Source organism: Accumulibacter sp., from assembly GCF_029255145.1.
In the GTDB taxonomy this organism is placed as follows: domain Bacteria; phylum Pseudomonadota; class Gammaproteobacteria; order Burkholderiales; family Rhodocyclaceae; genus Accumulibacter.
Map to the genome: position 1 here is coordinate 1 of NZ_JAPUVQ010000098.1, position 57,121 is coordinate 57,121.

Here is a 57,121-nt window from a genome sequence, read left to right on the forward strand (position 1 = left end):
CCAGACCAACCTTGGCCTTGAACTCCGGCGTATGTACCTTCCGGGTAGTTGCTTCACTCATCGCTTCTCGCTCCTATGATGGAGCACAGCTTAAACCACTGTCTGATTTCCGGGGACCACTATACAGCGTCACGAAGAAGGAAGGCCGCTCTTGGCGGCCTTCCTGTGCTGTGCCCGGTTTGCGCTGGCGGACTACTCGGTTATCAGCTCTCGCCACGAGACGCGGCGGGTATCGAGCGGCGTTGGCGCGGTCGGCACCGGCGCGGTGACGGTATCCGGCGCGTCGGTCCTGATCAGTTCCTTGATCGTGCCATCCTCAAGACGGATCACGCTGGGGGAGGTGCTCAGGAAATCGCCCAGCTTGACCCCGATCAGCCCGGATGTTCCTTCAACGTAGCCGCCGGTCCGATAGTCGAGGAAGTAGGTGTAGCTGACGCCGACCGGAACGCAGGCGCCGGTGGTCGGCGTATTGGTGTTGAAGGCCAGCGTGCCGAGCTGCAGGCGCAGGTCGGTGTTGACCCTTTCGCCGGCTACCGGAAAATCGATGAACCAGCCGTCGTTGGTATTGAAATCGACGGCAGTGTTGGAAGCGGTGACAATCGGCTGGCCGGCCGTGCAGTACGCGTTGCCGCTCGGGCAGACGCCGGTGCTCAGCGTCTGCTGGACGAAGTCGCCGGGAACCGGTGTTGTTTGCGCCGGAGTCAAAGGCCGCGGGCTGCCATAGTCGGTATCGGTGAGCCGGTCCTTGATCGCGTACAGCGACTGCTGCTGCGCCGTCACCAGGTCATCCGAACCGAGCAGCTGTCCGGTCGCGACAAACACCACCGGATAGCTTTCGACCTTGCCAAGTTCTGGCCTGCTGGTGATCGGTTGCGCGACGCCGCTGGCATCGACCAGGGTCGCCAGCCGCTGGGCGTCGTAGACCGCCGGCGAGGCGGGCAGAGGAATGTCGCCATTGACGTCGAAGCGCCAGACATTTCCGAGCTGGTCGCCACCGTAGACGCGCTGGGCGGTGTTGTTGTTGTCCGGGAAGTTGGCCCAGGCGCTGATCCGCGCGAGGCCACCCGGGGTAGTGACATTGCCCGCGCCGGTGCTGATCGTGCGGATGATCGCTCCGGTGGTCGCATTGAGGATGAACAGCCGCCCTTCGCCGTCGCCGGGGGAGACATTGTTGTATCCGGAGGTGACGATGACCACCCAGGTGCCGTCCTTCAGCTTGGTAATCACCGGGTTGCCGTAGGTGTACCCCAGATTGTCATCGGTGAACTCCCACATCGCTCTGGGTGCCGCAGGGTTGGTGACGTCGAGCGCGTAGTAGCCGCGGCCGCCATTGTTCAGACCGCCGACGAGGATGGTCTTCCAGACTGCCGAGCTCGTAGCGCAATCGCTGACACAGATGTCACCGGGGACGGGTGTGCCATCGACCAGGAACTGATGCCTGCCGACGGAGGCGTAGTTCTTGTCGGCAAGCTTGAACAGCCTGGGCATCACGATCGCTGGCACGTAGGCCCACGCTTCCTCTCCGGTCGCCGCATCGAGGGCGTGCAGCATGCCGTCGTTGGCCGCGACGTAGACCCTGCCTGCTCGGGCCAGGTTGGCGGTCTTGAAGGCGCCGTATTGCAGATCGGCATAATTCCACGGCGAGCCCTGGACATAGACCGCTTCCGAGCCGGCGATATCACCCAGCAGGTGCGCGCGCTGGCGGTAGTAGGCGCCGAGGTTGACCAGCGGACCTTCGTTGGTCTTGTCGCCGCGAACGAAGTTGACCAGCGGTTCGCCGCTGGCGCTGGTCTGAGTCGCCGAGTTCAGGCAGATCGTCCCGACCGTGCAGAACTGCGAGAGCGTGCTGAGCGCCGACAGGGCGAAGTAGTCCTGCTCGGTGCTGCTCAGATTGGCCCACAGGAAAAACTTGAGCTGGTCGGTCGATCCAGTGGCGCTGCCGCTTCCGGGGTTGTAGGTGTAGATGGTGCGCACCGTGTGGGTGCCGGCCGAAACCTTGGCGTCGAGCAGCGCCTGGGCCGCCCAGACCGGCGCCGACAGCGCGCCTGTCGTTACGTCGATGGTTCGCTTGACGACGTCTCCCGACCACTCGCCGGCCTTGAACGAGACCTCGAAGACGCTGTTGTCACCGCCGGCCACCAGGTTCGGGCTGGTGACGGTGACCGCCGCCAGGGCGCCGGCCTTGACGCCGACGTTGGACAGCGCGCCACTGATGCCGGTCGCCAGCGAAGCGGGGTCCGAGGCGCTGAAGTAGGTACCCCGGCCATTGACGGCGGCGTGCCAGAGGTCGTCGATATTGGTCTGCGAATCGCTTTCCGGTTTCGGCCAGTTGCACTCGCCGGACTTCTGCCACGGGCACAGGCCGGTGACGGTATTGGCGGTGACGCCCAGGTTGATGCTGTTGAAATCACCACTGCTGGCGGTCAGGTAGTCGGGCTGGTATTGCATCAGGCCGGAAGCGCCCAGACCGAGCGTGTAGGTGTTCATGAATTGCCGCGGGTTCTTGGCGTCGTTGACGCAGACGTCGTTGTGAGTGGTGACGTTGCCGCTGACCACCGGACCGCCGGTGCAGCGATCCGGAACCTGCAGGGGATCGCGCAGGTCGGTCTTCCAGTAGTATTCGGCGACGTCCGCCAGCGTGTCGCTGGTCGGACCGAGGGCGACCGTGCTGCACTTGGTTTCGACGTAATCGTTATTCGAGCTGGCTGCTTCCTCGGTACACGAGCCGACATTGGTCGGGCCGGTCGTGACCGTCGGGCACTCCGTTGTCACCCATCCGTTCGTCTCGCTGGCTACGGCCTCGGTGCATTCGGCGGCGGTGGCCACCTTCGTGGCGGTCGGCGGCGGAATGACGTACTGGCAGTAGGTGGTCAGCCCGTTGACGGTGCCTTCCGTGCAGGACGGCACGTCGGTCCAGTCCGCGATGACCGGGGCTGTCTGACACGCCAGGGTCGCGGTTGGCGTGCAGCTGGCGGCAGGCTCCCAGGGGTTGGGCCAGGAGGTCTGGCATTTCGTGTTGGGAGCGTTGGGGTCGCATGAAGCCGTTGCAGTCCAGGGCGTCCAGGTCGTGTCGCACTCTCTGGCCAGTTCGACGGTGAAGTTCGGGCCGGGCGATTGGCTGACCGGCGTGCACGAGCCGGTGTTGCTCCAGCCACTCCAGTCTTCGTACTTGCATTCCTGCGAGGACGACACCGTACAGGTGCTCGCATTGACCCACGGGTTGGGGCTGGGAAATACCGTCTGGCACTGAATTGCCGTGCCGACGGTGTAGTTCGGCCCCGTCGATTGTGGCAGGGGCGTGCACGAGGCGACGTTGGTCCAGCCGGTCCAGTTGGCGTATAGGCATTGCGTTTGCCCGGTAACGGCGGTGCATGACGACGTGGGAGTGAACGCTGTCCACACCGTCTGGCATTGCGTGTTCGGACCCGGAACACAAGTGGGCGTGTTGGTGAATGTGGTCCAGACAGTCTGGCAATTTCTCGCCGTGGTGACGGTGTAGGTCGGGCCGACAGATTGGGCTACCGGCGTGCACGAGCCGGTATTGGTCCAGCCGCTCCAGGCGGTGTACTGGCACTGCTTCTGGGTCGCACCGGAATTCACTTCGGTGCACGTATTGCCGCTACCGACGTTTTGCCAACTGCCGTAACTCACCTGGCACTGCTTGGCTTGGGTTACCGTAAACGGTGACGCGGGTGATTTTGCCACGGTCGCGCAGGAAGGATCGTCGACATAGGTGCTCCAGCCACCGTACTTGCACTCTACCAAATTTGATACCGTAGTACAGCTTGCAGTGGTGTCGGCCCACGGCGTCCAGTTGCCGGTCGTGCATTCGCGAGCGACGCCAACCGTGTACGGCGAGCCGACGGATTTCGCTTGGGGCGTGCACGATGCGACATTGCTATAGCCGGTCCAGGCCGCGTATTGGCACTTCATGGTGGCCGACGTGGTGCATGACGACGCGTTGACCCACGGATTTGGCCAGGTCGTCTGACATTCAACCGCCGTGCCAACGGTGTAGGTGGTCGGTCCGGGAGACTGCGCGACCGCCGTGCAGGCGCCTACGTTCACCCACGACGGCGACGTGTATTGGCATTGGGAATCGGTGGTGTAGATTAGTGGGTCGTATTCCCCTCCCGTACCCGTTACGCCGCCGGCCACCACCGTGCAGCTTGAAACGTCGTTCCAGCCCGACTGGGGCAATGTCTGGCACTGGACGCGGTTGGTTCCGGTGTTCACCGGCGAACACGAAGCGACATTGCTCCAGCCGGTCCAAGTCGTGCCGCCGTTGCTCGACGTCTTCTGCTGCACCTGGGTCACCATCTGCTGCAACTGGTAGGTCTTGCTCTGTAGCTGCGCGGTCTGGCTTTGCAGCTGCGCGGTGCGCTCCTGATCCTGGGTCTTCGTTCTCGTCTGAAGATTAGCCGTGCTCCCCTGCAAGGTGCCGTTCCGATAGCGCAGGGTAGACGTTTGTCTCTGGAGCTGGGTCAGCGTCGAAACCTGTTGTTGAGTGAAGGTGCTGATCTCGAGTTGCGAGGTTTGGCTCTGCCACTGCGCTTCCTGGCTCTGGAGCTGCGACGTCCGCGTCTGCTGCTGCGTGAAGGTGCTGATCTCGACCAGCGCCGCCTGGCTCTGGAGCTGCTCGGTCTTGGTCTGCGCCTGGGTGGCCGTGGTGGGCGTTTCGATCTTGGTGATCTGCTTCGTCGTCTTGATGTCCTGCGGGCCGCCGGCATCGAGTTGCGGGCGAACCTCAAGCCCCGGGCCATCCTGATCGCCGACGGCGGTGACTCCGTTCCACTGAAAACCGGCGCCTTCGTTCCAGTAGCCGTCGGTCGACAGGATGGTGACGTTCTGCTGGCAGTAATGCTGCACCGGGTCGACGACCGCAACGCCGTTGAACGTCAGCTCGTTGAGCCGGCCAGCGTACAGGCGCCCGGCGTTCGACAGGGCGACGCGCAGCGGCGTCAGCGCGCCCGTTTTGGGGTAGGCGGTAAACAGCTTGTCGTACCAGGCCTTTTTCTGGGCGGCGTTGAACGAGTCGATATTCTGGAAGTCGGTCGTCGTATTGTTGTTGATGGTCATGTAGCCGACGCGGAAGCTGCCGTTGATCGGCTCGAAGGACAGGCTGGTGGCGGTCTTCATGGCCTGCATGCGGGTCCGGTAGTACGCCCACCAGTTGGCGTAGTTGGTCATTTCCTCGCTATACGTGCACTCACTGGCGGCACAGTCGCTGCGCGTGACTGCCTTGGGGTAGGCGGTGGTGGTCGAGGTGATCACGGTCAGCAGGTTTTCGCCCGGTGCGAGGTTGCTTGCCGGGCGGGCAAAAGCGCTTGGCGTCGCGGCCATCGACCCGCTCTGGGTCATCACCGGCGCCGATGTCGTGACGCCCGGCGCGGTGATGGTGATCGTGTAGTTGGACCCGGCGACCGCGGCGACGGCGTTGTAGCCGACGATCGTGCAGTTGCCGGCCAGCCCGTAGGTGCAGGCATTGATGCCGGCCTCGATGGCGCCGGCCAGCGTCGCCGGCGAGGTGGTCGCCGCGATCGCCACTGACAGGATCTCCTTGGTGTCGACGGTGATGTTGCTGATCGACGTGCTGCTGCTGCCGCTGATGATGATCGTGCTGGTGCGTGGCGCCGGCATGCGCGGGAAATTGAAAGGAATGTTGGCGGGGGTGGCGGGCGCCGGCGGGCTGGGGTCGACCTCGGTCGCCTGGCAGGCGCCATCGGCAGGCACGGCGGCGACCGCGTCGGCCGCGGTCTTGCACCAGCGCAGGAAGGCGGGGACCGGATAATCAACGCTGGCGGCGCTGGCGGCGACGCAGGTTTTCATGCTCTGGTTGGTGCAATATTCGCCGGGGACGGTGGTGAAGTAATAGGCGTTGCCGTTCAGGTTGCTGGCGCTGGCGCTCTGCACGCCGTAGCCGTCGTCCTTGACCGCGGTCCAGGGGGTGATCTGGCTGGGGTAGGTGGTGGTGTCGGGCGCGCCGCTGACGTCGAAATACTTGGGTGGCGTGTAGGTGACCGCCGGGTTGTAGGCGAGGCCGTTGAAGCGCGGGTTGTGGGTCTGATTGATCTGCGTGCTGAGCCCGGCCCAGTCCGGCAGGTAATCCCAGTTCATGCTTCCCGAGTCATCGAGCACGAACAGGATGTTTGGCGATATCTCGACCGACGAGGCGCCGGAGAGCGGCGAGCCGGCCAGTTGCGTCGGTGCAGCCTGCACGCCGGTTCCGACGAGGAGCAGGGCGATCAGCGTGGTCAGTGTGCTCAGGCTGGGCATCGGTTGGTTGGTCTTCATGGCGAGCTCCTCGTCGAATCCTCTGTGGGCCTATAGCGCAATGATCGTCTGGATGTAGGCGACGGTATTGCGTGGCCCGGCAATGCGCGTGGTGATCCGGTAATACACCTGATTGTTGGTCAGCGGCGCGATGCCCCCAGCGCCGAAGCTGCCGCCGGAGTTGATCCCGGCCGGCTGTTTGGCGCAGTTGGCCAGGTGCGGCGCGCCGGCCGTCTGGCACAGTCGGTGAATGACGTAGGACACGGTGTTGCCGGCAGCGTCGGTGGCGCCGGTCACTGCCTGCGCAGCCAGTGTGGCGTTCCAGAAAGCGTCCCAGGACTGGTTGCCGACGGGATCGTCGCGCAGGGCACGGTAGCCATTGGCGGTGCTGTCGGCGTGCAAGGAAGTGTTGCCCACCGTGTTATTGGGCTGCAGCCAGCCGGCGATGGCGACTTCCGTACTTCGTTCGCCGGCCTGCACGGCGGACTGATGAAACGACAGGTTGCCAGCGACCAGGTTGGCGGTGTCGACCGAGCGCATCAGCGCGACACCCGCCAGGGTGAGCGCCACCAGAATGATCAGTGCGACGAGCAGGACGACGCCGCGCTGGTGGCGGGCGGGCCTGTGGTCGGCACACGGCCGGGGCCGGAAGGGAGTTTGCCTTAGGTACATGCCGACATCCAGGGCAGGTTGCGAAGTGGTACGACGGTTTCAAAAACCTTGTAGCGGTAGTTCTGCCAGTTGGCTCGCGCGCTGAGATCGATGTTTGTCGCTGCGCTGCCGCTACCGGCCCAGGTCGGTGCGGCCGCGGTAATCTGGTCGCGATCGACCTGGCTGTTGCGGGCAACGATGGCGATGCGCAGCGCTGTGGTTCTCGCCCACAAGCAGGCCAGGGTGGCCTGGCTGGCATTGACCGGAGTGGTCTTGTCCCAGCTGTCTACACCGCTCACCGCTGTCGAGGCGTGCCCGTACTCGGCTCGCAAGCTGACGATGTTGTTGGCGATCGGCACCCAGCTGGCGCTGCACGTGCCAGCTACGGTGCAGGCGGCGCCGCAATCGGCCAGCCGGTAGTCGCAGACGGTCAGGTTGCCGGCGCGAACAGCATAAGCGAGGATCCTCGGGTTGCCTCCGAGGTTGAACAGGGTGCCGCCGTCGACGGCGCCACTCGATGCCACGGTGACATTGGGCGCCGCGACGGCGGTGACCGGAGCCAGCGTCAGGGCGCAACCGTTGAGTGGCGCGGACGGTGCCGCGATGACCCACTGATTGACGAGGTAATTGTTGGCCGCCCCGACGGCGATCAACGAGCCATTGACGGCGGTGATCACGTCACCTTCCGGCGGTCCCTCGTTGTTGCCGAAGGTGACCAGCAGGGTATCGGTATTGGCGTCACCGGCCGGTACGTCGGCCGTCGGTGGGTTGACCAACACGGGGCCGAGCTGGGCCAGCGTGCGGCTTGCCGGGGCCGGCAGCGTCAGCGGGCAGCCCAGAACGTTCAGGGCGTTGAAGCCGTAGCCGCCCTGGCGGATGTCGCGCTGCAGCGCATACAGAGCCATCGCGCCATTGCTTTGGGCGTCGCCGGTGCCGGTCGTCGCCCGCCGCTGACCCTCGGCGGCGGAAAAGACCTGCATCATGACGATCAGGCCGATCATGCCGATGACCATCGCAACCATGACTTCGACCAGCGTGAAGCCCTTCAGGCTGACCGGTGTGTTGGGTAATGAACGTGGTTCCATGGCGCTCATGGGTTTCGGACGACTTGTGAGACGACAATGTGCCGGTGCCCGGGCTCAGCCGGTGGCATTTCCGGGGTGCGCCAGAAGAGGGTGATCACGACTTGCCCGGCGGTTACTCCGGCAGTGTCGTCGACGGTGACGGTCGGCAAGGTGGAGGTCACGCCACTCGACGCGGCGACCACTCCGGGGAGACCTTCGGTGCCCGAGACATCGGCAAGCCAGGCATTGTAGGCGCCGCCGCCGGTCTCGAAGTCGGTCTTGAGGCTGGCCAGATTGCCGCCGCTGACCCACATCTGCCCGATCAGCCGGTTGGCCAGCAGCGTCGCGTCGGTACGATGCTTGGCGTCGCCGGTGAGTTTGATCGAGATCGCCTGCAAGGCGACCAGCGAGAGGATTCCCAGCGAGAACACCAGGATCGCGATCAGGGCCTCAAGCAGCATGATGCCCGCCTGTCGCTGGATTGGTTTGGGACAGTTGTTCATCAGCATGCCTGCGCATCGCCAGCGGGCAAGGCGGGATCGCACATCCGAATCTGGCCGCCGATCGAAACCACGATCCGCAGGCAACGAACCTTTCCTCCGGAGGCCATGCAGGTCCCGCCGGTGCTGCTCGCAATATCGATCGCAATGTCGCCGCCCGGCAAAGGCGTCAGGCGTCCGAGGCTGTTGAAGACAAACGCCGACTGTCCCGCCGCCACCGTCGTCGCGGCGGAGCCTTCGGTGCCGCTGCGGATCTGGATGATCCTCGGGGCGACGGTGTCGGAAGGCGGGGTCGCGCATTTGCCTGCGGGGTCGTCCAGGCTTACCACCCAGTTGGGACCGGCATTGTCCAGCGCGCAGCTGTCGTCGAGCGTGGTCATCAGGCCAAGGCCCACCGTCGTGTTGCGCCGCACCGCTTCGGCGCGCGCCAGTTGCAGGCCGTTCAGTACCGATTCGGCTGCGGTGCGGACCCTGGCGTTGCGCAGCCAGTCGCTGAACGCCGGTATGCCGATGCTCATCAGCACGCCGAGAATGAGCATGCCGACGATCAGTTCGATCAGGCTGAAGCCGAGCAGTGATTTCAACAGCCACCTCCCTTGCTGGTGACCCAACACGCTACCGGCGCCGTTCCCCAGCCGCTCTGGACCGCTGTGGTTGCCTTGATGTTGGCCTGGGTGACGGTGTAGGTGAAGCCGGTCATCGAACTCTTGCCGGTGGCGGTCAGGGTGTAGGTGGTGGCGGTAAGCGTCGGGCAGCTGAAGTCGAAGTACTGGCTGGTGGTGGTGTCGTTGTCGCAGGCCGGCGAACTGATGGCCGGGTTACCGCCGCCAGCGGCCTGAAAATACAAATGGTTATCCTGAAAGAACTGCTCCATGCGGACCCGCTTCTCGGACAGTCCCGCGGTCGCCTGGGTGATGCGCGAGCGGATCAGGTAGCTCGAATAGTTGGGAACGGCGATCGCCGTCAGGATGCCGATGATGATCACCACCATCATGATTTCGATCAGGGTGAAGCCACTCTGGTATTTTTTCACGGCGCTACTTTTCCTCAAGGGCGGCATCGGTGGTCGGACAGCGCGCAATGGCGACTGATGCAATCATAGTCGCGGGTCGCGCTGGCGCAATTCCTGGGCGACATACGGCGCCTGGCGCCGGACGAGTGGCGCGGCAGGGGCTGCTCGCGACGGTAGAATCCAGCTTCCGCCGGCTTCGGCAGCCCCCTTGCAGGCCGTACATCTCGTGAACTCGCTCTTCCCCGGCAGTCACGTCGCGCTGGATCAGCGAAAGACGCTGCTCTGGGCCCTCGCGGCGTCGCTGTCGCTGCACCTGGTGGCGCTGGCCATGATCCAGGTTGCCGCCGGGTCAGCCGGAGCGCGGCTGGCCGGATCGCCGCCGTCGGCGCTGGTGGCGACGCTGCGGGGGCCGGCCAGCCGGGATGCTCGCGGCGAGAGTGAAGATTCGGGAGTGCTGCTGGCGGCGTCGCGGGCGGAAGAGGGCCGGGGACAGGCTGCGGAAGCGGTGCCGCCGGAGCCCGATTCTCGCGATCCGGTCGAGGTCCTGGGGCAGCGCCGGCTGGCGGCGTACTTGCCGCCGTACCTGTTCGAGGCGTCGTCGGAAACGCCGGTGCTGGGGTCGCTGGCCGATTCGCCGCTGGGCCCGTGGTATTTCCCGCGTTCGCACTTGACGCGTCCAGTCGCCTTGCTCGACGAGCCGCAGGTCACTGCGCCGCCGCGCGCGGCCGGTGAAGAGTCTGCCAGCGGGAAGGTGGTGTTGCGCGTCTTTGTCGGCGCCGGTGGTGCGGTGGAGCGTATCGACGTTGCCAGCAGCACTCTGCCGGCGGATTACAATGCCGCCGCGGTCGCCGCTTTTTCGCGCCTGCGGTTTCGTCCCGGCGAGATCGAAGGGGTGGCGGTGACCAGCGAGGCTCGCTTCGAGATCGCCTTCGCCGCTGGCGAGATTGGCAGCAGCCATGTCGCCGGCAGCAGGGCGGCCCAGGCGGCGCCTCCGGCGCGTCTGCCCACGGGACGCTAGTTCCGGCGGCCGTGCCGGTGGTCCGTTCCGGTCATGCTCCGGTTACGCGGCGTTCACCTGGCGGTCACCTTCGCGGCGCGCCGGAGCGGGTACTCAGGACTGCAGTTCGCGGGGCAGGGCGAAGGTGACGTTCTCCTCGGCGCCGTCGAGTTCTTCGAGGCGGCTGTGGTCGTCGCCAGCGAGCCGATCGACGACGTTGCGGACCAGTACTTCCGGCGCCGAGGCGCCGGCGGTGACGCCGACCCGGCTGGCGCCGGCGAGCCATGCCGGGTCGATCTGCTCGGCCTGGTCGATCAGGTAGGCGCGGCTGCCGCGAAGTTCGGCGACTTCGCGCAGGCGATTTGAGTTGGAACTCGACTTGCTGCCGACGACCAGCACCACGTCGCTGATCACGGCCAGCTGCTTGACGGCATCCTGGCGGTTCTGCGTGGCGTAGCAGATGTCGTCCTTCTTCGGGCCGATGATCGCCGGAAAGCGTTCTTTGAGCGCCGCGATGACCTGCGCCGCGTCGTCGACCGACAGCGTCGTCTGGGTGACGTAGGCCAGGCAGGACGGGGTCCGGACCGCCAACCGGTGAACGTCGGCAGCGGTTTCGACGAGATACATGCCGTCGGGGCTCTGGCCCATCGTTCCCTCGACCTCGGGATGTCCCCTGTGGCCGATCATCACGATCTCGCGGCCTTCCCGGCGCATCCGGGCGACTTCCACGTGGACTTTGGTGACCAGCGGACAGGTGGCGTCGAAGACCTTGAGTCCGCGCGCTTCGGCCTCGTCGCGAACGGCCATCGATACGCCGTGGGCGCTGAAAACGACCGTATTGCCGGCGGGCACGTCAGCCAGTTCGTCGATGAAGATGGCGCCCTTGCGACGCAGGTCGTCGCAGACAAACTGGTTGTGCACCACCTCGTGACGAACGTAGATCGGCGCACCGAATTTGGCGAGCGCGCGCTCGACGATGGCGATGGCGCGGTCGACTCCGGCGCAGAAGCCGCGGGGGTTGGCGAGGATGATCTGCATGCTGGGCCTCACAGGATGGCGATGATTTCGACTTCGAAGCGAATCGCCTTGCCGGCGAGCGGGTGGTTGAAGTCGAACAGCGCACTGGTCTCGGTCAGTTCGCGCAGGAATCCGGCGAAGGAACCAGTTCCGTCGGGCGAGCTGAACTCGATCAGCGAGTTCACCCTGAGTTCGACTTCCGGCGGCAAGGCGCTGCGCGCGATGCGTTCGAGCAGGCGCGGGTTGTGCGGCCCGAAGGCGTCTTCGGCGGCGAGTTCGAAGACCTGCCGCTCGCCCGGCGACAGGCCGAGCAGGCAGCGCTCCAGCGTTTCGGCGAGTTGGCCGCTGCCCATTTGCAGGGTCGCCGGCGACAGGTCGAAGGTGCTGACGTATTCGTCGTCGTCGGCGGCTTGCAGGTCGGCCAGGCGGTAGTGCAGCGTCAGGTAGCTGTCGCCGCCGACCGTTGGCGCGCTGTCCGGAGCGCTCTCGCGCTGTTTCATGGGTGTCCACCCTGTCCGGGCCGGGGCTGACCGTTGCCGCTCGGTCTGGTGGCAAACTGGTCCCAGACCATCAGCAGCGCTCCGATGCTGATCGCCGAGTCGGCGACGTTGAAGGCCGGCCAGTAGAAACCGGCGGCGTGCCACTGCACGAAATCGATCACCGCGCCGAAGCGAATCCGGTCGATGACATTGCCGATCGCCCCGCCAAGGATCATGGTCAGTGCCAGCGAAATCCTGAATTCGCCGCTGTGGCGGGGCAGGATGCTGACGATCCAGGCCGAGATGGCCAGCGCCAGCAGCGTCAAGAACCAGCGCTGCCAGCCACCGGCATCGGAAAGGAAGCTGAAGGCGGCGCCGGCGTTGAAGGTCAGCACCCAGTTGAAGAACGGCGCGACGTAGATCGAATCGCCCGGCTGCAACCAGGCCAGCACCAGCCACTTGCTGATCTGGTCGACGACCACGATGATCCCCGCCAGCCACAGCCAGCGGTCGACGTTACGCGAAGGCACGGGCTTCACCCTCGCCGTGCAGATTGCTGACACAGCGGCCGCAGAGACCTGGCCGATCGGGGTCGTTGCCGACGTCGTCGCGGACGTGCCAGCAGCGCTCGCACTTGGTTGACGCCAGTGGCGCGCAGAGCAGGTGGTCGGTGGTGTCATCGATCACCGCGGCCTGCGAGCAGATCAGGACGAAGCGCAGGTCGTCGCCCAGCGAAGCGAGGAGCTGGTATTTCTCGCCGCTGCAGTGCAGGCGCACCTCGGCCTGCAGCGATGAGCCGATCCTGCCGGCGATCCGCAGCTCTTCGAGGGCGCGCATGACCTCGGCACGGTAGCCGCGGATCTTGTGCCACTTGTCGAGCAGCTCGCCTTCGCCGGCCGGTGCCGGCAGCGTCTGCCAGGTGTGCAGCAGCACCGATTGCTCGGCGTCGCCGGTCTGCAGACGCCAGATCTCGTCGGCGGTGAACGACAGGATCGGCGCCATCAGTTTCACCAGCGACTGCAGGATGTGCCACAGCGCGCTCTGCGCCGAGCGGCGCGCGGCTGAACCGGCAGCGGTGGTATAGAGACGGTCCTTGAGGATGTCGAGGTAGAAGCCACCAAGGTCCTCGGAACAGAAGGTCTGCAGCGACTGGACGACGCGGTGGAACTCGAACCTGGCGTAGTCGGCTTCGCACTGCGCCTGCAGCTGGCGGGCCATGGCCAGCGCGTAGCGGTCGATCTCCAGCCACTGGTCGACCTCGAGCAGGTCCCTGGTGGGGTCGAAGTCGGAGGTGTTGGCGAGCAGGAAACGCAGCGTGTTGCGGATCCGGCGGTAGGCCTCGACGACGCGCTTGAGGATTTCGTCCGAGATCGAAAGTTCTCCCGAGTAGTCGGTGGCCGCCACCCACAGGCGAAGGATTTCGGCGCCCAGGGTGTCGGCGATCTTCTGCGGCGCGATCACGTTGCCCTTGGACTTGGACATTTTCAGGCCCTTGCCATCGACCACGAAGCCGTGCGTCAGCAGGGCGTTGTACGGCGCGCGCCCGTCCATCGCGCAACCGATCAGCAGCGAACTCTGGAACCAGCCGCGATGCTGATCCGAGCCCTCGAGGTAGAGGTCGGCGGGGTACGCCAGTTGCGTCCGGTGCGAGCCACGCAGGACGCTGGAGTGCGTCGCGCCGGAGTCGAACCAGACGTCGAGGGTGTCGCTCATCTTGCGATAGCGATCCGCTTCGGCGCCGAGCAGTTCCGCGGCGTCGAGCGCGAACCAGGCTTCGATGCCGGCCTTCTCGACGCGCAGCGCGACCGCTTCGATCAGTTCGGGGGTCCGCGGATGCAGCGCGCCGGTCTCGCGATGGAGGAAGAAGGGGATCGGAACTCCCCAGTTGCGCTGCCTGGAAACGCACCAGTCGGGGCGCGTTCTGATCATCGCTTCGAGACGCGCACGGCCCCAGCTCGGAAAGAACTGCGTTTCGTCTACGGCGCGTTCGGCGCACCAGCGCAAGCTCGCCTGCTCGTCGTCGTCGGCGTGCGTCGCCGCGTCGGCGGGCGGCGCCGCACGCTGCTCCATGCCGATGAACCACTGCGTCGTGGCGCGGAAGATGATCGGCGTCTTGTGCCGCCAGCAGTGCGGGTAGCTGTGCTGGATCTTCTCTGCGCGCAGCAAGTGACCGCTGGCTTCGAGGGCCTGCACGACCAGCGGGTTGGCCTCCCAGACGGATTTTCCGGCCAGTTCGCCGACGCTCAGCGGCGGCGTGGCGGCGACGAAGCGGCCGTCGTCGCCGACCGGGTTGTTGACCGGCAGGCCGTAGACCTTGCCGATCAGGTAGTCGTCGGTGCCGTGCGCCGGCGCGGTATGCACCAGTCCGGTGCCGGCCTCGACGGTGACGTGACGGCCGCAGATGATCGCCACGTCGCGCGCCTGGAAGGGGTGGCGCAGCAGCAGCTGTTCGAGCGCTTTGCCCTTGGCCGAGCCGAGCACCGTGCCGCTCAGTGCGTAACGTTGCAGACAGCTCTCGGCGAGTTCGGCGACCAGGATCAGCGCGCCCCTGGGGGTGTCGATCAGCTGATAGTCGAATTCCGGGTGGGCGCTGACCGCTTCGTTGGCCGGCAGGGTCCACGGGGTGGTCGTCCAGATCACCGCGAAGGCGGGGCCACGCAGGTGCGTCAGGCCAAAAGCCCTGGCCAGCTTGTCGGCGTGATTGGCGTGCACCTCGAAGGCGACGTCGATCGCCGCCGAACTCTTGTCCTCGTATTCGACCTCGGCTTCGGCGAGTGCCGAACGGCAATCGAGACACCAGTTGACCGGCTTGAGACCCTGGTAGAGGAAGCCCTTTTCAAGGATCGCGCCGAGCGCACGGATTTCGGCGGCCTCGGTCTTGAAGTCCAGCGTCAGGTAAGGATTGTCCCATTCGCCGAGGATCCCGAGGCGGATGAAATCCTTCTTCTGCCGCTCGATCTGTTCGCTGGCAAAAGCGCGGCACAGCTCGCGGACACGGTCGGCAGGGACGTGCTTGCCGTGCAGCTTTTCGATCTGATGCTCGATCGGCAGCCCGTGGCAATCCCAGCCCGGTACGTAGGGCGCGTCGAAGCCGGCCAGCGTTTTGGCGCGAACGATGATGTCCTTGAGGATCTTGTTGACCGCGTGGCCGATGTGGATGTCGCCGTTGGCGTAGGGAGGTCCGTCGTGCAGGACGAAGCGCGGGCGCCCCCGCGAGGCCTCGCGGATCCGCTCGTAGAGCTTGTTCTGCTGCCAGTCGGCGACCCATTGCGGTTCGCGCCGCGCCAGGTCGCCACGCATCGGAAACGGCGTGTCGGTGAGATTGAGGGTTTTCTTGTAGTCAGCCATAGCGGTTCTCACAACTTGAAGTAGCTTTGCGCGGCTTCGACATCACGGGCGATCTGCGCCTTCAGCGCGTCGAAATCGGGGAATTTCATTTCGTCGCGCAGTTTGTGCAGGAAACGGACATTCAGATGCGCGCCATAGATGTCGGCAGAGAAATCGAACAGGTGAACTTCGAGCAGCGGTCGGCTGGCCTGATGGGCCGTCGGCCGGTAGCCGAGGTTGGCGGCACCCCGGTGCGGTCCGCCGGGCAGGCCCTTGACCTCGACCGCGAAGACGCCTTGCAGCGGCGGTCGCTCGTGCTTGATGCGGATGTTGGCGGTGGCGAAGCCGAGCTGCCGGCCGATCTGTTCACCGCGCACGACCCGCCCGTCGATCGAGTAGGGGCGGCCGAGCAGGCGCGCGGCGTGCTCCAGCCGGCCATCCTGGAGCGCGTCGCGCACCGCCGAGCTGGAAGCGCGTTCGCCTTCGAGGGTGACGCTGTCCATTGCTTCGACGCAAAAGCCGAGGTGGGCGCCCGCATCGCGAAGCAGCGCGAAGTCGCCCGTTCGTCTGGTGCCAAAGCGAAAATCGTCGCCGACGATCAGATGGCGGACGCGCAAGGCGCCAACCAGTACGCGCTCGATGAACTCGCCGGCGCTCAACGCGGCGAAGTGGGCATTGAAGTGGCAGACGTAGGCGATCTCGACGCCGTCATCGGCGATCAGTTCGAGCTTCTCGCGCAGCGTGGACAGGCGCGGCGGAGCCGATTCCGGAGCAAAGAACTCGCGCGGGTGCGGCTCGAAGGTCAGCACGGCGGCCGGCAGGCCGACTTGCGCCGCGGTCGCGGTCAGGCGCGCGAGCAGCGCGCGATGGCCAAGGTGTACGCCGTCGAAGTTGCCGATGGTCAGTACGGTGGCACTGTGCGCTGTCTGTGAGAAACCGCGATAGACGAGCATCGGGCGCTGGAGGGGGCGAAAAAACGTGCAATTATAACCAGTTTCGTGCGCCGCCAGCGGCTATCGAAGCCGCGTTGGCGATCCTCCGGGGCGCCTCCCTGGCACGCGTCGTCGGCGGTCGATGGGTGACGCGCCGCGGCGCCAGTGGCCGATTGGCGGTAAGATGCGGCACTTTGCACGCCGTGATCGATGGCGCTTGATCGGGCCGCGAGGTCAATGAGCCGGTCGGTGAGTGGTTCGGCGCGGCGGCTGGATTTGCCCCTCCGACCCGGGCGGAAGCCAGCCCGCGCTTTCCTCCTTCGCGCCTTCCCCGTTTCCCGGTGTGTGGCACTGATATGAACGACGGTGATTGTTACCATTGCGGGCAGCCGGTGCCGGCCGGCCTGGACCTTGCGGTGCGCATCGCCGGGCAGCCGCGCGGCATGTGCTGCGGTGGCTGTCAGGCCGTTGCGCAGGCGATCGTCGACAACGGCCTGGCAGACTATTACCGCAATCGCGATGCCTTGCCCGTTTCGGCGCGCGAAGCGCTGCCAGCGCTGGTCGACCGGTTGCAGCTTTACGACCATGCCGACTTTCAGAAGAGCTTCGTGCGCGCGATCGGCGGCGCTGGTGACAGCGAGCGCGAGGCGTCGCTGATTCTCGAAGGGATTACCTGTTCGGCGTGTATCTGGCTGAACGAGCAGCATCTTTCGCGGCTGGACGGGGTTACCGCGGTCGATATCAATTACGCCACACGGCGCGCCAGGGTGCGCTGGGACGAGCGGCAAATCAAGCTCTCCGGGATCCTGGCGGCGATCGCCGCGATCGGCTATCGCGCGCATCCGTACGACCCGGCGAAGAGCGAGGAACTGGCCGGCGAGGAGCGGCGGCGGGCGCTGTGGCGCGTCTTCGTCGCCGGTTTCGGGATGATGCAGGTGATGATGTACGCGCTGCCGCTGTATCTCGCGGACGATGGCGAGATGACGCCGGAGGCCGCGCAGTTGCTGCGCTGGGCCAGCCTGGTGCTGACCACGCCGGTGGTGCTTTACTCGGCGGCGCCTTTCTTTCGCAACTCCTGGCGTGACCTGCGACTGCGCCGCGTCGGCATGGATGTGCCGGTGGCGCTGGGCGTCGGCGCCGCGTTTGCGGCCAGTGTGTGGGCGACCCTGACCGCGAGTGGCGAGGTTTATTTTGACTCGGTGACGATGTTCGTTTTCTTCCTGCTCAGCGGGCGTTTCATGGAAATGACCGCGCGCCAGCGTGCGGTCAGCGTCACCGAGGCCTTGGCCAAGTTGATGCCGGCGCTGGCGGCGCGAATTCCCGCTTATCCGCAGGACCGGGTGCTTGAGCAGGTGCTGGCCGCCGACCTGCGGGCAGGCGACGTGGTGCTGGTCCGGCCCGGCGAGACGATTCCAGCGGACGGGGAGGTGCTCGAAGGCGAGAGCAGCACCAACGAGGCGTTGTTGACCGGCGAGAGCGCGCCGGTCGCCAAGGGCCCGGGAGCGAGCGTCACCGGCGGCGCCGAGAATATCGAAAGTCCGCTGCTGGTCAAGGTGCTGCAGGTTGGCGAAGCGACACGGCTGGCGGCGATCGTCCGTCTGATGGAGCGTGCGGCGGCCGACAAGCCGCGGATCGTCGAGCTGGCCGACCGGATCGCCAGCCGCTTCATCGTCACCCTGCTGTTCCTGGCGGCGGCGGTGGCGCTGGTCTGGCTGGTCCTCGACCCCGGGCGGGCGCTGTGGATCACCGTTTCGGTTCTGGTCGTCACCTGCCCCTGCGCGCTGTCATTGGCCACCCCGGTGGCGCTGACCGTAGCCAGTGGGGCGATGGCCGGTGCCGGCCTGCTGGTGACGCGCAGTCACGCCATCGAGACGCTGGCGCGAGCCAGCCACTTTGTCTTCGACAAGACCGGTACCCTGACCACCGGCCGGATGCGGCTGCTCGACGTGCTGCCGCTGGGCCCGCTTGATCGGGCGCAGAGCCTGGCGCTGGCGGCGGCTCTCGAGCAGGCGTCGGAGCACCCGATCGGCGCCGCCCTGCGCGACGCCGTTGCCGGCCAGCGTCTGCCTCTGGTCGACGCGCTGGTCAACGAGCCGGGGCGCGGTCTGGCTGCCCGGCACGCCGGCGGTAGTGTCCGCCTCGGACGACCGGATTACGTTCTCGCGCTGCACGGCGTGCCGCTGCCGGCGTCGGCACAGGCGCTGCTGGCGGGCGGCGACACGGTGGTCGCGCTCGGCGACGAGAGCGGCTGGATCGCGCTGTTGCGAATTGGCGACGATCTGCGGCCGGAAGCGGCGGCGATGGTCGCCGCCTTGCACGCAGCCGGGCGGCGGGTTTCACTGCTCAGTGGCGACGCTGCACCGGCCGTCGCGCGCGTCGCGCGGGCGCTGGCGATCGACGAGGTGGTGGCGGCCGCGTCGCCGCAGGCCAAGCACGATTACGTGCGCCAATTGCAGGCCAAGGGAGCCGTGGTGGCGATGGTTGGCGACGGCGTCAACGACGCGCCGGTGCTCGCCCAGGCGCAGGTTTCGGTGGCCATGGGCGGCGGTTCGCAGTTGGCGCGCACGCAGGCCGACCTGGTGCTGCTCTCCGAGAATCTCGATCATCTGCGGCGTGGCGTGCTGTTGGCACGGGCATCCCTGCGGGTGATCCGGCAGAACCTGTGGTGGTCCTTCGCCTATAACCTGCTGGCTCTGCCGCTGGCGATGGGCGGCTTCATCACGCCGTGGATGGCCGGTATCGGCATGTCGGGAAGTTCCCTGCTGGTCGTCCTGAACTCGATGCGGCTGCAGAAGGCGCCGGGAGTGGCGCGCTGATGGAGACCTTGTACCTGCTGATCCCGATCTCCGTGGTGCTGGTCTTCCTGATCGCCATCGCCTTCTGGTGGTCGCTGCGCAACGGTCAGTTCGACGATCTCGAAGGGCCTGCCTATCGCATTCTGATGGATGACGACAGCCCGCCGCCGCAGCCACCGGAAGAGCGTCCGGCGGCGTCTTCAGCCGACGCCAATGGCGGACCCGGATAGCGGGCCTACACCGAACCGGATTCCCGCTCGCCAATGTGCTCGAACTTGATGCAAGTCAACACGGATCTCGCGTGCGCTGGGGATAATTTGTCCGTTGATGGTTCCGCCACGGTGGCAGCACGTGCCGCCGCAGTGTCGCCGGGTTTTGCTCTGTTGGGGTTGGGGTGCGTTTCGGCGCACCCTTTTTTTTGTTCATCAGGATTCGTTGATAGAGCTTGTGGCGCTTGATCTGTGTCAACTTTGCTCCTGACGGGTTAGAATAGCATCCGCGAAACAAGCCCCGGCAACAGAGGAATTCAGGACGGCGAAAGCCGGTTTTTTTTGGTCATAAACGAGGTGGGTCCATGTCGGAAACTCAGTCAACATATAACTACAAGGTCGTCCGGCAGTTTGCCGTGATGACCGTCATCTGGGGCATCGTGGGGATGCTGGTCGGCGTCATCATCGCCGCCCAGCTGGTCTGGCCCGAGCTGAATCTGGGCTTCCTGCATTTCGGTCGCCTGCGACCGCTGCACACCAATGCGGTGATTTTTGCGTTCGGCGGCAGCGCCCTCTTCGCTACCTCGTATTACGTCGTCCAACGTACCTGCCATACGCGGCTTTTCTCGGACGGGCTCGCGGCGTTCACCTTCTGGGGCTGGCAAGCGGTGATCGTCCTGGCGGCGATCACGTTGCCGCTGGGGATGACCCAGGGCAAGGAATACGCCGAACTGGAGTGGCCGATCGACATCCTGATCACCCTGGTCTGGGTTGGCTACGCGGTGGTTTTCTTCGGCACCATAGCCAAACGCAAGGTGACCCATATCTACGTCGCCAACTGGTTCTACGGCGGCTTCATCCTGGCCGTGGCGCTGCTGCATATTGTCAACAGCGCGGCCATCCCGGTGTCGCTCACCAAGTCCTACTCGGCGTACGCCGGGGTCCAGGATGCGATGGTCCAGTGGTGGTACGGCCACAACGCCGTCGGTTTCTTCCTCACCGCCGGCTTCCTCGGGATGATGTACTACTTCGTTCCGAAGCAGGCAGGACGTCCGGTCTATTCGTACCGCCTGTCGGTGGTGCACTTCTGGGCGCTGATCTTCACCTACATGTGGGCCGGTCCACACCACCTGCACTACACGGCGCTGCCCGACTGGACGCAGTCGGTCGGCATGCTGTTCTCGCTGATCCTGCTGGCGCCGTCGTGGGGCGGCATGATCAACGGCGTGATGACGCTGTCGGGGGCCTGGCACAAGCTGCGTGACGACCCGATCCTCAAGTTCCTGATCACCTCGCTGTCGTTCTACGGGATGTCGACCTTCGAGGGCCCGATGATGGCGATCAAGACGGTCAATGCGCTTTCGCACTACACCGACTGGACGGTCGGGCACGTGCACTCCGGCGCCCTCGGCTGGGTGGCGATGATCTCCATCGGCTCGATCTACTACCTGTTACCGCGCTTGTACGGGAAGCCCGAGATGTTCAGCGTCAAGCTGATCACGGTGCACTTCTGGGTGGCGACGATCGGCGTCGTTCTGTACATCGCTTCGATGTGGATTGCCGGTGTCATGCAGGGGCTGATGTGGCGGGCGGTAAACGTCGACGGCACGCTGACCTACAGCTTCGTCGAGTCGGTCAAGGCCTCGTATCCGTTCTGGGCGATCCGCTTTGTCGGTGGCGTCCTTTTCCTGTCCGGGATGTTGATCATGGCTTACAACATGGCCAAGACGATGGCCGGCGGACGGGTTGTCGATGATGCGCTGGTCTTGCAGCCGGCTGCTCACCACGCCTGAAGGGAAAGAAAATGAAACTTACGCATGACGCAATCGAACGTAATGTCTGGCTGATGGTGGTGCTGACCCTGCTGGTGGTCAGCGTCGGTGGTCTGGTCGAAATCGTGCCTCTGTACTTCCAGAAATCGACCACCGAGCCGGTGGCTGGACTCAAGCCCTACGACCCGCTGCGCCTGACCGGGCGCGATGTCTATATCCGCGAGGGTTGCTTCCTCTGCCACTCGCAGATGATTCGTCCGTTCCGGGCTGAAACCGAGCGCTATGGGCATTATTCGGTCGCCGGCGAGTTCGTCTACGATCATCCCTTCCAGTGGGGTTCCAAGCGCACCGGTCCGGATCTGCATCGGGTTGGCGGGCGTTATTCCGACGAGTGGCACCGCGCGCACCTGATCAATCCGCGCGACGTGGTTCCCGAGTCGAACATGCCCGCTTTCGCTTTTCTCGAGGCGGCGCCGGCTGATGCGGCGCTGATCGAGACCAAGATGCGCGCCCTGCGCAAGGTCGGCGTCCCCTATACCGATGACGAAATCGCCGGGGCCAAAGCGCAGCTCGAAGGCAAGAGTGAACTCGACGCCCTGATCGCCTATCTGCAGGGAATGGGCACTGAACTGAAGAACGCCAGGTAAGCCCATGGACATCAACGAAATTCGGTCCATCGTGACGGTCGTTTCGCTGCTGACCTTCCTTGGCGTGGTCTGGTGGGCGTACGGCGTGAAAAGTAACAAGAAGCGCTTCGATGAAGCGGCGATGCTGCCCTTCACCGATGAGGAAGCGGATCGGTTCGAACTCGGCCTGGACGGCAACGGACAAAGGAAAGCATCATGAACGATTTTGTGAATCAGTTCTGGAACTGGTACGTCATTTTGCTGGTGCTGGTCAGCATCATCGCCTGTGGCGTGCTGCTCTGGTCGCAAAGCATCACCCCGCCTGCCGCTGGCCAGGCCGATACCACCGGTCACGTCTGGGACGAGACGCTCGAGGAGTACAACAACCCGCTGCCAAAGTGGTGGATGTGGCTGTTCCACATTACGGTCATCTTCTCGCTGGTCTACTGCGTTCTCTATCCGACGCTCGGCAGCTTTCAGGGCGTACTCGGCTGGTCGTCGGACGGACAGTACGCGAAGGAGGTCGCCAAGGCCGACGCCGAGACCAAGCCCCTGTACGACAAATATCTGGCGATGGATCTGCCGACGCTGGCAGCCGACAAGGAGGGCGTTGAAACCGGCAAGCGGCTGTACCTGACGTACTGCATGCAGTGTCATGGCGCCGACGCGCGCGGATCGAAAGGCTTTCCGAACCTGGCCGACAGCGACTGGCAGTGGGGTGGCGAGCCGGCTCAGATCATCGAAACGATCAGCAACGGGCGGATGGGTGTAATGCCCGCGCACGCCCAGCTCGGCGCCGAAACGATCAAGGATCTCGCCAACTATGTGCGCTCGCTGTCGGGTTTGCCGGCTGATTCGCTGCGCGTCGCCAAGGGGAAGGAAGCCTTCAACGCCGAGGGTTGCTCGGGTTGTCACGGGCCTGATGCGAAAGGCATGCAGGCCATTGGCGCGCTCAATCTGGCCGACAGCACCTGGCTTTACGGTGGCTCCGAAGCGACGATCATCGAGACGATTACCAAGGGCCGTAATAACCAGATGCCGGCCTGGCAGGAGTTTCTCGGCGAAGCCAAGGTACACGCGCTGGCCGCCTACGTCCTGAGTCTGGGGGTGGGTGGAGGCAGCAAGTAGTCTTCCCAAACCGGAAGAGCGGCCTCGGCCGCTCTTTTTTTGCGTCCGATGATCGCGCTGCGAGCAGCACAGGGTCGCCGCATCCCCGGTACGCTGCGTCGGCGGCAGCTATGGCTGGCGGCTGGTCAATGAGTCATAATGGCGTCCTTTCAGGAGACAACGATGAACAAGGCAGCAATTACGGAACCTGCAGGATTCGGGCGCACGATCGGCATCGTCGCCCTCGCTGGAAGCGCTCTCCTTGCCGGCTGCGCATCGGACAGCGCGCTCATGGGCAGCGGCACCGACGTTACCGCCAGCTACAAGGCCGGGATGACCCGAAGCGGCTTCCTGACCGATTACGCACGGCTGCAGCCGACCCCCTGGGGGCAGGGGATCGAGTGCTGGCGTGCGGCGACTCTCAACGCTGCGAGCTATGACAAGGTGCTGGTTTCGCGCATCGTCGTTTCGCTGGCGCCGCCCACCGATGCCAGCAAGGAACAGACAGTCGATCCGAGCGACCTGAAGACCCTGACCGATTATTTCCACAGTGCGCTGGTCAAGGCGCTGAAGCCGCAAATGCAGGTGGTGGATCAGCCCGGCCCGGGCGTCGTGGTGATGCGCATTGCCTTGACCAATCTGGTGCCGACGACAGTCAGCGACAGCGTGGCGGGGACGCTGATTCCCTACGCGTTCATCGCCGAAGCCGGCTCCGGGGTGGCCACCGGCCGGCCGGCGGGTTCGACGCCGTACATGGGTGAGACCGGCATGGAAATGCAGTTTCGCGATGGCGTATCGGGCGCGGTCCTTGGCGAGTGCCGCGATACCCAGATCGGGCGCAAGTATGCCGCGTCGACCAATGATGGCGCAGCCGGCGCTGCCCAGACCTGGGCGAGCGGCTATCTGAGTTCCTTCCAGGCCTGGAGCTATGCCAAGGACGCCTTTGACAAATGGGCTCTGCTGGTCGCGAAGCGCTTTGCCGAGCTCCGCGGAGTCGATCCCAAGTAAAGGGGCTGCCGGCGTTGCTTCGCTGCCACGCCGGCGCCTGGCGTACGATCCCGACCCGCGTTTGCTGCCGGCGCGCCAGCCTGCCGCCCCAGGCGCGGCCGTGCGACCTGGCGGTTTCGCGACTCCCGCGCTTTCACCGGCGCCGGGAATACGCGTTCGGGGCGCTCGTCGCCGGTTTGCTCCGGTCGGGCAAGGTCGCCGGAAGCGCGAAGGTCGAGGTCGACCGGCGTGGACCGTGCGCCGTGCTTGAGCGACGGCCTGATGCACATCAAGGCGATCTCCGCCGCACGATGTAATATTAGAGTTTGGTTGAATTCTAAAATAGATCGGATCTCGGATGATGACTGAAGGGGCCGGCAGCAAGGGCAGGGCCATTCCCATCAACATCGATGGCTTGTACGAGAAACACAAGACCGTTCATGCGCGTACCGTGACCGGGCTGTTCAACAACTGGCGCTGGACGATGGTGTTCGTTACGCAGGCCTTGTTCTATGGCCTGTGCTGGTTCCAGTGGAACGGCCGACAGGCGGTTCTCTTTCACATCGCCGAACGCAAGTTCTATATTTTCGGCATGGTTTTCTGGCCGCAGGACGTGATCTATCTGGCGATTCTGCTGGTGATTTCCGCCTATGGACTATTCCTGGTGACCGCCGTCGGTGGGCGCCTGTTCTGTGGCTACGCGTGTCCGCAGACCGTGTATACCGAGATCCTGATGTGGATCGAACGCAAGATCGAGGGCGAACGCCCGGCACGCATAAAACTCGACGCGCAAGCGATGAACCCGCGCAAGTTCCGGCTCAAGTTGATCAAGCATTCGCTCTGGCTGGTGGTGGCGCTGTGGACAGGAATCACCTTCGTCGGCTATTTCACGCCGATCAAGGAATTGCTCAGCGAGATGGCGTCTTTCCGAATCGGCCCCTGGGAAGCGTTCTGGGTTTTTTTCTACGCCGCCTTCCTGTACATGATGGCCGGTTTCCTGCGCGAGCAGGTCTGCAAGTACATGTGTCCGTACGCGCGATTCCAGGGGGTGATGTTCGACCCGGATACCTTGATCATCAGCTACGACCCCGAGCGTGGCGAGCCGCGGGGTTTGCGGAAGAAGAAGTCCGGCGCCGACGCCGCGCCACTCGGGGACTGCGTCGACTGCAGCATTTGTGTGCAGGTCTGTCCGACCGGTATCGACATTCGCAACGGCCTGCAACTCGAATGCATCGCCTGCGCCGCGTGCATCGATGCCTGCGATCAGGTGATGGACAAGGTTGGTTCGCCGCGCGGCCTGATTCGCTACTCGACCGAAAACGCCCTGGCCAAACACTACACGGCGCGCGAGATCCTGGCGCATTTGTTGCGTTTCAGAACGCTGCTCTACTCCGGGATCCTGCTGGCGATCATTCTGGCCGGCGCGTGGAGCCTTGGCAACCGTGTGCCGCTGAAGCTCGATGTCCTGCGCGACCGCTCGACGCTGTCACGCGAGGCCAGCGATGGGCGCATCGAGAATGTGTTCAGCCTGCACATCTCGAATACCGACGAGATCGCGCACCGCTATTCGATCGGCGTCAGCGGCCTGGAAGGGATCGATATTGTCGGCGCGCGGCGGGTGGAGATCCCGGCGGCCTCTTCCAAGACCGTTGCCCTGTCGGCGCGCGTCGAGCCAGGAAGCAACAAGAAGGGTTCGCACCCGATCCACTTCGAAGTCCGTTCCGAGGATCAAGACCAGATCTCGGTTCGCGAGAAAGCGAGTTTCTTCCTGCCATGAACCTTCGGTTGAATTCGAGTGACAAGCCGTGGTACCGCGAGCCCTGGCCCTGGCTGCTGATGCTGGGTCCGGGGACAGTCGTCGTCGCCGGCTTGGTCACTGCTTATCTGGCGGTCATCAGCAATGACGGCCTGGTCGAAGACGATTACTACAAACAGGGCCTGGAAATCAACCGGCGCACCGAGCGGGATCAACGCGCCGCCGAGCTGGGAATTGGCGCCGAGCTGGTCGTCGGCGGTGCGGCTGATCGAATTCGGGTTCTGTTACGTGCCGCAGAGGGCACGCCGCTGCCTGCGGCGCTCTTCTTGCGGATTACGCACCCGACGCGGGCGGGTTCCGATCAGAGCGTCGTCTTGCGCGCCGAGGGCGGTGGCGTCTATGTGGGCGCGTTGGCACCGCTGCGCGGTCGTTGGCGGATCACCCTCGAGGACGACCAGCACGTGTGGCTTCTGGCGGGCGACTGGGAGACCGACAAGCAGCCGGCGCTAAGCCTGACGCCATCGCCAGGGCCAGCGTCGACCGAGCGGGGAAAGCCACCAACCAACAAGGGGAGCTAATTGCATGGCCTGGGATCTGCTGTTCTCAACGGACTACGGATTGTTCAGCGTGGTCGTGATCGTCGTCATACTCGGTATGTCAGTCGGTTTTCCGTATTTCTTCAGCAAGAAGATGCGTGAGGATGAAAGGAAAGCCAGAAAATAGGAGGCTAACGACACCGCTCGTCGTCGGGCTGGTCGCGCTCCGCTACGGCTGCGCGTGCGGACGGCGATGTCCAATGCGCTAAGTCGCCGCCTGCTGCTGGCGGTGCTGGCGTCCGTTCTGGTCCATGCCGGCTTGCTGCTGACGGTCAGCCAGGACTTGCCGCCGCGCCTGGTAACGGCTGCGGCGTCGATTGAGGCGCGGCTCAATATTCCGGATCGGGCGGGACTGCCGGTGGCTCCGCTGGCGAGCAGCGCGACGCAGCCAGCGAAGACCACACCGGCCGAGAAGCCGCGGCGGGGGCGCCCGCGGCTCGCGGTGCGCGACAGCAAGGCTGATCGGGCAGCCGTCGCTCCTGCCGCATTGGCTCCCGCTGCCTCGCCGCCGTCGGTCGCCGTCAAGCCGGCGGTCCAGGCCGGCGCCGCTGGGGAAGCCCTCAGCCCAGACGGCTTGCGCCAGTACCGCGTGGCGCTGGCGATTGCCGCTCGCCGCTACAAGCACTACCCGTCATTGGCGAGCGAGCGTGGCTGGGGAGGCACTGTCGAGGTCGCGGTGAGCGTCAGCGCGGGGCTTCCCGCGCCGACGCTTTCGCTGCTGCGTTCGAGCGGTCGCGCGGTATTGGATGAGCAGGCGCTGTGGATCATCGAACAGGCAGCGCTGACGGCCGCTCTGCCGGAGAGCCTTCTCGGCCGCAGTTTCCGTGTCGTGCTGCCGATCGAATTCGCGGTCGACAAGGATCGCTAGCGCGGCTGCAACGCTTCCTCATGAAGCAGGAAGCGACCGGCCCGGCGATCGGCAAAGTAGGCTTGCAGGCACAGGGTGACGCTCTGGAAGGCAAGCTCCTGCCACGGCACCGCCGGTTCGGAGAAGAGCGCGGTTTCCAGTGTTTCCAGGCCGGCGGCAAAGCCTGAATCGAGCAGTCGGGCACGGTAGAACAGATGGACCTGATGGATGTGCGGAATGTTGACCAACGAGAACAGCGGGCCGAGTTCGACACGGGCGCACGCTTCTTCGAGCGTTTCGCGCTCGGCCGCCTGCGCCGTGGTCTCGCCGTTTTCCATGAACCCGGCGGGTAGCGTCCACCTGCCGTAGCGCGGCGCGATCGAGCGCCGGCAGAGCAGGATCTGATCGTGCCACTCGGCGACGCAGCCGACCACCAGCTTGGGGTTCTGATAGTGGATCGTCCCGCAATGCTGGCAGACGTGACGTGGCAGGTTGTCACCTTCAGGAATCAGAAGCCTGAGTTGTCCGCCGCATTCACTGCAGAAATTCATTCCTGGAAATCCCTGGGCTGGCTGTTTGCCGACCCGCCAAGTGTAAACGATTCCGGTCGCCAGCAGGGCCCCCCGGCCGGCGTGCTCCTCGGCGATGGTTGCCGCTCTGGCAGCGTCGCGGTCGGCCGGCGCGCGACAAGAGGACCGCCGTCGGCGGCGAAAAAGCGACGCCTGGTCTTGCAGAAGGTCCACTTCTGGTCCTGCGTCGTGTCGGCGGGGCGCAATCTGGCTACAATGCGCAGCAACGACAGCGCTCGGTCAACAAGGTTCGCAGAGCGCGCAACTACCAGGGGAGCCGGATGTTTCTGATTGTCGGGTACATAATTATTCTGGCTTCGGCGCTGGGAACCTACGCGGTTCACGGCAGCCTGGCGGCGCTGTGGGTGCCGCTTGAATATATTGCGATCGTCGGTTTGACGATCGGCGGCTTTGTCGCCAGCAACGATCTGAAGATCATCAAGTCGACCGTCGGCGCTCTGCCGGGGATCTTCAAGGGCTCGAAGTTTACCAAGGTTCTTTATGTCGATCTCCTGGCGATGCTCTTCGAGGTGCTGGCCAAGGTGCGCAAGGAGGGCCTGATGTCGATCGAGAACGATGTCGAAAACCCGCACGACAGCCCGATCTTCGGCAAGTATCCGGCGCTTGCCAAGGACCACCACGTGATGGAGTTCATTACCGACTATCTGCGCATGATGGTCGGCGGCAACCTCAATGCGATCGAGATCGAGAACCTGATGGATATTGAAATCGAGACCCACCATCATGAGGTGGAAAGCCCGGGCCACGTCGTTTCCAAGGTCGCTGACGCGGTTCCTGCGTTCGGTATCATCGTCGCCGTGATGGGCGTGGTCAACGTCATGGGCTCGGTCGGCGAGCCGCCGGCGGTGCTCGGCAAGATGATCGGCGGGGCGCTGGTCGGCACCTTCCTCGGGATCCTCATTGCCTACGGCTTTGTTTCTCCGGTCGCCAGCCTGCTCGAACAGAAGGCGCAGGAGGGTTCAAAGATCTACCAGGTGATCAAGGTCGTGCTGCTGGCGTCGATGTCCGGTTATGCACCGCAGGTGGCGGTCGAGTTCGGCCGCAAGACGCTCGTCTCTGGCGTTCGCCCGACTTTTGGCGAGCTTGAGGAGGAACTCAAGAACCGCAAGGGCAAGTAGGCCACGCGGCCGACGGGAGTGGCTGAATGAGCGAAGACGTACGCCCGATAGTCATCAAGCGCATCAAGAAGGTGGCCGGCGGCCACCACGGCGGCGCGTGGAAGATCGCCTACGCCGACTTCGTCACGGCGATGATGGCCTTTTTCCTGCTGATGTGGCTGCTCGGCTCGACGGCCAGCGGTGACCTGAAAGGGATCGCCGATTACTTCCAGAACCCGCTGAAGATCGCCTCGCAAGGCGGTTCGGGGACCGGCGACAGTTCGAGTGTTCTGAAAGGCGGAGGCAAGGACTTGACACGCTCGGCCGGGCAGGTCAAGGGCGGTGATACCGAAGCCAGGAGCAAGACCGTCAACCTCAAGGAGACCAACGCCGAGGCGGCGCGCAAGGCGTTCGAAGAACGCGAGAAGGTGGTGCTTGGCGAGCTCAAGCAGAATATCGAGAAGCTGATTGAAAGCAACCCGGCGCTCAAGCAGTTCACGAGCCAGTTGTTGATCGATATCACCAGTGAGGGTTTGCGGATCCAGATTGTCGACGAGCAGAACCGGCCGATGTTCGATACCAGCAGTGCCGAACTGAAGCCGTATACACGAGTCATTCTGCACGAGATCGGCAAGGCGCTGAATGCCGTTCCGAACAAGTTGAGCCTGTCGGGACATACCGACGCGGCGCAATTCGGCGGCGGCGACAAGGGCTTCTCGAACTGGGAACTTTCCGCAAACCGCGCCAATGCTTCGCGGCGAGAGCTGATTATAGGAGGCATGGACGAACACAAGGTGCTGCGTGTCGTCGGCCTGGCGTCTACGGTGTTGTTCGACAAGAACGATCCGCTCAGCTCGATCAACCGCCGGATCAGCATCGTCGTTCTCAACAGGCGCGCCGAGGAGTCGTTGCTGCTGGAAGATGGCAAGGCGGATGCGGTCGAGGTCGGTGGCCAGGGAGTCGATGCGCAGGCGCTGGCGCCGACCCCGCCGACCGGCCGCAAGCCCTAGGGCTGGCTTGCCGCGAGCCTTGGTGGGCGTATCAATGGTGCAGGAGGAATCGTCAAATGAAGCAGCGTGACTTCCATGGTGGCTTGCTGGCCCTTGCCCTGTTCATGGCAAGCACCGCCCTTGTTGGGGCACAGGAGTTGGCGATCAGCCAGGAAACCCGCTACGGGGCGCATCTCGGCGCCGACAAGTGGGTGGACTTTGTCGTCTATGCGCCGGCGGCAACGGGTGTCGACCTGTTGCTCTATCGGGACCCTCGCGCACGCACGCCGAAGCAGCGGGTGCCGATGATACGTTCGGGCGACGACTGGAAGGTCAGGGTTCGCGGTGCCGGTGTCGGCCATGGGCTGTTCTACATGTATGCGGCCAGCGGTCCACGCGAGGTCTCGCCGGAACGCCCCTACGGCGCGTTGTTCAATCCTGAGTATGTGCTTAACGATCCCTATGCGTTTCGCACCGAGAATGTCAAGTACGACGCATTTTTCGACGCCCTTCCATTCGCCGACATGCAAACCACGGTCTACGCCGGCGGAGGCAAGAGCGTCGTCTACGACCATTCGCGCGACCGCCTGCCCGGGCACGTGCGGATTGCACCCGAAGATCTGATCGTCTATGAACTGCACGTCCAGGACTACACGGCGACTCTCGATGGGCTGCCGGCGGACCGGCGCGGGACCTACCTTGGGCTCGCCCGCGGCGGTCTCAGAACGCCTGGTGGCCTGGCTGCCGGGATCGACCATCTGGTCGAACTGGGGATCAATGCGGTCGAACTGATGCCGGTCATGGAGTACGACGAACAGACCGGCAACGAAGCGGACCGCCTCAACCATTGGGGCTACATGACGACCAACTTCTTTGCTCCGGAAGCGCGTTACGCGTCTCGTCCGGGCCAGCAGGTGGTCGAACTCAAGCAGCTGGTCAGCGCCTTGCACCGGCGCGGCATCGCGGTGTTCATGGACGTGGTCTATAACCACACCGGCGAGCAGGGCCCCTGGGTCGCTGATGGCCGCCTGGCCGCCAAGTGCTTCAACCTGATGTGCCTGGCGGCCGAACGGGTGTACCGTGCGGCGCCGGACCAGGCTCATTTCATGAACAATACCGGTACCGGCAACGATCTCGATTTCTCCGGTGGCCAGCGCTACAGCAAGCGGTTGGTCGGCGACTCGCTGGCGATGTGGCATCAGCTCTATGGTATCGACGGCTTCCGCTTCGACCTGGCGCGGATTCTTGCCGAGGGTTCGGCCGACGCCGCCGACTGGGTGGACAACGACCCGCGTTTTGCCGCCGCGCATCTGCACGCCGAGCCCTGGGATCTCGGTGGGCAGTGGTGGGACTTCATGGACAGCAACGGCTGGGACGCCGACAACAACCGCTGGGCCAAGTGGTTGGGCCGCTACCGGGACAAGGTCCGTCGTTTCTCGCAGTCCGGTCTGAAGGATCCGGCGGCCTTCAAGCAATTGATCGAAGGCCGCGGTTCGGTAAGCGACGGCGATGGGGCCGCGGCGTCGAGCCGGCCGTGGCGATCGGTCAACCTGGTCGCCGTGCACGACGGCTACACACTGCGCGACTGCACCTGGTTCAACGATTCCGACGGTTCGCAGAACTGCTGGGACAGCAATCAGGATGAAGACCTGCGCCGCCAGCGTGAAAAGCTGCTGCTCGGCATCCTCCTGACTTCGCAGGGGGTGCCAGTGATCCTGCAGGGCGACGAGTTCGGTCGCTCGAAGGCCGGCGCCGTTTCGCAGGAAGGCGCGCGAAACAGCTACAACTACGAGTCCAGCACCGGCAACCCGGCCGTGAATCGGGTGAACTGGATCGATTGGCGCCTCAAGGACGGCGACAACAGTGCGTCGCCGACGGGCCCCCGCTATGGTAACGAGCTGTTCGAGTGGACTCGCGGGTTGATCAGCCTGCGCAAGCAGTGGAGTCATTTTCGCCGCAGCGACTTCGCGCGCTACGTGCAGGCAGCCACCGACGACCGGGCTGGGCCGATCAACGACGGCGGATTTACCTACGTGTGGGAAGGGCCGGCCAGTGGCGAGCCATCGCAAGTCGCCGTCATCTGGTGGGGCAAGACCGGCGAGCCGGACCTGATGGTGATTTACAACGAGCGTTGGGAGCCGTTCACCGTCGACAATCTGCGTGACTGGTCACGCGGTAACTGGAAGATTCTGGCGCGTTCCTGGCTGGGCCGTGGTCAGGACCTGTGTCGATCGGACAGGTGGCAGAAGGCTTGCCCGGATGCCGGCGATGCGGTCAGCGTCGCTGGTCGTTCGATGGCCATCCTGATCAGCGACAACAACTGACCGCAGGGCGGCTGGCGAGTTGCCCGGTACTGGTGGGGCTGCTCGCCCTTCTCGTCGCGCGCAGTCGCTCAGCCCTGCGGCATGGTGTCGGCGAAGGCAGGGCGGCTCATCAGCTTGCCGTACAGGCGCGCCAGGTTGGGATGTTTTTCCTGCCAGGCGATTTCGGGAAAGCGGAAAACAAGATAGCCCAGAGCGCAGCCGACAGCGACATCGGCGAGCGAGAAATGCGTCCCCATGCACCAGTTGCCGTCGCCCAGTTCGCCCGACATGAACTCCAGGCTGCGGTCGATCTTCTCTATCTGGCGGCCGATCCAGTCGGTCCCCTGTTGTGCGGCGGGGCGCTTCCTTTCGAGGAAGGTCAGTGCGGCTGCGTCGCAGACGCCGTCGGCCAGCGCCTCCCAGCGCTTGATTTCCATACGCTCGCGATTCGGGCCAGGCATCAGCTTGTTGTTGGGGGCCACATTGTCCAGGTATTCGACAATCACCCGCGAGTCGAACAGAGCGGTATTGTCGTCAAGAACCAGAACCGGGATCTTGCCCAGCGGATTGATGTTGGACACCTGCGTTTCCGGCGTCCATGGCGAGTCTACTTCGAACTCGTAATCGATTTTCTTCTCGGCGAGAACTACACGCGCCTTGCGAACGTAGGGACTGGTCAGTGATCCGATGAGCTTCATTCGTTTCCCGAGCGTAAATATTTGCGCCCAATTATAGCATTGCCACCGCATTCGACTTACGGGCGCCACCCGCGGACAGGGTAAAATAGCGGGCTACTCTGCCTCAGCCGCAAGGATCCCCGGTATGCCCGTTTCTTCGCCCGTTTCTGCGCTCATGTCCCTGTCACCGCTCGACGGTCGCTACGCCGGCAAGCTGGACGCGCTGCGACCGCAATTTTCAGAGTATGGACTGATCCGGCGTCGCTTGCAGGTCGAGATCGAGTGGCTGAAGGCGCTCGCCGCCGAGCCGCATTTTGCCGAAATTCCGGCGTTTTCGCCTGGCACGCTGCGCGAGCTCGACGCTTTGGTCGCCAATTTCGATCCACCGCAGGCCGGCGAGGTGAAAGAGATCGAAGCGGTGACCAATCACGACGTCAAAGCGCTGGAGTACTGGATTCGCAAGCGTCTGGCGGGGAACGCTGAAGTGATGCGCGTTGCCGAGTTCATTCACTTCGCGTGCACTTCGGAGGACATCAACAATCTGGCGCACGCGCTGATGCTGAAGACGGCGCGCGACGAGACGATGTTGCCGACCTTGGATCGCCTCGTCGACCATCTCAGAGCACTGGCGCACGAGTTCGCCGAGCTGCCGATGATGTCGCGTACGCACGGCCAACCGGCGACGCCGACGACGCTCGGCAAGGAAATAGCCAACGTCGCCTACCGCCTCGGTCGTGCTCGTTCGGCAATCGCTCGGGTGAGCCTGCTCGGCAAGATCAACGGCGCGGTCGGCAACTACAACGCCCACCTGGCCGCTTATCCCGGCTTTGACTGGGAGAGCCTGGCGCGGCGTTTCGTCGAATCGCTTGGCCTGGAGTTCAACCCCTATACCATCCAGATCGAGCCGCACGACGCCATCGCGGAGCTGTTCGATGCCTTCGCTCGGGCCAATCTGATTCTGGTCGACCTGAACCGCGACCTCTGGGCGTATATCTCGCTGGGCTTCTTCAGACAGAAGCTGAAGGACGGCGAGATCGGTTCCTCGACGATGCCGCACAAGGTCAATCCGATCGACTTCGAGAACTCCGAGGGCAACCTTGGCCTGGCCAATGCGCTGCTTCGCCATCTCGCCGAGAAGTTGCCGATCTCGCGCTGGCAGCGTGACCTGACCGACTCGACGGTATTGCGCAACATGGGCGTGGCGCTCGGGTACACGCTCCTTGCCTACGATTCACTGCTGCGCGGCCTGGGCAAGCTTGAAGCCGATCCGGTGCGCCTGCACGCCGACCTGGACGCCAATTGGGAGTTGCTTGCCGAGCCCGTGCAGACGGTGATGCGTCGCCATGGCGTCGCCAATCCCTACGAGAAGCTCAAGGAACTGACGCGTGGCAAACGGATCTCGCAGCAGGCGATGAAGGATTTTGTCGAATCGCTGGACATCCCGGCAGCGGCCAGGGCCGAACTGCTCGAGCTGACGCCATCGACCTACACCGGCAAGGCGGCCGAACTGGCGCGGAGGATATGATGCGCGACGAAGGAAGTATCTCAGGAAATGTTTCGCAGGCGCCGGCGCAGACGACAGCGGGCGGCGCGCCCGAGGTGATCGTTTGCGGAGGCTGCGAGCGAGAGCTACCCGGCGGCTCTCTCTATTGCCCGTACTGCTGCGGCGAAGACGGGCGGCGCGGCGCCACCGGCCGCGGCGCATTTCTCGGCGGCCTGTTCGGTTTGCTGGCCGGCGGTCTGCTCACGGCCGCCTGGTCTTCGGCCGTCGGCCCGGAACAAACTGCTTGGAGCTCGGTGCTGGCGATCATCGCGGCAGGTATCACCAGCGGGGTCGTTCTCGGCGTGATCCGGAGTCGAAAGGGCTGACATGGCACAGTTTGCCGAGAATTTGAAAAAACTGCCGGGCGTATCGCACATCGCGGCAATCAAGCTGCTCGATGCCGCCGGCGAGGTGCTGGCGACGATCGAGAACCGGGCAGGTGGCCAGGGCTCACTGGCGGTCTACAACCACCTGGCACAGACCTACGGGGCGATTACTCCCGAAGCGGCCAGAAAAGGCCTGGAGATGTTCGCCGAGCACACCGACGATGCGCGCGCGAATCCCGGCAAACATGCCAATATCGATCGCTTGCTGCTGCTTGTCGAAGACCGCAAGACGCTACGCACCAAGCACGTCTTTAACGTTTGACCGCGGGTACCCATGGCGCCGCGGGTTCCTGGATGAGCCCCTCTGGAGGCAAGGCTCGACTAGACCACGGCGCCATCCTCATTGGCGCCCGGGATCTGCTTCTTCGGCCTGACGAACTGTTCGCGCGAGACGCCTAGCCACATCACCAGCGGACTCGCCACCAGCACCGACGAGTAGATTCCAAAGCAGATGCCGATGGTCAGCGCCAGCGCGAAGTAGTACAGCGTCTCGCCGCCGAAGACCAGCATCGAGAGCACCATCATCTGCGTCGATCCGTGCGTGATGATGGTGCGCGAGATGGTGCTGGTGATCGCGTGATCGAGCACCTCCGAGGTGCCCAGGCCGCGGGTCTTCTTGAAGGTCTCGCGCACGCGGTCGAAAACGACGACCGATTCGTTGACCGAGTAGCCGAGGACGGCGAGCACCGCCGCCAGCACCGACAGCGAGAATTCCCACTGGAAGAATGCGAAGAAGCCGAGAATGATGATCACGTCATGCAGATTGGCGATGATCGCCGACACCGAAAAGCGCCACTCGAAACGAAATGCCAGATAGAGGACGATGCCGATGATCACCACCAATAGCGCCATGGCGCCGTTTTCGGCCAGTTCCTTGCCAACCTGCGGGCCAACGAACTCTACCCGGCGCAGGGTGGCCCCCGGAGCTTCGGCGTCTAGTGCCTGGATCACCGATTCGCCGATCTGGGCGGTGTTCTGCTCGGCCTTGAGCGGCAGGCGGACCAGCACGTCGCGGCTGGAGCCGAAACGCTGGACCGAGACGTCGGTGAAGCCCGCCTTGTCAAGTCCGGTCCTGACCTTCTCCATGTCCGCCGCTTGCGCGTAGTGGAGTTCGATCAGCGTCCCGCCGGTGAACTCGACCGACAGATGCAGCCCGCGGCTGAACAGGAACAGCACCGCCAGCAGGAAGGTGAGCAGCGATATCACGTTGAACACCAGGGCATAACGCATGAACGGGATATCTTTTCTGATGCGGAAGAATTCCATCGTGGCGCTTTCCTATTTGACCGCGGCCGTACCGGTGTCAGCCGCCGGCTTCCAGATCTGGCCGATGGCCAGCGATTCGACCTTGCGGCGACGGCCGTAGATCAGATTGATCAGCGCGCGCGAGACGACCACCGCCGAGAACAGTGACGTCATGATTCCGAGACAGTGCACCACGGCAAAGCCGCGCACCGGGCCGGAGCCGAAGATCAGCAGGGCGATGCCGGCAATCAGGGTCGTGATGTTGGAATCGAGAATGGTCCCGAAGGCTCGTTCGTAACCGGTGTGGATGGCCGCCTGCGGTGTCGATCCATTGCGCAGTTCCTCGCGGATGCGCTCGTTGATCAGCACGTTGGCGTCGATCGCCATGCCCAGCGTCAGGGCGATGGCGGCGATTCCCGGCAAGGTCAGGGTGGCCTGCAACAAGGACAGCAGCGCCACCAGAAACAGCAGGTTGCACGCCAGGGCGATCACCGACACCAGGCCGAAGAGCATGTAGTAGGCGATCATGAAGGCGGCGATGGCGGTAAAACCCCACATCGTCGAGTGGAAACCCTTGGTGATGTTCTCGGCGCCGAGGCTCGGGCCGATCGTTCGCTCCTCGATGATCTCCATCGGCGCTGCCAGCGAACCGGCGCGCAGCAGCAGCGCCGTGTCGTTGGCTTCGGTAGTGCTCATCCGGCCGCTGATCTGGACGCGACCGCCGCCGATCTCGGCGCGAATGACGGGGGCCGTGACCACTTCGCCCTTGCCTTTCTCGATCAGCACGATGGCCATCCGCTTGCCGACGTTGTCGCGCGTGATGTCCTTGAAGATGCGCGCGCCGGGCGAGTCGAGCGTCAGGTGCACGGCGGCCTCGTTGGTCTGGTTGTCGAAACCCGGCTGCGCGTCGGTCAGCCGGTCGCCGGTCAGGACGACCTGTTTCTTGACCAGCAGCGGCCGGCCGCCGCGTTCGACGTAGAGCTCGCTGCCGAAGGGTATCTGGCCGGCGAGCGCGGCTTCAACCGCGCCCGGAGTCTCGTCTACCATCCGGATTTCGAGCGTCGCGGTGCGACCGAGGATGTCCTTGGCCTTCGCCGTGTCCTGCACGCCGGGCAGCTGCACGACGATGCGATCGGCACCCTGCTGGGCGATTACCGGCTCGGCGACACCGAGTTCGTTGATCCGGTTGTTGAGCGTCGTGATGTTCTGCTTGATGGCGAATTCCTGGATTCGCTTGATCGCAGCCGGCTTCAGCGTCGCGACCAGCTTGAGGTCGTCGCCTTCGCCCTGGTCGGCCAGCAGCAGATCGGGCAGGTTGTCCTCGATCGCCAGGCGTCCCTTGTTGCGCGCCTCGGTATCGCGGAAGCGAATCAGGACCCGCTCGCCCTCGCGGGTAATGCCGGAGTGGCGGACGTTCTTGTCGCGGAGCAGGCTGCGCAGGTCGGCACCGATCGAGTCCAGGCGCTTGGTCAGCGCCCCGGGCATGTCCACCTGCAGCAGGAAGTGCACGCCGCCGCGCAGGTCGAGTCCGAGATACATCGGCAGGGCATGCAGGCTGGTCAGCCATTGTGGCGAGCTTGACAGCAGATTCAGCGCGATGACGTACTGCGGGTCGCTGGCGTCCGGGTTGAACTGCTTCTCGATGACCTCCTTGGCGTGCAACTGGCTATCGGTGCTCAGCAGGCGAACCTTGACCCCGTTGCTGTCGAGAAAGATGCCGCTATTTTCAATGCCGGCCGCTTGCAGGGTGCTGGCGACGCGGTCGCGGGTCTGGGCATCGATCTTCAGCGTCGCCTTGGCGCTGGAAACCTGCACCGCAGGCGATTCGCCGAAGAAGTTTGGCAGGGTGTACACCAGGCCGAACAGCACTGCAACGGCGACGAGGACGTACTTCCAGAGCGGATAGCGATTCATGGATGCTTGCGGCCATAGGACGCGGACGCCACCCGAAGGCAGGCGTCCGGCAGGTGGTTAGAGGGCCTTCAGGGTGCCTTTTGGCAGCAGTAGCGTGACAGCCTGCTTTTGAACCTGGATTTCGACGGCGTCAGCGATCTCGAGCGCGATGAAGTTGTCGCTTACACGCGAAATGCGGCCGGCGATGCCGCCGCCAGTGACGACTTCATCGCCCTTGGCCAGGGCCTCGATCAGCGCCTTGTGCTCCTTGGCGCGCTTCATCTGCGGCCGAATCATCAGGAAATAGAGGACGACAAACATCAGAATGATCGGCAGTAGCTGCATGAAACCACCAGTCGGGTCGGCGGCAGCAGCCGTTTGAGCGTGGGCGGTGCTGATCAGCACATCGGTCTCCTAAGGCAGAAGGGTTAAATTAAACCGAAAATTATAGCACCATCACCGCGGCTATTGACGACTGACGTGCCTTGTGGAAGCTGCTCACGGTGCTGATCAGCGTGCCGGCGGCTATCGCCGCGCGCAGTTCGCGCATCAGCTCCTGGTAGTAGTGCAGGTTGTGCAGGGTGCCGAGCTGGGCGCCGAGAATCTCGCCGACGCGGTGCAGGTGGTGCAGGTAAGCGCGCGAGAAGTTCCGGCAGGTGTAGCAGGCGCAAGTGGCGTCGAGTGGCTGCGGGTCTGCCTTGTGCTTGGCATTCCTGATCCGGATGTCGCCGTGACGCGTAAAGAAGTGGCCGTTGCGCGCGTTGCGCGTCGGCAGGACGCAGTCGAACATGTCGATACCGGCGACCACCGCGCGTACCAGATCTTCGGGGGTGCCGACGCCCATCAGATAGCGCGGCTTGTCTCGCGGCAGGCGCGGTGCGGTGTGCGCGAGGATTCTTGCCATGTCTTCCTTGGGCTCGCCGACCGAGAGCCCGCCGATCGCGAAGCCGTCGAAACCGATCTCGGCGAGGCCCGCCAGAGATTCGTCACGCAGGTCTTCGTACATCCCACCCTGGACGATGCCGAACAGGGCGTTGGGATTGACGAGTTGGTCGTGCATCGCGCGCGAGCGCTGCGCCCAGCGCAGCGACAGGCGCATCGAGGCAGCGGCCTCGGCGTGGCTGGCAGGGTAGGGCGTACATTCGTCAAGGATCATCACGATGTCCGAATCGAGCACCAGCTGGATGCGCATCGACTCTTCAGGGGTCAGGAAAAGGCGATCACCGTTGATCGGTGAGCGGAAGGTGACACCCTCTTCGCTGATCTTGCGCAAGGCACCGAGCGAAAACACCTGGAAGCCCCCGGAGTCGGTGAGGATCGGGCCGCTCCAGGACATGAAGCGATGCAGCCCGCGATGCGCGGCGATGACCTCAAGGCCGGGCCGCAGCCAGAGGTGGAAGGTGTTTCCGAGACAGATTTGCGCGCCGCTTTCTATCAGGTCGCGCGGAGTCATCGCCTTGACCGTGGCGTAGGTGCCAATCGGCATGAAGGCCGGCGTGTCGACGATGCCGTGGGCGAGGTGGAGGCGGCCGCGCCGGGCGGCGCCGTCGCTGGCGAGTAGTTCGAAGTTCATTGGTCGATGGGAACCAGGGCGAAATAGTCGGCGGCAGCTGCCGCCGCGAATCTGAAAAAGGCGAACCACTCGCCCAGGAATTGGCACGGACGCGCACAACGTTGGTTCGGGGTTGCAGCCGCTGACGGGAGTGTCCGCAGCAAATGAAAACACCGCCGGGAAGCCCGGCGGTGTCTCAGGTTGCCGATCGCCAGGGGCCCTGGCGCCCGGCGCAGCCGACAGAGCAGACGTTGTTCGCTCCCGGACTTCCTTGGCGGTGTTGCTGCGCAGGAGCGAACCGGGAACGAAGGTGGCGTCTTCAGCTGCCGTGTCTGTCTTGCGCTCAGCTGTCGAGGGCCGCTTGCGCAGCTGCCAGACGGGCGATCGGCACCCGAAATGGCGAGCAACTGACGTAGTCGAGGCCGGTGCGATGGAAGAACGCGATCGAAGCGGGGTCGCCACCATGCTCACCACACACGCCCAGCTTGATGCCCGGACGAACGGATCGGCCTTTCTCGACGGCCATCTGAACCAGCAGGCCAACACCCTTCTGGTCGATCGACTGGAACGGATCGTTCTCGTACATGCCGTCCTTCAGGTAGCTGGGCAGGAACTTGCCGGCGTCGTCGCGTGAAAAACCCATCGCCATCTGCGTCAGGTCGTTGGTGCCGAACGAGAAAAACTCGGCCTGCTGGCCGATGCTGTCGGCGATCAGGGCGGCGCGCGGCGTTTCGATCATCGTCCCGAGCAGGTAGTCGAGCTTTTCACCGCGTTCCGCGAAGACGGCGGCGGCGGTCTTGCGGATGACCCGCGCCTGAGCGTTGAACTCGCGTACCGTCCCGACCAGGGGAACCATGATCTCGGCCTTGACGTCGATCCCCTTGGCTTTCATGTTGAGGCCGGCCTCGATGATCGCGCGCGTCTGCATCTCGGTGATTTCCGGGTAGGTGATGCCGAGGCGGCAGCCACGGTGGCCCATCATCGGGTTGAACTCGTGCAGGTCATCGACGCGCATCTTGATCACCCCCAGCGGCACGCCCATTTCGTGCGCCATGATCTTCTGGTTGGCTTCGTCGTGCGGGACGAACTCGTGCAGTGGCGGGTCGAGCAGGCGGATGGTCACCGCCAGCCCGCTCATCTCGCGGAACAGACCCTCGAAGTCGCCGCGCTGCATCGGCAGCAGCTTGGCCAGCGCCCTGCGGCGACCGGCTTCATCTTCGGCCAGGATCATTTCGCGGACCGCCTTGATCCGGTCGCCTTCGAAGAACATGTGCTCGGTGCGGCACAGGCCAATGCCCTTGGCGCCGAAGTTGCGCGCGACCTTGGCATCGTCCGGGGTGTCGGCGTTGGCGCGAATCCCCAAACGCTTGTACTTGTCGGTGAGGTCCATCAGCGCGCCGAAGTCGCCGGTGAGTTCCGCCTCCTTGGTCGGCACTTGCCCCTCATAGACTTCGCCGGTCGAGCCGTCGAGCGAAATCCAGTCGCCTTCCTGGTAGACCGTCTCGCCGACCGACATGGTGCGCGCGTGGTAATCGACGCGTACCGCGCCAGCGCCGGAAATGCAGCACTTGCCCATGCCACGCGCGACCACCGCCGCGTGCGAGGTCATGCCGCCGCGGGCGGTCAGGATTCCTGTCGCGACGCTCATCCCGCGCAGATCCTCGGGCGAGGTCTCCTGACGGACCAGGATCACGGCCTTGCCTTTTCTGACCCATTCTTCGGCTTCGTCGGCGAAGAACACGATCTGGCCGGTCGCGGCGCCCGGCGAAGCCGGCAGTCCGTGGGCAATCGAACGTGCTTTCTTGATCGCCGCCGGGTCGAAGACCGGGTGCAGGAGTTCGTTCAGGCGATCCGGACCGACTCGCCGCAGAGCCTCTTTTTCTTCGATCATTCCCTGGCGCAGCATTTCCATGGCGATCCGCACCATCGCCGCGCCGGTACGCTTGCCGCTACGCGTCTGGAGCATCCACAGGCGGCCTTCCTGGATGGTGAACTCGACGTCCTGCATGTCCTTGTAATGCTGTTCGAGTTTCGTCTCGGCTTCCAGCAGCTGCGCGTAGATTCCCGGCATCAGCTCTTCGAGCGACGGGAAGCGGGCGCGGCGGTCTTCTTCGCTGACCAGCGCCAGCTGCGCCCAGCGGCGCGAACCCTCGAGGGTGATCTGTTGCGGCGTGCGGGTGCCGGCAACGACGTCCTCACCCTGGGCATTGACCAGGAATTCGCCGTTGAACAGGTCTTCACCGGTGCCCGCGTCGCGGGTGAAGGCGACGCCGGTAGCGCTGTTGTCGCCAAGGTTGCCAAAGACCATCGCCTGGACGTTAACCGCCGTTCCCCACTCGTCCGGGATGTCGTTCAATTCGCGGTACACCTGCGCGCGGTCGTTGTTCCAGCTCTGGAAAACGGCCATCACCGAACCCCACAGCTGTTCCCACGGATCGGTCGGAAACTCGCGGCCGACGCGCGCACGAATCAGCCCCTTGAAACGTTGCACCAGTTCCTTCAGGTCGGCAGTGTCAAGCTGGGTGTCGAGTTCGACGCCCTTCTTCTCCTTGAGCATATCGATCACCACCTCGAAGGGGTCGTGCTCCTGCTTCGATGCCGGCTTGAGGCCCATCACCACGTCGCCGTACATCTGCACGAAACGGCGGTACGAGTCCCAGGCAAAGCGTTCGTTCCCGGTCTTGCGAGCCAGCCCGGCAACGGCGTCGTCGTTGAGCCCGAGATTCAGGATGGTGTCCATCATTCCCGGCATCGAAGCCCGCGAACCCGAGCGCACCGACAGCAGCAGCGGGTCGCTCGAGTCACCGAATTTCTTGCCCATCTCCTGTTCGATGAAAGCGACACTCTGGCGCACTTCCGCTTCGATCAGCTTGAGTACGGCGTCCTGGCCCTCCCTGGTGTAGACGGTGCAGACTTCGGTGCTGATCGTCAGACCCGGTGGCACGACGATTCCCAGGCGGCACATCTCGGCCAGGTTGGCGCCCTTGCCTCCGAGCAGGTTCTTCATGGTGGCGTCGCCGTCGGTTCTGCTGGCGCCAAATACGTAGACGTTCTTTGTTTCGTTTGACATAAATACCTCGTGGGTAAGGGAACAAGGAAAGGCTCTGCGAGCGAAAACGCACGAAGGACCCCCAGATTGGGCAACCCGGGCAGACTGCGCCGGGTCACGGAGTATCGGTGCTCCTGGCCGGGAAGCCGGTCAGGAGCGAGGCGGGTGCAGCAGCGATCAGATCTCTTCCGCCTCCATCTTGATCGCACCGCAGGGACATTCGGCTACGCACATTCCGCAGCCCTTGCAATAGTCATAGTTGAAGGCAAAGCGCTTGCCGGGGCCGAGCTTGATCACCGCGTTGTCCGGGCAGACGCCGTAGCAGTTGTCGCATTCGAAGCAGTTGCCACACGAAAGGCAGCGGCGAGCCTCGAACAGCGCGGTGCTCTCGTCGAGCCCGCCCTGGACTTCGTCGAAGGTCGACTGACGACGAATGATGTCCAGCATCGGCCGTACCGTCTTGGGCGCATCGGCGTAGTACCAGGTGTTCAGCTTCTCGAAGACCGCCACTTCGTGTTGCGGCGCCGGCACGTGCTTTTCGCCACGCAGCCAGGCGTCGATATGCCTCGCCGCCTGCTTGCCGTGGCCAATGCCGACGGTGACGTTGCGCTCGGCGGGGACCATGTCGCCACCGGCAAAGATGCCCGGATGGCCGGTCATCATGTTCGCCGCGACCTGAACCACGCCATCGCGCACTTCCAGGCCGGGAACGCCCTGCAGCAGTCCGAGATCGACGTCCTGTCCCAGCGCCAGCACCAGCGAGTCGGCCTCGATGGTCTCGAATTCGCCGGTCGGCTGCGGGAAACCCTTGTCGTCAAGGGCCATCTTTTCAATGGTCAATGACGATTCGTCCGCCTGGGTAATGGTCGACAGCCACTTGACCATGATCCCTTCCTGAATCGCCTCCTCCATCTCGAAGTCGTGCGCCGGCATCTTTTCACGCGTGCGGCGATAGACGATCAACGGTTCGGCGCCCATGCGCTTGGCGGTGCGCGCGACGTCGATGGCCGTGTTGCCGCCGCCATAGACGACGACGCGGCGGCCGAGCATCGGCTTTTCTTCACCCTCCATGCTGCGCAGCAGCGAAATCGCGTCGATGATCTTCGCCGCGTCGCCAGCCGGGATTCTCGCCCGTTTGCCGATGTGCGCGCCAACGGCCAGGAAGGCGGCGTCGAACTTGCCGTCCTGCATGGTCGTCAGAATGTTGTCGACCTTGCTGTTCAGCTTCACCGTGACGCCGAGCTCGACGACTCGCTGCATTTCTGCTTCGAGCACGTCGCGCGGCAGGCGGTACTTGGGGATGCCGAAGCGCATCATGCCGCCGAGCATCGGCCCCGCCTCGTACACCGTGACCTGGTGACCCTGCCGGCGCAGGTGGTAGGCGGCCGACATGCCGGACGGGCCGGCACCGACGACGAGCACGCTCTTGCCGGATTCGCTGGCCGGTGGGGTGAGCTTCCAGCCGCGCTTTAGAGCCTCGTCTCCGAGAAAATGCTCGACCGAATTGATTCCCACCGCCTCGTCGATCTGGCCACGGTTGCAGGCGCCTTCGCAGGTGTGGTAGCAGACCCGCCCCATGATCGCCGGGAACGGATTGTCGCGGGTCAGGTGCCGCCAGGCGCTTTCGTAGTCACCCGATTCGGCATGAAAAAGCCAGCCCTGGATGTCTTCGCCGGCAGGGCACTGCTTGTTGCAGGGCGGCAGGCGGTCAACATAGACCGGTCGCGAGGTACGCCACGAGCCAGTGTGGTTGGCCAGCGATGAGCCGGGGTCTAGGGTAATGGCAAAGGGTTTTTCCATCAGTTCGCCTCCTGGTCGAGCAGTCCGTACTTGCGAATGTTCTTGTCTGCCGCCGCTTGCAGGCGGGCGATCGTTTCGACTGCCGGCTTCTTGCCGAACAGGTGCGCGTAGCGCTTCTGCCGCTTAAGGTACGCTTCGACTGGCTGCTTCCGGCGAATCTTCAGCACGTCGGTGAGCTCACCGTTCTCCGCCTCGAAAACCGGGAAAATGCCGGTTTCCTTGGCCAGACGCGCGAGCAGGATGGTGTCTTCCGAGGCCGCACCCCAGCCCAGCGGACAGGGGACGAGAATGTGGATGTAGCGTGCGCCGCGCATGCCCATGGCCTTGGTGACCTTGTATTCGAGATCACGGAGGTCGGCGACGGTGGCCGTCGCGACGTAAGGAATCTCGTGTGCCATGGCAATCGCCGGGACGAACTTGCCCTGGCCGAAGGCGTTTCCGGGCTCTGGGCCGACCGGCATGGTGGTCGCCGTTCGCGCTGCCGGCGGCGTCGCCGAACTGCGTTGCACACCGGTGTTCATGTAGCCACCGTTGTCGTAACAGATATACAGGACATCGTCATTGCGCTCGAACATTCCCGACAGGCAGCCGAAGCCGATGTCGGTCGTGCCGCCGTCGCCGCCCTGAGCGACGACGCGAACGTCGCCCATCTGGCCCTTGTGCCTTTTCACCTTGATCGCCGCCGCGATGCCGGTGGCCACGGCAGCGGTATTACCGAACAGCGAGTGAATCCAGGGGATTTGCCACGACGTTTCCGGGTAGGGCGTCGAAAATACTTCAAGGCAACCGGTGGCGTTGGCCGCGATCAGGCGACCACTGGCGGCTTTCATTGCCGCGTCGATGGCGTACCGTGCGCCAAGCGCTTCACCGCAGCCCTGGCACGCGCGGTGCCCCGAGTTGAGTGAATTGGTACGTTCCATGTTGGCCTGGACACTGCGCTCTTCGGCTGCCAGCAGGCGGTTGCCGACAGTGAAGGTGCCGGTCTGATAGAAATGAACGGGTTGGAAGCTCATGGGGTTTCTCCTCAGCCGATTCGGGCGGCAATGACGCCGACGTCGCGCAGCATGCTTTCCGCTGCCGGACCCGAGCGGCGCGTCCTACGCTCGCGTTCGAGTTGCTTGTTGACCACCTCCCAGTCGAGATCGAGAAAGGTCAGGCGATCGAGTTCTCCGCGGACGGCCTTGGCAAACAGCGCGTGCAGCGATTTCATGGTAATCGCCCGTCCACCCAGTCCAGCCACTACCGTGTGTCCTTCGAGCTGCAGCCCCGACATCGCCATCCGCACATCGGTGGACACGACGCCGCCGATGCCGACCGCCAGGCTCTTCTCGAGCACGACGACCCGCTTGGCGTTCTGCAGCGCCGCGCGGACGTTATCGAGCGGGAACGGACGGTAGGAAATGATTCCCAGCACGCCGATTTTTTCGCCAGCCTGGCGCATCTCGTCGACGACATCCTTGATGGTGCCCAGGATCGAACCCATGGCGACAACGATTGTGTCTGCATCGTCGGTAAGATAGGAATGGGTCAGACCACCCGAATCGCGACCGAATGTCTTCTTGAATTGCTCGGCCAACTTGGGGATCAGTTCCAGAGCCTGCATTTGCTTGGCGTGCGCGAGGTAGCGCACTTCGGAGAACGCCTCCGGCCCGACCATCGCGCCGATCGATACCGGATCCGTGGGGTCGAGCACCTGCCGTGGTTCGTAAGGTGGCAGGAATGAGTCGACCTGCTCCTGGGTTGGTACGTCGACGCGCTCGTAAGCGTGCGTGAGGATGAAGCCGTCCATGCAGACCATCACCGGCAGGCTCACTTCCTCCGCCAGCTTGAAGGCCAGAATGTGCAGATCGAGCGCTTCCTGGTTGGTTTCGGCGAACAGCTGGATCCAGCCGCTGTCGCGTTGCGAGAGGGCATCGGTGTGGTCGTTCCAGATGTTGATCGGTGCGCCGATGGCGCGGTTGGCGACCGTCATCACGATCGGCAGACCGAGGCCGGAAGCGTTGTAGACCGCCTCGCACATGAATAGAATGCCCTGCGAAGCGGTGGCGGTATAGGTGCGGGCGCCGGTTGCCGACGAACCGATGGCGACGCTCATCGCCGCGAATTCGGATTCGACGTTGATGAACTCGCAGTCCTTGACTTCCCCGGCCTTGACCATTTCGCCGAGGCCTTCGACGATGTGCGTCTGCGGCGAAATCGGATAGGCGCAAATGACCTCGGGTCGGCAAAGGCCGACCGCCTCGGCAACGGCGTGTGAACCTTCTGTCTGTTTAAGCATGTGCGGCCTCCTGGTGACTAGCCCCTGCGATCTCGTCAATGACGAACTGATAGGCCTCGGTGGCGGCGGCGATGTTGTTGCTGGCTATCTTCTCCGAGAACTTGGCGTTGATCGCCTTGATCACCGACTCCAGGCGGATGATTCCGGATGCGGCGGCAAAGCCGGCCAGCAAAGGGACATTGGGCATTGGCCGGCCGACGTGCTTGCGGCTGAGGTCGGTGGCGGGGACCGTGCACAGCCGCTCTTTCGGCCAATCACGGACGAAATCGCCGAGGCCCAGTTCGGTGAAGCTACGGCTGGTGTTGATCAGGATGTAGCCGCCTTTCTTCAGACCCGAGAAGACGTCCACCTGGAACAGCAGGGTCGGATCCTGAATGATCAGGGCATCGGGCTCCATGATCGGTTCACGCAGCCGGATCTCCTGGTCCGCGATCCGGCAAAAGGCGACCACCGGGGCGCCGGTGCGCTCCGATCCGAAGCTTGGAAAGGCCTGTGCATGGCGACCTTCCTCGAATGCAGCAATTGACAACATTTCGGCAGCGGTGACCACACCCTGGCCACCGCGACCATGTATTCGGACTTGGAACATGATTCCTCCATTGTTGAACTTCGGTTGTACATCGCTGTCGTTTTTGCTCGCCAGCATAGCTCAGTTCGAGTTCATTGAAAACAATGACGCCGGTCCTGGTCAGCGGAGTCAATCTTCCTGGCGAAACCGGCGGCACCGCCGGCCGTTCGGGAAACGCGCGGCCGTGGGTTTTCCTGCCGGGGCAGGTGCGCCGGCCTGCAGCGCGTACGGGTGCTCAGGCCGCTGATGGTGTCGGGGAGCGGCCGCTGCCGGGTCGCTTCGGCATCCAGACCGTATAGTCGAAGTCGAGCAGGACACTCGGGTCGTAGCGGCCATCGGCCAGTTTGTAGGGAAAGTCGGCACAGCGGCGGTCCTTGGTCGCCACGGTACGCACCCGCAGTGCTCCCAGGTCATTGCGGCCCGGCAGCGACAGCGTGTCGATCACTTCCGACCAGGCGTAGACGGTATCGCCAGCGAACGCTGGCGAAACATGCCGGCCACCATTGATCGCCGCGACGCTGAAGGCATTGGCCAGGCCGTTGAAGGACAGTGCGCGGGCCAGGCTGATGACGTAACCCCCGTAGACGATCCGGCGGCCAAAGCGTCCGTCCTTCTCGGCGTGCTGGTTGAAGTGCACCCGGGCCGTGTTCTGGTACAGGCGGGTGGCCATCATGTGCTCGCTCTCTTCGATGGTCATCCCGTCCACGTGATCGATCCGTTCGCCAACCCGATAGTCGTTCCACAGGTCGGGACTGCCGGAAAGCGCCGTGTCGTAGCGTTCAACGCGGATCCCTGCGGGTACGACCAGATCGCTGGCGGCAATCGCCTCGGGCAGCTCTGGCACGACCGTTTCCGGGGCCGGCGACGCCGGATCACGCTTGCGAACCATCACCCATCGGCAGTACTCGAGGGCAATCTGGCCGAGCTGATTGACCCCGCGCGAGCGCACATAGACAATGCCGGTCTGGCCATCGCGGTTCTCCTTGAGGCCGATCACCGTCGAGTCGGCGGTGAGTGTGTCGCCCGGATAGACTCGGTGCCCGAAGCGACCTGCAGCGTAGCCGAGGTTGGCGACGGCATTCAGCGAGATGTCCGGAACGGTCTTGCCGAAGACGATGTTGAACGCCAGCAGGTTGTCCACCGGCGCACGCCGGAACGAGAGGCTGTGGGCGAAGGTGTCGGCCGAGGTCATCGCGAAGCGGCTACCGGTCAGCGCCGTGTAGAGGGCCACATCGCCCTCGGTAACGGTCCTCGGCGTCGCATGGGCAATCGTTTGCCCGATACAAAAATCCTCGAAGAAGTTGCCCTGGGTGGTCTTCTCGCTCATCGGTGCTGCTCCTCGCGGTGCTCGGTGTTCATGCCAACATCCTCAATGTCGAGGTCCTCATGTCAGAATCCATATGCGGCCGCCAGGTCCGGATCGCGTCGGGCGACCAGCTGTGCCAGATCGACGATCACCCGGGCCTGTTTCCAGGTGGCATCGTCCTGCATCTTGCCGTCGATCGTCGCGACGCCGCTGCCGTCGGGCATCGCCTCAAGAATGCGCTTGGCAAACAGCACTTCCTTGACGTCGGGGCTGAAGACGCGCTTGGCGATCGCGATCTGGTTCGGCGCCAGCGACCAGGCTCCCGAGCAGCCCATCAGGAAGGCGTTGCGGAATTGCGCTTCGCAGGCGGCTTCGTCCTTGAGGTCGCCGAACGGACCGTAGAACGAGCGCAGGCCGTGCGCGACGGCGGCATCGACCATGCGCGCGATGGTGTAATGCCAGAGATCCTGTTGATAGAACGCACGCTGACTCTTGCCTTCTTCCTCGTCGACCAGAACACCGTAGCCGGGGTGCCCGCCACCCACCCGGGTGGTCTTCATGCCACGCGACGCTGCCAGGTCGGCCGGGCCGAGGCTCAGGCCGTGCATCCTTGGACTGGCGCCGCAGATCGCCTCGACGTTGGTCACTCCCTGCGCCGTCTCGAGCAGGGCGTGCAGCAGAATCGGTTTGCGGACGCCGTATTTGGCTTCGAGCAGGGCAACGTACTGATCGACGAAGTGAATGTCCCAGGGCCCCTCGACCTTCGGGATCATGATCACGTCAAGTTTGTTGCCGACGTGCTTGATGATCTCGGTCAGGTCGTCGAGCACCCACGGGCTGTTCAAGGCGTTGATCCGTACCCACATCCCGGTATCGCCAAAATCGTGCCCGGCTAGCAGTTCGATGAATCCGGCACGTGCCGCGTCCTTGGCTTCGATCGGGATGGCATCCTCCAGGTTGCCGCACATGACGTCGCATTTGGTGGCCGTCTCTGGTGCCTTGGCGCGGATCTTGTCGATGTGCGGCGGAAAGAAATGAATCATCCTTTCCGGCCGCACCGGCAGTTCGCGCAGGGGCTGTGGCGCGCCGATGGCGAGCGGTTTGTAGAAATGGACGGGTAGCTTCATGGCATTTTCCCTGGTGAAAGAACGGCGGTTGGCTCGGCGGGCAGCGAAACTCTGCTTGTAGCGGTTTCAGGCGGGTCCAGCGACCACGCCATCGTCATGCAAACGACCGACTTCCGCTTCGCTGAGGCCGAGGATGTCGAGCAGAATCTGGTCGGTGTGCTGGCCCAGCGCGGGTGCCGGCTGCGCCGGCAGACGCGGGCAGCCGGCGAAGTCGAGCGGCGACGCCGGCATCAGGTACGCGCCGACGCCGGGCTGCTCGGTCATCGTGAACAGCGGATTGTCGGTCGAGCAGTCGGGATCGTCGTCGATCGCCTGGCGAACGCTCCGATAGGGGCCCCAGGTGACTCGGTGCGTATTGAAGACCGCGGCCGCTTCAGCCAGCGTGCGCGCGTGGCACCACGGTTCGAGCAGGGCAGCAATCTGCTGGCGGGCGCGAAAGCGATTGCCTTCGTCGTCGAGGTCGAGGCCAAGCCGGGCGCCGAGTGCGGCGATCTCTTCGTGCAGACCGGTCGCCTTGGTCAGGCAGCGCCACTGCATGTCGGTAAGTCCGACGATCATCAGGCGCTTGCCGTCCAGTGTTTCGAAGTCGCGGCCAAAGGCCCCGTACAGGTAGTTGCCCTGCTTGGGGCGGTCGGCGTCATTGATCATCACCTCGGCGATCATCCCGAGATTGCCGATCATCGCCAGCGCGACGTCCTTCAGCGCCAGGCGAACGAGTTGTCCTTCGCCGGTCAGGCGCCGGTGCCTTTCGGCGGCGAGCATGGCGATGGCGATCATCTGCCCGCTGATGAAGTCCCATGCCGGAAAGACGTGGTTCACCACCTCCGGTGAGTTGGTCGGCCCGGTCATCATGGGCAGGCCGATTTGCGGGTTTACGGTGTAGTCGACCTCCGAGCCGCCGTCGCGGCGACCGCTCAGGTTGACCATGATCAGGTCCGGACGCTGCGCCTTCAGCGCCTCGTAGGAGAGCCAGCCCCTGGCCGGGAAGTTGGTGCTGAACAGTCCGGCATCGTCGCCGGGCGCGCAGATCAGCCGGGTCAGCAACTCCTGTCCGCGTGGCTGGCGAAAGTCGACGGCGATCGAGCGCTTGCCTTTGTTCAGGCCGGCCCAGAACAGGCTGTGCCGACCATCATTGGTCAGCGGCCAGCGCCCGTAATCGAGCCCGCCGCCGATCGGGTCGAAGCGGATCACATCCGCGCCGAGCTGCGCCAGGGTCATGCCACCGAGCGGCGCCGCGACGAAAGCCGAGCCCTCGACGACGCGCAATCCCTTGAGAATTCCATCCATGCCAGTCACCAATCCTTGCTGCGCGGGCAGCGCTTGTACGTAAGTCGGCGGGCCACCGCCGCGTCCCCTTGCTCACTGGCGGGCTCCGGCCCGAGGGCTCCCGTCTTGCGAGCAGCGGCTGGCAGCGCGCTCACGGCGGTCGCCGCATCGGCCTCACCGCCACTGGGTTTCAGATGACACGCTTTCGGCGGAGCTCTTCGATCTCGGTCGCGTTCACGCCAAGCAGCCCGGAGAGCACTTCGTCGGTATGTTGCCCGAGCCGCGGACCGAGGTGCCTGATTCGACCAGGTGTCACCGACAGGCGGGGCAATACCGACGGGACGATGACCGTCTCGCCGATATCCGCCTCGTCGATCGCCACCAGGTTGCGCCGGGCGTGAAACTGGCGGTCACCGAAGATGTCGGCAATGCTGTTCAAGGGTCCGGCAGGGGCGCCGGCGGCGAAGCAGCGGTCGAGGATCTCCTCCCGGCGCAGCGAACCGCACCAGTCCCGGACGATTTCGTTGACGTCGTGGCGGTTTTCCAGCCGCGTCTTCTGATCGCCGTACACGTGCGGCGCCGCCAGTTCGGGTCGCTTCATGGCAATCGCCAGGCGCTCGAAGAGCTTGTCGGTGACGCACGATATGGCCACCCACTTGCCGTCCTCCTTGGTCGGAAAATGGCCGTGCGGACAAGCGAAGTCGTTGTGCGTCGGCCCGTGCCGTTCGCGGATCCGGCCGAACATGGCGTAGGCCGGCGCCAGTTCGTCGGTGCAGCGAAACACCGATTCGTACAGCGCGGCGTCGATGTATTGCCCCTCGCCGGTGCGATCGCGGTGGCGCAAGGCCATCAGGATGCCGATGCAGCCATACAGGCCGGTGAGATAGTCGCCGAGCGTGGTCGACCCCGGCGTGACCGGCGTTCCCCGCGGCATTCCCGAGAGAAAGGCGATGCCGCCGACCGCGTGCGCGACGCGGGCAAATCCCGGCCGGTCGCGGTAAGGGCCGGTCTGGCCGTAACCGGTGACGCGGAGCATGATCAGGCGCGGGTTGATGGCGTGCAGCACGTCCCAGCCAAGGCCCCATTTCTCCAGGGTTCCGGGACGAAAGTTTTCGCACAGCACGTCCGCTTTCTCGATCAGCCTCTTGAACAGATTGACTCCTTCAGGAAGGTGCAGATCGATCGTCACGGACTTCTTGTTACGCGCTTCGCTAAGCCAGGCCAGCGTGTCCTTGCGTTTGGTCGGCGTCCCGAAGTAGCGCATCGGGTCGCCGCCCTTGGGGTTTTCGACCTTGATCACGTCGGCGCCGAATTCGCCCAGAATGCTGGCGCTGTAGGGCGCGGCGATGACCGTCGCGGCGTCGATCACGCGAATGCCGTCGAGCGGCAGCTTGGTCTCGGCTTGATCAGTGCTCATCAGAGTGTCTCGCAGTGGCCGGTTCAGATGATCTTGCGTTGTCGCAGACGTTTGATTTCCAGCGCCGAAATCCCGAGCAGCTCGCGCAGGATTTCATAGGTCGCGTTCCCCAGCGGTGGGCCGAGATTGGCGATCCGCCCAGGTGTCAAGGAAAGCGTCGGTACGACGCCCGGAACGACCACCTCACCCAGACCTTCCTCGGTCAGCTGCGCCAGATTGCCGCGCGCGATGAAGTGCTCGTCCTCGAAGATGTCGGCGATGCTGTTCAGCTTGCCGATCGGCACCTCGCCGGCGATACAGCGCGCCATCACCTCATCGCGAGTCAGCGACTCGACCCATTCGACGACCATCCGGTTGACTTCGTCGCGTGCTGCCAGGCGCTTGCGCTGATTGCCGTAGCGGTCGGTGGCCGCCAGTTCCGGTCTGCCCATCACGGCAGCGAAACGTTCGAACATCTTGTCGGTGGTGCAGGCGATCGCTACCCACTTGTCGTCAATGGTGCGGAAGTGACCATGCGGAACGGCGACGAAGCTGCCGGCGCCTTCGCGCTCGCGAACCTTGCCGAACAGGCCGTACGCCGCGGCAATCTCGTCCATCTGGCGAAAAACCGCTTCATAGATGCCGATGTCGACGATCTGCCCTTCGCCGGTCGCCTCGCGGTGGCGTAGCGCTATCAGGATACCGATCGCGCCGTAGAGGCTGGAGAGGTAGTCACCGAGCGGCGAAGTGCCAGGCAACACCGGTGTTTCGTGCGGGAAGCCGGCGAGGTACGACAGTCCGGCGAAGCCGTGCGCAATGTGGGCGAAGCCCGAGCGCCGACGATAGGGGCCGGTTTGCCCGTAACCCGAGACACGGAGCATGACCAGCGCCGGGTTGGCCTCTTTCAGGATTTCCCAACCGAGGCCCCATTCCTCCATCGTTCCCGGGCGGAAGTTTTCGATCAGGACGTCGGACTTGGCGACCAGTTTCAGAAACAGGGCGACGCCTTCGTGCTGGCGGAGGTCGAGAGTGACCGATTTGCGGTTGCGACCCTCGCTGAGCCACGCCAGCGTCGCATCGTGGCGTTTCGAAGCCGTCCCGAAGCGGCGCATCGGGTCGCCGGCGATCGGGTGCTCGACTTTGAGAACCTCGGCGCCGAATTCGCCGAGCATCGACGCCGCATAGGGACCCGCAAGGAACGTACCGACGTCGATGACCCGCAAGCCATCCATCGGCAGCGTGTCGTCCTCGCGCGTGCGCTCCTGATCCTGCGCGCTTTCCCGGCTGCGACCGTTCGGGTCTCTGTCCGCCGGTGCCGTGGTGCTTGTGCTCCCGGCCCTGGTCGCGCTCGAAGCGCCCGCGGCGGCAGAGTGCAGCGACGTCGCCTTGGTCGAAACTTCTCGCTCGTTCATGACCCTTCCTCCCAGCAGAAGAGCCAGCCCAAGGACTCGACTTCCGCATCGCGCGTCAGTTCGTGTGCCGACGCAATGCGCACAGTATACGGGCAAATGGCGCCACCCGATGCAAGCTTCTGACGCTATCGGGGGCTGCTGCGCGGTCTGCGTACCAACTTGAGTTTGTCCGCCGGCTGTGCTGTACTCCCCGAACGCTCTCCGGAAAACCCTGAAAGGATCCGCCCGATGACCGATACGACAACAGACTTCGCAGCATGGATTGGCCGTCGCGAGAGCACCGACGATGATCTGGGAGTGGTGCCGGCGCTGGCAGCGGCAGCGACGCTCGACGACACCACGACCCGTTTCGATAAAGGGAGCGCGCTGCCGCCGCTGTGGCATTGGTTCTATTTTCTTGCGCGGGCGCCGCAGGCGCAGCTCGACGTCGACGGGCATCCGCAGCGCGGCGGCTTCATGCCGCCGATTCCCTATCCGCGGCGGATGTTCGCCGGGGCGCGGATGCGCTTCCACAGGCCGCTGCTGATCGGGCAGTCGGCGCGCCGTGAAGCGGTCATTCGCGACATCCGGCAGAAGTCCGGGCGTTCGGGATCGCTGGCCTTTGTTTCGGTGCTCTGCAGCTATTACCAGGATGGCGTGCTGTGCATCGAGGAGGAGCAGGACATTGTCTACCGCGAGCCTGGCGCCGCGGTCGCCTGCCCGGACGTGATCGGCTGGCCGGCGGTGGAGGAGGGCGCTTGCGCGCGCATTGTGACGCCGGACCCGAAGCTGCTGTTCCGCTTTTCGGCGCTGACCTTCAACGCCCACCGGATTCACTACGATCGGCCCTACGCGACTAGGGAAGAGGGCTATCCTGGTCTGGTGGTGCACGGGCCGCTGACCGCCGTGCTGCTGATGGACCTGCTGCGACGGCATGAGCCAAGGGCAGTACGCGCATTCAGCTTCAAGGGACTGGCGCCGCTCTTCGACCTGGCGCCGTTTCGCTTGGTCTGCAGCATTCGGGACGGCCAGGTTTCGCTGGCGGCGCATGCGCCGGACGGTGTCACCGCCATGAGCGCGAGCGCCGAACTCGCGCCGAACTGAGTGCGCGGGAGGCTCTGCTGAGTCGCTGTTGGCGCCCTAGCCCGCGCTCCACCGCGGTCATGAGATGGCGCATACTTCGAAACCCTGGCCGGCGCCTTTGAAATGTCTCCGGAATGGCCTGGTGCCGCGCCATGGGGGGCCGCCCACGACTGTCCGACTACGGCTGCCGTAGCCGCTCGCCCCGACGGTGGCGGTGAACAGTGGACGTTCCGGGCGATAAAGTGCTCGCTTGTTGACCTGGGTCAACATGGCATGACTGGCAGAAGCGTAAACCGGCAGCTTGGCGCGGCGTCTTGCCGGCTTTATGACCCCAAGGGAGAGAAAATGGAGATGATGAACTTTTGTCGATCGCACGCGGCTGGATTGCTGGTCGCGGCGATTTTGCCGATGGCATCAGTTGATGCCTTTGCCGACGAACAGGCCAAGAAGCCGATTTCGCAGGTCGAACAAAGCTATCAGGCCGGCGATTCATCGCCGGTCGGTACGACCGATATGCACCAGAACATCAACCCCAAGGCGCCTCCGATGACCAAGGAGGAGTTCGAGAAGGCCAAGAACATCTACTTTCAGCGCTGCGCCGGCTGCCATGGCGTGCTGCGCAAGGGGGCAACGGGCAGGCCGCTGACCACCGACAAGACGCTGGCCAGCGGTACCGAGTACCTGAAGGTCTTCATCCAGTATGGCTCGGCCGGCGGGATGCCGAACTGGGGTACCTCCGGTGAGTTGACCGAGGCCGAAGTCGACATGATGGCGCGCTACGTCCAGCAGGAACCGCCGACGCCGCCGGAATGGGGAATGAAAGAGATGATGGCGTCGTTGAAGGTCATCGTCCCGCCGGAGCAGCGCCCCACGAAGAAGATGAACGCGCTCGACCTCGACAACCTGTTTTCGGTGACCTTGCGCGATGCCGGCGAGATCGCTCTGATCGACGGCAATAGCAAGAAGATCGTCAAGATCCTGAAAACCGGCTACGCGGTACATATTTCAAGGATGTCGAAGTCCGGGCGTTACCTCTATGTGATCGGTCGTGACGCGCGTATCAATCTGATCGACCTGTGGATGCCGGAGCCGACCAACGTTGCCGAGATCAAGGTCGGCCTCGAAGCGCGTTCGGTCGAGACCTCGAAATACAAGGGTTACGAAGACCGGTACGCGATTGCCGGGACCTATTGGCCGCCGCAGTTCGTGATCATGGATGGCGACACCTTGAAGCCACTGAAGATCGAATCGACCCGCGGGATGACCGTCGACACGCAGGAATACCATCCCGAACCGCGCGTGGCGTCGATCGTCGGATCGCACTTCAACCCCGAGTTCATCGTCAATGCCAAGGAGACTGGCAAGGTACTGGTGGTGAACTACAAGGACCTCGACAACCTGCGGGTGACCAACATCAACGCCGCCCGCTTCCTGCACGATGGCGGGTTTGATTCGACCGGCCGCTACTTCATGGTCGCCGCCAACGCCTCGAACAAGATCGCCGTGATCGATACCAAGGAAGACAAGCTGGCCGCTCTGGTCGATGTCGGCAAGATCCCGCACCCTGGCCGCGGCGCCAATTTCGTCCATCCGAAGTTTGGCCCGGTGTGGGCGACCAGCGATCTTGGCGACGAGGGGATCAGCATGATCGGCACCGATCCGGTGAAGCACAAGGCACAGGCGTGGAAAGTCGTGCAAACGCTCAAGGGCCAGGGAAGCGGCTCGCTGTTCATCAAGACGCATCCCAAGTCGAATAACCTGTGGGTCGATACGCCGCTCAATCCGGAAGCGAAGATCAGTCAGTCGGTCGCGGTGTTCGACATCCGGAACCTGGAAAAAGGGTTTGAAGTCCTGCCGATCGGCGAGTGGGCCGGGATCAGTGACGACGGCGCCAAACGCATCGTTCAACCGGAGTACAACAAGGCCGGCGACGAGATCTGGTTCTCGGTCTGGAGTGCCAAGGACAAGCAGTCGGCACTGGTCGTGGTGGACGACAAGACCCGCAAGCTGAAGGCGGTGATCAAGGACCCGGGGCTGGTCACGCCAACCGGCAAGTTCAACGTCTACAACACTCAGCACGACGTCTATTGAGCGAACCACGGCACAGCCCGAGGAGAGACGGAGGCCCGCAAGGCCTCCGTTCTTGTGTCCGCTGATGGCCGACGATGCCGTCAAGCGGCGCCGTTGCCAGGCAAGCCGCGCGCGAAGACCGAGCGGCGCCCATCGTGGCCACCTGGCGCTCGCTGGGCCGGGCACGATGAGTCGCCCGAAGGCGGCTTTCGGCTTGGCCGGCTACCAGTACTTCTCGAACGCCATCTGCCCGGGTATCCCGCGGCGGCTGGTGGCAAACCCGCGCGCGCCGAGTACTTGCCGCAGCGTCAGCGCCAGTTCGGGGTTGCCGCAGATCATCAGGCGCGATGCAAGGACACTGAGCTGCCTGCCTGCAGCCTCCTCCAGTCGCCCGTCGGCAATCAGGCGCGGGATCCGCGAGGCAAGCGCCGTAGCCCCTTGTTCACGCGTCACCACCGGAAGATAGAGCAGCCGTGCCGCGCCAGCGACCAAAAGGTGCTCATCGGCCAACGTGGTGAGTTCAGTCCGGTAGGCAAGTTCCGACGATCGGCGAACGCTATGGACG

48 protein-coding genes (1 of these 48 cut by a window edge) are annotated in these 57,121 nt (G+C 64.1%); 20 read left to right on the forward strand and 28 right to left on the reverse strand.

Translation table 11 applies throughout. The annotated features are described in order from the left end of the window. Positions 1-192 precede the first annotated feature (192 nt). The 6 genes from Q1L50_RS09805 to Q1L50_RS09830 are packed head-to-tail and all read right to left on the reverse strand — an operon-like array spanning position 193 to position 9,521. The gene (locus tag Q1L50_RS09805; RefSeq protein WP_300337965.1) at positions 193-6,294 is read right to left on the reverse strand and encodes a PilC/PilY family type IV pilus protein; all 6,102 of its coding nucleotides are present in this window, start codon (positions 6,292-6,294) and stop codon (positions 193-195) included. Positions 6,295-6,324: 30 nt separating this feature from the next. Next, a complete protein-coding gene (locus Q1L50_RS09810) occupies positions 6,325-6,945 on the reverse strand; it encodes a hypothetical protein (RefSeq protein WP_300337967.1) in 621 nt (206 codons plus the stop codon). Then, positions 6,936-8,018, reverse strand: a complete 1,083-nt coding sequence (locus Q1L50_RS09815; RefSeq protein ID WP_300337969.1) for a PilW family protein — start codon at positions 8,016-8,018, stop codon at positions 6,936-6,938. The genes Q1L50_RS09810 and Q1L50_RS09815 overlap by 10 nt, the downstream gene beginning before the upstream one ends. Continuing rightward, complete coding sequence (locus tag Q1L50_RS09820) at positions 8,015-8,491, reverse strand: hypothetical protein (protein WP_300337971.1); 477 nt, start codon at positions 8,489-8,491, stop codon at positions 8,015-8,017. Before Q1L50_RS09820 ends, Q1L50_RS09815 begins: the two co-directional genes overlap by 4 nt. Then, a complete protein-coding gene (locus Q1L50_RS09825; RefSeq protein ID WP_300337973.1) occupies positions 8,491-9,072 on the reverse strand; it encodes a GspH/FimT family pseudopilin in 582 nt (193 codons plus the stop codon). The genes Q1L50_RS09820 and Q1L50_RS09825 overlap by 1 nt, the downstream gene beginning before the upstream one ends. Then, positions 9,069-9,521 (reverse strand): type IV pilin protein, encoded by a 453-nt coding sequence (locus Q1L50_RS09830; protein WP_300337975.1) that lies wholly within the window; start codon positions 9,519-9,521, stop codon positions 9,069-9,071. The genes Q1L50_RS09825 and Q1L50_RS09830 overlap by 4 nt, the downstream gene beginning before the upstream one ends. 205 nt (positions 9,522-9,726) lie before the next feature. On the opposite strand from Q1L50_RS09830, the gene Q1L50_RS09835 reads away from it, so the two are divergent. After that, positions 9,727-10,518, forward strand: a complete 792-nt coding sequence (locus Q1L50_RS09835; RefSeq protein ID WP_300337977.1) for a TonB family protein — start codon at positions 9,727-9,729, stop codon at positions 10,516-10,518. A gap of 93 nt (positions 10,519-10,611) precedes the next feature. On the opposite strand, the gene ispH is transcribed toward Q1L50_RS09835, so the two are convergent. From ispH to Q1L50_RS09860, 5 genes are read right to left on the reverse strand one after another with little or no spacing between them, the layout of a single operon-like run. Continuing rightward, on the reverse strand, positions 10,612-11,535 hold the full coding sequence (gene ispH / locus Q1L50_RS09840; RefSeq protein WP_300337979.1) for a 4-hydroxy-3-methylbut-2-enyl diphosphate reductase: 924 nt from the start codon (positions 11,533-11,535) through the stop codon (positions 10,612-10,614). Between the two features lie 8 nt (positions 11,536-11,543). Continuing rightward, a complete protein-coding gene (locus Q1L50_RS09845) occupies positions 11,544-12,014 on the reverse strand; it encodes an FKBP-type peptidyl-prolyl cis-trans isomerase (RefSeq protein WP_300337981.1) in 471 nt (156 codons plus the stop codon). Continuing rightward, on the reverse strand, positions 12,011-12,523 hold the full coding sequence (gene lspA / locus Q1L50_RS09850) for a signal peptidase II (RefSeq protein WP_300337982.1): 513 nt from the start codon (positions 12,521-12,523) through the stop codon (positions 12,011-12,013). Before lspA ends, Q1L50_RS09845 begins: the two co-directional genes overlap by 4 nt. Beyond that, entirely contained in the window at positions 12,510-15,341 is a 2,832-nt protein-coding gene (ileS, locus tag Q1L50_RS09855; RefSeq protein WP_300337984.1) for an isoleucine--tRNA ligase, read from the reverse strand. The genes lspA and ileS overlap by 14 nt, the downstream gene beginning before the upstream one ends. Positions 15,342-15,349: 8 nt before the next feature. Next, complete coding sequence (locus Q1L50_RS09860) at positions 15,350-16,273, reverse strand: bifunctional riboflavin kinase/FAD synthetase (RefSeq protein ID WP_300337986.1); 924 nt, start codon at positions 16,271-16,273, stop codon at positions 15,350-15,352. 335 nt (positions 16,274-16,608) lie between these two features. On the opposite strand from Q1L50_RS09860, the gene Q1L50_RS09865 reads away from it, so the two are divergent. From Q1L50_RS09865 to Q1L50_RS09915, 11 genes are all read left to right on the forward strand, one after another. Further along, positions 16,609-19,068: a heavy metal translocating P-type ATPase gene (locus Q1L50_RS09865; protein WP_300337988.1), complete on the forward strand. Its 2,460-nt coding sequence runs from the start codon at positions 16,609-16,611 to the stop codon at positions 19,066-19,068. Next, on the forward strand, positions 19,068-19,277 hold the full coding sequence (ccoS, locus tag Q1L50_RS09870) for a cbb3-type cytochrome oxidase assembly protein CcoS (protein WP_300337990.1): 210 nt from the start codon (positions 19,068-19,070) through the stop codon (positions 19,275-19,277). The genes Q1L50_RS09865 and ccoS overlap by 1 nt, the downstream gene beginning before the upstream one ends. 344 nt (positions 19,278-19,621) lie before the next feature. Then, entirely contained in the window at positions 19,622-21,049 is a 1,428-nt protein-coding gene (gene ccoN, locus Q1L50_RS09875) for a cytochrome-c oxidase, cbb3-type subunit I (protein ID WP_300337992.1), read from the forward strand. A gap of 11 nt (positions 21,050-21,060) precedes the next feature. After that, the gene (ccoO, locus tag Q1L50_RS09880) at positions 21,061-21,675 is read left to right on the forward strand and encodes a cytochrome-c oxidase, cbb3-type subunit II (protein ID WP_300337994.1); all 615 of its coding nucleotides are present in this window, start codon (positions 21,061-21,063) and stop codon (positions 21,673-21,675) included. Positions 21,676-21,679: 4 nt separating this feature from the next. Beyond that, positions 21,680-21,874 carry a cbb3-type cytochrome c oxidase subunit 3 gene (locus Q1L50_RS09885; RefSeq protein ID WP_300337996.1) on the forward strand — a complete coding sequence of 65 codons (195 nt, stop codon included), beginning with the start codon at positions 21,680-21,682 and terminating at the stop codon, positions 21,872-21,874. Next, entirely contained in the window at positions 21,871-22,782 is a 912-nt protein-coding gene (ccoP, locus tag Q1L50_RS09890; protein WP_300337998.1) for a cytochrome-c oxidase, cbb3-type subunit III, read from the forward strand. Before Q1L50_RS09885 ends, ccoP begins: the two co-directional genes overlap by 4 nt. Positions 22,783-22,944: 162 nt before the next feature. Continuing rightward, entirely contained in the window at positions 22,945-23,769 is an 825-nt protein-coding gene (locus Q1L50_RS09895) for a DUF3313 domain-containing protein (RefSeq protein ID WP_300338000.1), read from the forward strand. A gap of 340 nt (positions 23,770-24,109) precedes the next feature. Further along, the gene (gene ccoG / locus Q1L50_RS09900) at positions 24,110-25,525 is read left to right on the forward strand and encodes a cytochrome c oxidase accessory protein CcoG (RefSeq protein WP_300338001.1); all 1,416 of its coding nucleotides are present in this window, start codon (positions 24,110-24,112) and stop codon (positions 25,523-25,525) included. Next, complete coding sequence (locus tag Q1L50_RS09905; protein ID WP_300338003.1) at positions 25,522-26,082, forward strand: FixH family protein; 561 nt, start codon at positions 25,522-25,524, stop codon at positions 26,080-26,082. Before ccoG ends, Q1L50_RS09905 begins: the two co-directional genes overlap by 4 nt. A 4-nt stretch (positions 26,083-26,086) precedes the next feature. Continuing rightward, positions 26,087-26,227 carry a DUF3149 domain-containing protein gene (locus Q1L50_RS09910; protein WP_300338004.1) on the forward strand — a complete coding sequence of 47 codons (141 nt, stop codon included), beginning with the start codon at positions 26,087-26,089 and terminating at the stop codon, positions 26,225-26,227. A gap of 66 nt (positions 26,228-26,293) precedes the next feature. Then, positions 26,294-26,968 (forward strand): TonB family protein, encoded by a 675-nt coding sequence (locus Q1L50_RS09915; protein WP_300338006.1) that lies wholly within the window; start codon positions 26,294-26,296, stop codon positions 26,966-26,968. On the opposite strand, the gene Q1L50_RS09920 is transcribed toward Q1L50_RS09915, so the two are convergent. Next, the gene (locus tag Q1L50_RS09920; RefSeq protein ID WP_300338008.1) at positions 26,965-27,498 is read right to left on the reverse strand and encodes an NUDIX hydrolase; all 534 of its coding nucleotides are present in this window, start codon (positions 27,496-27,498) and stop codon (positions 26,965-26,967) included. The genes Q1L50_RS09915 and Q1L50_RS09920 overlap by 4 nt on opposite strands. Before the next feature lie 299 nt (positions 27,499-27,797). Here Q1L50_RS09920 and motA point away from each other — a divergent pair, with 299 nt between their 5' ends. Genes motA through Q1L50_RS09935 form a run of 3 tightly spaced genes read left to right on the forward strand, consistent with a single transcriptional unit; the run spans position 27,798 to position 31,947 of the window. Beyond that, a complete protein-coding gene (gene motA / locus Q1L50_RS09925; protein WP_300338010.1) occupies positions 27,798-28,655 on the forward strand; it encodes a flagellar motor stator protein MotA in 858 nt (285 codons plus the stop codon). Between the two features lie 26 nt (positions 28,656-28,681). Then, positions 28,682-29,644, forward strand: coding sequence for a flagellar motor protein MotB (gene motB / locus Q1L50_RS09930; protein ID WP_300338012.1), 963 nt, complete (start codon positions 28,682-28,684; stop codon positions 29,642-29,644). A 56-nt stretch (positions 29,645-29,700) separates the two neighbouring features. Next, positions 29,701-31,947: an alpha-amylase family glycosyl hydrolase gene (locus tag Q1L50_RS09935; protein ID WP_300338014.1), complete on the forward strand. Its 2,247-nt coding sequence runs from the start codon at positions 29,701-29,703 to the stop codon at positions 31,945-31,947. A 68-nt stretch (positions 31,948-32,015) separates the two neighbouring features. On the opposite strand, the gene Q1L50_RS09940 is transcribed toward Q1L50_RS09935, so the two are convergent. Continuing rightward, positions 32,016-32,624, reverse strand: coding sequence for a glutathione S-transferase (locus Q1L50_RS09940; protein ID WP_300338016.1), 609 nt, complete (start codon positions 32,622-32,624; stop codon positions 32,016-32,018). Between the two features lie 124 nt (positions 32,625-32,748). Here Q1L50_RS09940 and purB point away from each other — a divergent pair, with 124 nt between their 5' ends. Genes purB through Q1L50_RS09955 form a run of 3 tightly spaced genes read left to right on the forward strand, consistent with a single transcriptional unit; the run spans position 32,749 to position 34,794 of the window. Beyond that, complete coding sequence (gene purB, locus Q1L50_RS09945; protein WP_300338018.1) at positions 32,749-34,128, forward strand: adenylosuccinate lyase; 1,380 nt, start codon at positions 32,749-32,751, stop codon at positions 34,126-34,128. Further along, a complete protein-coding gene (locus Q1L50_RS09950) occupies positions 34,128-34,472 on the forward strand; it encodes a hypothetical protein (protein WP_300338020.1) in 345 nt (114 codons plus the stop codon). The genes purB and Q1L50_RS09950 overlap by 1 nt, the downstream gene beginning before the upstream one ends. A 1-nt stretch (position 34,473) precedes the next feature. Further along, positions 34,474-34,794, forward strand: coding sequence for a DUF2322 family protein (locus Q1L50_RS09955; RefSeq protein WP_300338022.1), 321 nt, complete (start codon positions 34,474-34,476; stop codon positions 34,792-34,794). A 59-nt stretch (positions 34,795-34,853) separates the two neighbouring features. Here the strand turns inward: Q1L50_RS09955 and secF are convergent, their stop codons facing one another. The 14 genes from secF to Q1L50_RS10025 all read right to left on the reverse strand — a co-directional run bounded on the left by secF (position 34,854) and on the right by Q1L50_RS10025 (position 53,244). Continuing rightward, positions 34,854-35,798 carry a protein translocase subunit SecF gene (gene secF / locus Q1L50_RS09960; protein WP_300338024.1) on the reverse strand — a complete coding sequence of 315 codons (945 nt, stop codon included), beginning with the start codon at positions 35,796-35,798 and terminating at the stop codon, positions 34,854-34,856. A 12-nt stretch (positions 35,799-35,810) separates the two neighbouring features. Further along, positions 35,811-37,691 (reverse strand): protein translocase subunit SecD, encoded by a 1,881-nt coding sequence (gene secD, locus Q1L50_RS09965; RefSeq protein WP_300338025.1) that lies wholly within the window; start codon positions 37,689-37,691, stop codon positions 35,811-35,813. A 57-nt stretch (positions 37,692-37,748) separates the two neighbouring features. Further along, a complete protein-coding gene (gene yajC / locus Q1L50_RS09970) occupies positions 37,749-38,075 on the reverse strand; it encodes a preprotein translocase subunit YajC (RefSeq protein ID WP_300338027.1) in 327 nt (108 codons plus the stop codon). 40 nt (positions 38,076-38,115) lie between these two features. Then, the gene (gene tgt, locus Q1L50_RS09975) at positions 38,116-39,243 is read right to left on the reverse strand and encodes a tRNA guanosine(34) transglycosylase Tgt (RefSeq protein ID WP_300338029.1); all 1,128 of its coding nucleotides are present in this window, start codon (positions 39,241-39,243) and stop codon (positions 38,116-38,118) included. 322 nt (positions 39,244-39,565) lie between these two features. Then, positions 39,566-42,292, reverse strand: a complete 2,727-nt coding sequence (gene ppdK, locus Q1L50_RS09980) for a pyruvate, phosphate dikinase (protein WP_300338030.1) — start codon at positions 42,290-42,292, stop codon at positions 39,566-39,568. A 156-nt stretch (positions 42,293-42,448) separates the two neighbouring features. Continuing rightward, on the reverse strand, positions 42,449-44,071 hold the full coding sequence (locus tag Q1L50_RS09985; protein WP_300338032.1) for an NAD(P)-binding protein: 1,623 nt from the start codon (positions 44,069-44,071) through the stop codon (positions 42,449-42,451). Beyond that, on the reverse strand, positions 44,071-45,084 hold the full coding sequence (locus Q1L50_RS09990; protein ID WP_300338035.1) for a thiamine pyrophosphate-dependent enzyme: 1,014 nt from the start codon (positions 45,082-45,084) through the stop codon (positions 44,071-44,073). Before Q1L50_RS09990 ends, Q1L50_RS09985 begins: the two co-directional genes overlap by 1 nt. Positions 45,085-45,095: 11 nt before the next feature. Beyond that, positions 45,096-46,349: a transketolase C-terminal domain-containing protein gene (locus Q1L50_RS09995; protein ID WP_300338037.1), complete on the reverse strand. Its 1,254-nt coding sequence runs from the start codon at positions 46,347-46,349 to the stop codon at positions 45,096-45,098. After that, positions 46,342-46,938, reverse strand: coding sequence for a 2-oxoacid:acceptor oxidoreductase family protein (locus tag Q1L50_RS10000; protein WP_300338039.1), 597 nt, complete (start codon positions 46,936-46,938; stop codon positions 46,342-46,344). The genes Q1L50_RS09995 and Q1L50_RS10000 overlap by 8 nt, the downstream gene beginning before the upstream one ends. Before the next feature lie 214 nt (positions 46,939-47,152). Beyond that, positions 47,153-48,244: a MaoC family dehydratase gene (locus tag Q1L50_RS10005; RefSeq protein WP_300338040.1), complete on the reverse strand. Its 1,092-nt coding sequence runs from the start codon at positions 48,242-48,244 to the stop codon at positions 47,153-47,155. A 62-nt stretch (positions 48,245-48,306) separates the two neighbouring features. Then, the gene (locus Q1L50_RS10010; RefSeq protein WP_300338042.1) at positions 48,307-49,350 is read right to left on the reverse strand and encodes a CoA ester lyase; all 1,044 of its coding nucleotides are present in this window, start codon (positions 49,348-49,350) and stop codon (positions 48,307-48,309) included. 66 nt (positions 49,351-49,416) lie between these two features. Further along, positions 49,417-50,637 carry a 2-methylfumaryl-CoA isomerase gene (locus tag Q1L50_RS10015; protein WP_300338043.1) on the reverse strand — a complete coding sequence of 407 codons (1,221 nt, stop codon included), beginning with the start codon at positions 50,635-50,637 and terminating at the stop codon, positions 49,417-49,419. A gap of 169 nt (positions 50,638-50,806) precedes the next feature. After that, positions 50,807-52,033 (reverse strand): CoA transferase, encoded by a 1,227-nt coding sequence (locus Q1L50_RS10020; RefSeq protein WP_300338045.1) that lies wholly within the window; start codon positions 52,031-52,033, stop codon positions 50,807-50,809. 23 nt (positions 52,034-52,056) lie between these two features. After that, positions 52,057-53,244, reverse strand: a complete 1,188-nt coding sequence (locus Q1L50_RS10025) for a CoA transferase (RefSeq protein ID WP_300338055.1) — start codon at positions 53,242-53,244, stop codon at positions 52,057-52,059. 408 nt (positions 53,245-53,652) lie between these two features. Here Q1L50_RS10025 and Q1L50_RS10030 point away from each other — a divergent pair, with 408 nt between their 5' ends. Together Q1L50_RS10030 and Q1L50_RS10035 are read left to right on the forward strand one after the other, a co-directional pair. Beyond that, positions 53,653-54,507, forward strand: a complete 855-nt coding sequence (locus tag Q1L50_RS10030; protein WP_300338046.1) for a MaoC family dehydratase N-terminal domain-containing protein — start codon at positions 53,653-53,655, stop codon at positions 54,505-54,507. A gap of 387 nt (positions 54,508-54,894) precedes the next feature. After that, positions 54,895-56,577: a nitrite reductase gene (locus Q1L50_RS10035; protein WP_300338048.1), complete on the forward strand. Its 1,683-nt coding sequence runs from the start codon at positions 54,895-54,897 to the stop codon at positions 56,575-56,577. Positions 56,578-56,778: 201 nt separating this feature from the next. Here Q1L50_RS10035 and Q1L50_RS10040 read toward each other — a convergent pair whose 3' ends face one another. Continuing rightward, positions 56,779-57,121 carry the 3' portion of a ferredoxin--NADP reductase gene (locus Q1L50_RS10040; RefSeq protein WP_300338050.1) on the reverse strand. 473 nt of this gene lie beyond the right edge of the window, so only the last 343 of its 816 coding nucleotides appear in the window; its start codon lies beyond the right edge, outside the window; the stop codon is at positions 56,779-56,781.

Excerpts from the sequence above, each read along its gene's own strand:
- Q1L50_RS09805 (WP_300337965.1), bottom strand. The coding sequence starts at position 6,294 with ATGAAGACCAACCAACCGATGCCCAGCCTGAGCACACTGACCACGCTG.
- Q1L50_RS09810 (WP_300337967.1), bottom strand. The coding sequence starts at position 6,945 with ATGTACCTAAGGCAAACTCCCTTCCGGCCCCGGCCGTGTGCCGACCAC.
- Q1L50_RS09815 (WP_300337969.1), bottom strand. The coding sequence starts at position 8,018 with ATGAGCGCCATGGAACCACGTTCATTACCCAACACACCGGTCAGCCTG.
- Q1L50_RS09820 (WP_300337971.1), bottom strand. The coding sequence starts at position 8,491 with ATGAACAACTGTCCCAAACCAATCCAGCGACAGGCGGGCATCATGCTG.
- ispH (WP_300337979.1), bottom strand. The coding sequence starts at position 11,535 with ATGCAGATCATCCTCGCCAACCCCCGCGGCTTCTGCGCCGGAGTCGAC.
- Q1L50_RS09845 (WP_300337981.1), bottom strand. The coding sequence starts at position 12,014 with ATGAAACAGCGCGAGAGCGCTCCGGACAGCGCGCCAACGGTCGGCGGC.
- ileS (WP_300337984.1), bottom strand. The coding sequence starts at position 15,341 with ATGGCTGACTACAAGAAAACCCTCAATCTCACCGACACGCCGTTTCCG.
- Q1L50_RS09860 (WP_300337986.1), bottom strand. The coding sequence starts at position 16,273 with ATGCTCGTCTATCGCGGTTTCTCACAGACAGCGCACAGTGCCACCGTA.
- Q1L50_RS09865 (WP_300337988.1), top strand. The coding sequence starts at position 16,609 with ATGAACGACGGTGATTGTTACCATTGCGGGCAGCCGGTGCCGGCCGGC.
- ccoS (WP_300337990.1), top strand. The coding sequence starts at position 19,068 with ATGGAGACCTTGTACCTGCTGATCCCGATCTCCGTGGTGCTGGTCTTC.
- ccoN (WP_300337992.1), top strand. The coding sequence starts at position 19,622 with ATGTCGGAAACTCAGTCAACATATAACTACAAGGTCGTCCGGCAGTTT.
- ccoO (WP_300337994.1), top strand. The coding sequence starts at position 21,061 with ATGAAACTTACGCATGACGCAATCGAACGTAATGTCTGGCTGATGGTG.
- Q1L50_RS09885 (WP_300337996.1), top strand. The coding sequence starts at position 21,680 with ATGGACATCAACGAAATTCGGTCCATCGTGACGGTCGTTTCGCTGCTG.
- ccoP (WP_300337998.1), top strand. The coding sequence starts at position 21,871 with ATGAACGATTTTGTGAATCAGTTCTGGAACTGGTACGTCATTTTGCTG.
- Q1L50_RS09895 (WP_300338000.1), top strand. The coding sequence starts at position 22,945 with ATGAACAAGGCAGCAATTACGGAACCTGCAGGATTCGGGCGCACGATC.
- ccoG (WP_300338001.1), top strand. The coding sequence starts at position 24,110 with ATGACTGAAGGGGCCGGCAGCAAGGGCAGGGCCATTCCCATCAACATC.
- Q1L50_RS09905 (WP_300338003.1), top strand. The coding sequence starts at position 25,522 with ATGAACCTTCGGTTGAATTCGAGTGACAAGCCGTGGTACCGCGAGCCC.
- Q1L50_RS09910 (WP_300338004.1), top strand. The coding sequence starts at position 26,087 with ATGGCCTGGGATCTGCTGTTCTCAACGGACTACGGATTGTTCAGCGTG.
- Q1L50_RS09915 (WP_300338006.1), top strand. The coding sequence starts at position 26,294 with ATGTCCAATGCGCTAAGTCGCCGCCTGCTGCTGGCGGTGCTGGCGTCC.
- Q1L50_RS09920 (WP_300338008.1), bottom strand. The coding sequence starts at position 27,498 with ATGAATTTCTGCAGTGAATGCGGCGGACAACTCAGGCTTCTGATTCCT.
- motA (WP_300338010.1), top strand. The coding sequence starts at position 27,798 with ATGTTTCTGATTGTCGGGTACATAATTATTCTGGCTTCGGCGCTGGGA.
- motB (WP_300338012.1), top strand. The coding sequence starts at position 28,682 with ATGAGCGAAGACGTACGCCCGATAGTCATCAAGCGCATCAAGAAGGTG.
- Q1L50_RS09935 (WP_300338014.1), top strand. The coding sequence starts at position 29,701 with ATGAAGCAGCGTGACTTCCATGGTGGCTTGCTGGCCCTTGCCCTGTTC.
- Q1L50_RS09940 (WP_300338016.1), bottom strand. The coding sequence starts at position 32,624 with ATGAAGCTCATCGGATCACTGACCAGTCCCTACGTTCGCAAGGCGCGT.
- purB (WP_300338018.1), top strand. The coding sequence starts at position 32,749 with ATGCCCGTTTCTTCGCCCGTTTCTGCGCTCATGTCCCTGTCACCGCTC.
- Q1L50_RS09950 (WP_300338020.1), top strand. The coding sequence starts at position 34,128 with ATGCGCGACGAAGGAAGTATCTCAGGAAATGTTTCGCAGGCGCCGGCG.
- Q1L50_RS09955 (WP_300338022.1), top strand. The coding sequence starts at position 34,474 with ATGGCACAGTTTGCCGAGAATTTGAAAAAACTGCCGGGCGTATCGCAC.
- secF (WP_300338024.1), bottom strand. The coding sequence starts at position 35,798 with ATGGAATTCTTCCGCATCAGAAAAGATATCCCGTTCATGCGTTATGCC.
- secD (WP_300338025.1), bottom strand. The coding sequence starts at position 37,691 with ATGAATCGCTATCCGCTCTGGAAGTACGTCCTCGTCGCCGTTGCAGTG.
- tgt (WP_300338029.1), bottom strand. The coding sequence starts at position 39,243 with ATGAACTTCGAACTACTCGCCAGCGACGGCGCCGCCCGGCGCGGCCGC.
- ppdK (WP_300338030.1), bottom strand. The coding sequence starts at position 42,292 with ATGTCAAACGAAACAAAGAACGTCTACGTATTTGGCGCCAGCAGAACC.
- Q1L50_RS09985 (WP_300338032.1), bottom strand. The coding sequence starts at position 44,071 with ATGGAAAAACCCTTTGCCATTACCCTAGACCCCGGCTCATCGCTGGCC.
- Q1L50_RS09990 (WP_300338035.1), bottom strand. The coding sequence starts at position 45,084 with ATGAGCTTCCAACCCGTTCATTTCTATCAGACCGGCACCTTCACTGTC.
- Q1L50_RS09995 (WP_300338037.1), bottom strand. The coding sequence starts at position 46,349 with ATGCTTAAACAGACAGAAGGTTCACACGCCGTTGCCGAGGCGGTCGGC.
- Q1L50_RS10000 (WP_300338039.1), bottom strand. The coding sequence starts at position 46,938 with ATGTTCCAAGTCCGAATACATGGTCGCGGTGGCCAGGGTGTGGTCACC.
- Q1L50_RS10005 (WP_300338040.1), bottom strand. The coding sequence starts at position 48,244 with ATGAGCGAGAAGACCACCCAGGGCAACTTCTTCGAGGATTTTTGTATC.
- Q1L50_RS10010 (WP_300338042.1), bottom strand. The coding sequence starts at position 49,350 with ATGAAGCTACCCGTCCATTTCTACAAACCGCTCGCCATCGGCGCGCCA.
- Q1L50_RS10015 (WP_300338043.1), bottom strand. The coding sequence starts at position 50,637 with ATGGATGGAATTCTCAAGGGATTGCGCGTCGTCGAGGGCTCGGCTTTC.
- Q1L50_RS10020 (WP_300338045.1), bottom strand. The coding sequence starts at position 52,033 with ATGAGCACTGATCAAGCCGAGACCAAGCTGCCGCTCGACGGCATTCGC.
- Q1L50_RS10025 (WP_300338055.1), bottom strand. The coding sequence starts at position 53,244 with ATGGATGGCTTGCGGGTCATCGACGTCGGTACGTTCCTTGCGGGTCCC.
- Q1L50_RS10030 (WP_300338046.1), top strand. The coding sequence starts at position 53,653 with ATGACCGATACGACAACAGACTTCGCAGCATGGATTGGCCGTCGCGAG.
- Q1L50_RS10035 (WP_300338048.1), top strand. The coding sequence starts at position 54,895 with ATGGCATCAGTTGATGCCTTTGCCGACGAACAGGCCAAGAAGCCGATT.